This is a genomic window from Saccharopolyspora flava (assembly GCF_900116135.1).
GTDB lineage: Bacteria > Actinomycetota > Actinomycetes > Mycobacteriales > Pseudonocardiaceae > Saccharopolyspora > Saccharopolyspora flava.
The window spans coordinates 1-56,255 of record NZ_FOZX01000014.1 but is presented as its reverse complement, the minus strand read 5'-3'; the positions used below and the strand labels follow the sequence as shown (position 1 = coordinate 56,255).

Annotated in this window: 58 protein-coding genes (1 of these 58 running past the window's edge); 14 read left to right on the top strand and 44 right to left on the bottom strand. The window is 70.9% G+C overall.

All coding sequences use genetic code 11. The features are described 5' to 3' along the window. The 10 genes from BM424_RS26795 to pyrR all read right to left on the bottom strand — a co-directional run. Positions 1-370: the beginning of a WXG100 family type VII secretion target gene (locus BM424_RS26795; RefSeq protein ID WP_093423673.1), read on the bottom strand. It extends 794 nt beyond the left edge of the window; the window shows 370 of its 1,164 coding nt (coding positions 1-370); the start codon lies at positions 368-370; its stop codon lies beyond the left edge, outside the window. Continuing rightward, positions 367-681, bottom strand: coding sequence for a hypothetical protein (locus BM424_RS26790; protein WP_245776161.1), 315 nt, complete (start codon positions 679-681; stop codon positions 367-369). The genes BM424_RS26795 and BM424_RS26790 overlap by 4 nt, the downstream gene beginning before the upstream one ends. Before the next feature lie 16 nt (positions 682-697). Next, on the bottom strand, positions 698-1,099 hold the full coding sequence (locus BM424_RS26785) for a YbaB/EbfC family nucleoid-associated protein (protein ID WP_175548280.1): 402 nt from the start codon (positions 1,097-1,099) through the stop codon (positions 698-700). A 242-nt stretch (positions 1,100-1,341) separates the two neighbouring features. Beyond that, positions 1,342-2,193 (bottom strand): orotidine-5'-phosphate decarboxylase, encoded by an 852-nt coding sequence (gene pyrF / locus BM424_RS26780; protein ID WP_245776160.1) that lies wholly within the window; start codon positions 2,191-2,193, stop codon positions 1,342-1,344. 2 nt (positions 2,194-2,195) lie between these two features. Beyond that, entirely contained in the window at positions 2,196-5,510 is a 3,315-nt protein-coding gene (gene carB, locus BM424_RS26775) for a carbamoyl-phosphate synthase large subunit (protein ID WP_093423665.1), read from the bottom strand. Then, on the bottom strand, positions 5,510-6,631 hold the full coding sequence (carA, locus tag BM424_RS26770) for a glutamine-hydrolyzing carbamoyl-phosphate synthase small subunit (RefSeq protein ID WP_093423663.1): 1,122 nt from the start codon (positions 6,629-6,631) through the stop codon (positions 5,510-5,512). The genes carB and carA overlap by 1 nt, the downstream gene beginning before the upstream one ends. Beyond that, a complete protein-coding gene (locus BM424_RS26765; RefSeq protein WP_093423660.1) occupies positions 6,628-7,146 on the bottom strand; it encodes a PH-like domain-containing protein in 519 nt (172 codons plus the stop codon). The genes carA and BM424_RS26765 overlap by 4 nt, the downstream gene beginning before the upstream one ends. After that, a complete protein-coding gene (locus BM424_RS26760) occupies positions 7,146-8,444 on the bottom strand; it encodes a dihydroorotase (RefSeq protein ID WP_093423658.1) in 1,299 nt (432 codons plus the stop codon). The genes BM424_RS26765 and BM424_RS26760 overlap by 1 nt, the downstream gene beginning before the upstream one ends. Further along, on the bottom strand, positions 8,441-9,373 hold the full coding sequence (locus BM424_RS26755; RefSeq protein ID WP_093423655.1) for an aspartate carbamoyltransferase catalytic subunit: 933 nt from the start codon (positions 9,371-9,373) through the stop codon (positions 8,441-8,443). The genes BM424_RS26760 and BM424_RS26755 overlap by 4 nt, the downstream gene beginning before the upstream one ends. Further along, entirely contained in the window at positions 9,373-9,978 is a 606-nt protein-coding gene (pyrR, locus tag BM424_RS26750) for a bifunctional pyr operon transcriptional regulator/uracil phosphoribosyltransferase PyrR (RefSeq protein WP_093423653.1), read from the bottom strand. The genes BM424_RS26755 and pyrR overlap by 1 nt, the downstream gene beginning before the upstream one ends. Positions 9,979-10,266: 288 nt before the next feature. Between pyrR and bldD the strand changes: the two genes are divergently transcribed. Beyond that, positions 10,267-10,755 (top strand): transcriptional regulator BldD, encoded by a 489-nt coding sequence (gene bldD / locus BM424_RS26745; RefSeq protein WP_010311046.1) that lies wholly within the window; start codon positions 10,267-10,269, stop codon positions 10,753-10,755. Between the two features lie 202 nt (positions 10,756-10,957). On the opposite strand, the gene nusB is transcribed toward bldD, so the two are convergent. From nusB to BM424_RS26730, 3 genes are all read right to left on the bottom strand, one after another. Then, positions 10,958-11,413 (bottom strand): transcription antitermination factor NusB, encoded by a 456-nt coding sequence (nusB, locus tag BM424_RS26740; RefSeq protein WP_093423650.1) that lies wholly within the window; start codon positions 11,411-11,413, stop codon positions 10,958-10,960. Next, positions 11,410-11,976: an elongation factor P gene (efp, locus tag BM424_RS26735; RefSeq protein ID WP_093423648.1), complete on the bottom strand. Its 567-nt coding sequence runs from the start codon at positions 11,974-11,976 to the stop codon at positions 11,410-11,412. Before efp ends, nusB begins: the two co-directional genes overlap by 4 nt. Positions 11,977-12,059: 83 nt before the next feature. After that, positions 12,060-13,157, bottom strand: a complete 1,098-nt coding sequence (locus BM424_RS26730) for a M24 family metallopeptidase (RefSeq protein ID WP_093423645.1) — start codon at positions 13,155-13,157, stop codon at positions 12,060-12,062. Between the two features lie 180 nt (positions 13,158-13,337). On the opposite strand from BM424_RS26730, the gene BM424_RS26725 reads away from it, so the two are divergent. Further along, the gene (locus tag BM424_RS26725) at positions 13,338-13,856 is read left to right on the top strand and encodes a methylated-DNA--[protein]-cysteine S-methyltransferase (RefSeq protein ID WP_093423643.1); all 519 of its coding nucleotides are present in this window, start codon (positions 13,338-13,340) and stop codon (positions 13,854-13,856) included. Here the strand turns inward: BM424_RS26725 and BM424_RS26720 are convergent. After that, the gene (locus tag BM424_RS26720) at positions 13,800-14,495 is read right to left on the bottom strand and encodes a spermidine synthase (protein WP_093423640.1); all 696 of its coding nucleotides are present in this window, start codon (positions 14,493-14,495) and stop codon (positions 13,800-13,802) included. The genes BM424_RS26725 and BM424_RS26720 overlap by 57 nt on opposite strands. A 200-nt stretch (positions 14,496-14,695) precedes the next feature. Then, entirely contained in the window at positions 14,696-15,988 is a 1,293-nt protein-coding gene (locus tag BM424_RS26715) for an MFS transporter (protein ID WP_093423638.1), read from the bottom strand. A gap of 71 nt (positions 15,989-16,059) precedes the next feature. On the opposite strand from BM424_RS26715, the gene BM424_RS26710 reads away from it, so the two are divergent. Continuing rightward, complete coding sequence (locus BM424_RS26710; RefSeq protein ID WP_093423878.1) at positions 16,060-17,001, top strand: GlxA family transcriptional regulator; 942 nt, start codon at positions 16,060-16,062, stop codon at positions 16,999-17,001. 99 nt (positions 17,002-17,100) lie between these two features. Further along, positions 17,101-17,790, top strand: coding sequence for a DUF4232 domain-containing protein (locus tag BM424_RS26705; RefSeq protein WP_093423635.1), 690 nt, complete (start codon positions 17,101-17,103; stop codon positions 17,788-17,790). A gap of 124 nt (positions 17,791-17,914) precedes the next feature. Here BM424_RS26705 and BM424_RS26700 read toward each other — a convergent pair whose 3' ends face one another. The 8 genes from BM424_RS26700 to BM424_RS26665 form a co-directional block, all read right to left on the bottom strand. Then, on the bottom strand, positions 17,915-19,354 hold the full coding sequence (locus BM424_RS26700; RefSeq protein ID WP_245776159.1) for a glycoside hydrolase family protein: 1,440 nt from the start codon (positions 19,352-19,354) through the stop codon (positions 17,915-17,917). Next, the gene (gene aroQ, locus BM424_RS26695; RefSeq protein WP_093423633.1) at positions 19,354-19,788 is read right to left on the bottom strand and encodes a type II 3-dehydroquinate dehydratase; all 435 of its coding nucleotides are present in this window, start codon (positions 19,786-19,788) and stop codon (positions 19,354-19,356) included. Before aroQ ends, BM424_RS26700 begins: the two co-directional genes overlap by 1 nt. Then, positions 19,785-20,894 carry a 3-dehydroquinate synthase gene (gene aroB / locus BM424_RS26690; RefSeq protein WP_093423630.1) on the bottom strand — a complete coding sequence of 370 codons (1,110 nt, stop codon included), beginning with the start codon at positions 20,892-20,894 and terminating at the stop codon, positions 19,785-19,787. The genes aroQ and aroB overlap by 4 nt, the downstream gene beginning before the upstream one ends. Before the next feature lie 28 nt (positions 20,895-20,922). After that, positions 20,923-21,438, bottom strand: coding sequence for a shikimate kinase (locus BM424_RS26685; RefSeq protein ID WP_093423628.1), 516 nt, complete (start codon positions 21,436-21,438; stop codon positions 20,923-20,925). Further along, positions 21,438-22,643: a chorismate synthase gene (aroC, locus tag BM424_RS26680; RefSeq protein ID WP_093423625.1), complete on the bottom strand. Its 1,206-nt coding sequence runs from the start codon at positions 22,641-22,643 to the stop codon at positions 21,438-21,440. Before aroC ends, BM424_RS26685 begins: the two co-directional genes overlap by 1 nt. A gap of 47 nt (positions 22,644-22,690) precedes the next feature. Further along, positions 22,691-23,278, bottom strand: a complete 588-nt coding sequence (locus BM424_RS26675; RefSeq protein WP_093423623.1) for a prepilin peptidase — start codon at positions 23,276-23,278, stop codon at positions 22,691-22,693. Between the two features lie 160 nt (positions 23,279-23,438). After that, positions 23,439-23,894 carry a PTS sugar transporter subunit IIA gene (locus tag BM424_RS26670; protein ID WP_093423620.1) on the bottom strand — a complete coding sequence of 152 codons (456 nt, stop codon included), beginning with the start codon at positions 23,892-23,894 and terminating at the stop codon, positions 23,439-23,441. Next, on the bottom strand, positions 23,891-24,253 hold the full coding sequence (locus BM424_RS26665; protein ID WP_093423618.1) for a PTS sugar transporter subunit IIB: 363 nt from the start codon (positions 24,251-24,253) through the stop codon (positions 23,891-23,893). The genes BM424_RS26670 and BM424_RS26665 overlap by 4 nt, the downstream gene beginning before the upstream one ends. A gap of 104 nt (positions 24,254-24,357) precedes the next feature. On the opposite strand from BM424_RS26665, the gene BM424_RS26660 reads away from it, so the two are divergent. From BM424_RS26660 to BM424_RS26650, 3 genes are all read left to right on the top strand, one after another. Continuing rightward, positions 24,358-25,116, top strand: a complete 759-nt coding sequence (locus tag BM424_RS26660) for a GntR family transcriptional regulator (protein ID WP_093423615.1) — start codon at positions 24,358-24,360, stop codon at positions 25,114-25,116. 103 nt (positions 25,117-25,219) lie between these two features. Next, entirely contained in the window at positions 25,220-26,473 is a 1,254-nt protein-coding gene (locus BM424_RS26655) for a PTS transporter subunit EIIC (RefSeq protein WP_093423614.1), read from the top strand. 40 nt (positions 26,474-26,513) lie between these two features. Continuing rightward, positions 26,514-26,777 carry an HPr family phosphocarrier protein gene (locus BM424_RS26650; RefSeq protein WP_093423611.1) on the top strand — a complete coding sequence of 88 codons (264 nt, stop codon included), beginning with the start codon at positions 26,514-26,516 and terminating at the stop codon, positions 26,775-26,777. A 151-nt stretch (positions 26,778-26,928) separates the two neighbouring features. Here the strand turns inward: BM424_RS26650 and BM424_RS26645 are convergent, their stop codons facing one another. The 14 genes from BM424_RS26645 to aspS form a co-directional block, all read right to left on the bottom strand. Continuing rightward, positions 26,929-27,774, bottom strand: coding sequence for a shikimate dehydrogenase (locus tag BM424_RS26645; protein WP_093423609.1), 846 nt, complete (start codon positions 27,772-27,774; stop codon positions 26,929-26,931). Further along, positions 27,761-28,963 (bottom strand): endolytic transglycosylase MltG, encoded by a 1,203-nt coding sequence (gene mltG / locus BM424_RS26640; protein WP_093423606.1) that lies wholly within the window; start codon positions 28,961-28,963, stop codon positions 27,761-27,763. The genes BM424_RS26645 and mltG overlap by 14 nt, the downstream gene beginning before the upstream one ends. Next, a complete protein-coding gene (ruvX, locus tag BM424_RS26635; RefSeq protein ID WP_093423604.1) occupies positions 28,960-29,433 on the bottom strand; it encodes a Holliday junction resolvase RuvX in 474 nt (157 codons plus the stop codon). The genes mltG and ruvX overlap by 4 nt, the downstream gene beginning before the upstream one ends. Next, positions 29,430-32,102: an alanine--tRNA ligase gene (alaS, locus tag BM424_RS26630; RefSeq protein WP_093423601.1), complete on the bottom strand. Its 2,673-nt coding sequence runs from the start codon at positions 32,100-32,102 to the stop codon at positions 29,430-29,432. Before alaS ends, ruvX begins: the two co-directional genes overlap by 4 nt. Before the next feature lie 78 nt (positions 32,103-32,180). Beyond that, complete coding sequence (locus BM424_RS26625) at positions 32,181-32,465, bottom strand: hypothetical protein (RefSeq protein ID WP_093423599.1); 285 nt, start codon at positions 32,463-32,465, stop codon at positions 32,181-32,183. Beyond that, a complete protein-coding gene (locus tag BM424_RS26620) occupies positions 32,462-32,869 on the bottom strand; it encodes a DUF948 domain-containing protein (RefSeq protein ID WP_093423596.1) in 408 nt (135 codons plus the stop codon). Before BM424_RS26620 ends, BM424_RS26625 begins: the two co-directional genes overlap by 4 nt. A 194-nt stretch (positions 32,870-33,063) precedes the next feature. Continuing rightward, a complete protein-coding gene (locus BM424_RS26615) occupies positions 33,064-34,026 on the bottom strand; it encodes a 2-hydroxyacid dehydrogenase (RefSeq protein ID WP_245776157.1) in 963 nt (320 codons plus the stop codon). 274 nt (positions 34,027-34,300) lie between these two features. Next, positions 34,301-35,659 carry a replication-associated recombination protein A gene (locus BM424_RS26610; RefSeq protein ID WP_093423591.1) on the bottom strand — a complete coding sequence of 453 codons (1,359 nt, stop codon included), beginning with the start codon at positions 35,657-35,659 and terminating at the stop codon, positions 34,301-34,303. Between the two features lie 118 nt (positions 35,660-35,777). Then, the gene (locus BM424_RS26605) at positions 35,778-37,286 is read right to left on the bottom strand and encodes a SulP family inorganic anion transporter (RefSeq protein ID WP_093423589.1); all 1,509 of its coding nucleotides are present in this window, start codon (positions 37,284-37,286) and stop codon (positions 35,778-35,780) included. Positions 37,287-37,375: 89 nt separating this feature from the next. Then, a complete protein-coding gene (locus tag BM424_RS26600; protein WP_093423586.1) occupies positions 37,376-37,972 on the bottom strand; it encodes a carbonic anhydrase in 597 nt (198 codons plus the stop codon). Positions 37,973-38,022: 50 nt separating this feature from the next. After that, positions 38,023-38,406 (bottom strand): hypothetical protein, encoded by a 384-nt coding sequence (locus BM424_RS26595; RefSeq protein ID WP_093423584.1) that lies wholly within the window; start codon positions 38,404-38,406, stop codon positions 38,023-38,025. Positions 38,407-38,765: 359 nt separating this feature from the next. After that, positions 38,766-39,476 carry a GNAT family N-acetyltransferase gene (locus BM424_RS26590; RefSeq protein WP_093423581.1) on the bottom strand — a complete coding sequence of 237 codons (711 nt, stop codon included), beginning with the start codon at positions 39,474-39,476 and terminating at the stop codon, positions 38,766-38,768. Next, positions 39,473-40,687, bottom strand: coding sequence for a phosphotransferase family protein (locus BM424_RS26585; RefSeq protein WP_093423579.1), 1,215 nt, complete (start codon positions 40,685-40,687; stop codon positions 39,473-39,475). The genes BM424_RS26590 and BM424_RS26585 overlap by 4 nt, the downstream gene beginning before the upstream one ends. Positions 40,688-40,956: 269 nt before the next feature. Beyond that, the gene (gene aspS, locus BM424_RS26580; RefSeq protein ID WP_093423576.1) at positions 40,957-42,777 is read right to left on the bottom strand and encodes an aspartate--tRNA ligase; all 1,821 of its coding nucleotides are present in this window, start codon (positions 42,775-42,777) and stop codon (positions 40,957-40,959) included. A 429-nt stretch (positions 42,778-43,206) separates the two neighbouring features. On the opposite strand from aspS, the gene BM424_RS26575 reads away from it, so the two are divergent. After that, positions 43,207-44,313, top strand: a complete 1,107-nt coding sequence (locus tag BM424_RS26575; RefSeq protein WP_093423574.1) for a hypothetical protein — start codon at positions 43,207-43,209, stop codon at positions 44,311-44,313. 255 nt (positions 44,314-44,568) lie between these two features. On the opposite strand, the gene BM424_RS29635 is transcribed toward BM424_RS26575, so the two are convergent. The 4 genes from BM424_RS29635 to BM424_RS26555 form a co-directional block, all read right to left on the bottom strand. Next, on the bottom strand, positions 44,569-44,796 hold the full coding sequence (locus BM424_RS29635) for a hypothetical protein (protein ID WP_245776156.1): 228 nt from the start codon (positions 44,794-44,796) through the stop codon (positions 44,569-44,571). Positions 44,797-45,125: 329 nt separating this feature from the next. After that, positions 45,126-46,433: a putative T7SS-secreted protein gene (locus tag BM424_RS26565; RefSeq protein WP_093423569.1), complete on the bottom strand. Its 1,308-nt coding sequence runs from the start codon at positions 46,431-46,433 to the stop codon at positions 45,126-45,128. Beyond that, complete coding sequence (locus tag BM424_RS26560; RefSeq protein WP_139274172.1) at positions 46,430-46,747, bottom strand: hypothetical protein; 318 nt, start codon at positions 46,745-46,747, stop codon at positions 46,430-46,432. The genes BM424_RS26565 and BM424_RS26560 overlap by 4 nt, the downstream gene beginning before the upstream one ends. A gap of 39 nt (positions 46,748-46,786) precedes the next feature. Further along, complete coding sequence (locus BM424_RS26555; RefSeq protein ID WP_139274171.1) at positions 46,787-47,221, bottom strand: hypothetical protein; 435 nt, start codon at positions 47,219-47,221, stop codon at positions 46,787-46,789. A 262-nt stretch (positions 47,222-47,483) separates the two neighbouring features. On the opposite strand from BM424_RS26555, the gene BM424_RS26550 reads away from it, so the two are divergent. Then, positions 47,484-48,563 (top strand): zinc-binding dehydrogenase, encoded by a 1,080-nt coding sequence (locus tag BM424_RS26550; protein WP_342742657.1) that lies wholly within the window; start codon positions 47,484-47,486, stop codon positions 48,561-48,563. A gap of 108 nt (positions 48,564-48,671) precedes the next feature. On the opposite strand, the gene BM424_RS26545 is transcribed toward BM424_RS26550, so the two are convergent. Continuing rightward, complete coding sequence (locus BM424_RS26545; protein WP_217649852.1) at positions 48,672-49,436, bottom strand: GntR family transcriptional regulator; 765 nt, start codon at positions 49,434-49,436, stop codon at positions 48,672-48,674. Between the two features lie 124 nt (positions 49,437-49,560). On the opposite strand from BM424_RS26545, the gene BM424_RS26540 reads away from it, so the two are divergent. The 5 genes from BM424_RS26540 to BM424_RS26520 are packed head-to-tail and all read left to right on the top strand — an operon-like array spanning position 49,561 to position 53,753. Next, a complete protein-coding gene (locus BM424_RS26540; protein WP_245776155.1) occupies positions 49,561-50,664 on the top strand; it encodes a TIGR03364 family FAD-dependent oxidoreductase in 1,104 nt (367 codons plus the stop codon). 11 nt (positions 50,665-50,675) lie between these two features. After that, positions 50,676-51,578: a phosphate/phosphite/phosphonate ABC transporter substrate-binding protein gene (locus BM424_RS26535; RefSeq protein WP_093423561.1), complete on the top strand. Its 903-nt coding sequence runs from the start codon at positions 50,676-50,678 to the stop codon at positions 51,576-51,578. After that, a complete protein-coding gene (locus BM424_RS26530) occupies positions 51,578-52,288 on the top strand; it encodes a phosphonate ABC transporter ATP-binding protein (protein WP_093423559.1) in 711 nt (236 codons plus the stop codon). Before BM424_RS26535 ends, BM424_RS26530 begins: the two co-directional genes overlap by 1 nt. Continuing rightward, complete coding sequence (gene phnE, locus BM424_RS26525; RefSeq protein WP_093423556.1) at positions 52,285-53,100, top strand: phosphonate ABC transporter, permease protein PhnE; 816 nt, start codon at positions 52,285-52,287, stop codon at positions 53,098-53,100. Before BM424_RS26530 ends, phnE begins: the two co-directional genes overlap by 4 nt. Next, the gene (locus tag BM424_RS26520) at positions 53,097-53,753 is read left to right on the top strand and encodes a phosphonatase-like hydrolase (RefSeq protein WP_093423554.1); all 657 of its coding nucleotides are present in this window, start codon (positions 53,097-53,099) and stop codon (positions 53,751-53,753) included. The genes phnE and BM424_RS26520 overlap by 4 nt, the downstream gene beginning before the upstream one ends. Here the strand turns inward: BM424_RS26520 and BM424_RS26515 are convergent. Both BM424_RS26515 and BM424_RS26510 read right to left on the bottom strand, forming a co-directional pair. After that, positions 53,750-54,964: an AGE family epimerase/isomerase gene (locus BM424_RS26515; protein WP_093423551.1), complete on the bottom strand. Its 1,215-nt coding sequence runs from the start codon at positions 54,962-54,964 to the stop codon at positions 53,750-53,752. The genes BM424_RS26520 and BM424_RS26515 overlap by 4 nt on opposite strands. A gap of 117 nt (positions 54,965-55,081) precedes the next feature. Further along, positions 55,082-55,897, bottom strand: a complete 816-nt coding sequence (locus tag BM424_RS26510) for a radical SAM protein (RefSeq protein ID WP_245776154.1) — start codon at positions 55,895-55,897, stop codon at positions 55,082-55,084. Positions 55,898-56,255: the final 358 nt, after the last annotated feature.

Below are 56,255 nucleotides of genomic sequence, written 5' to 3'. Positions count from 1 at the left end.
GTTCCTGCTCGGCTACCTGGTCCAGCCACTTGGCCACGTTCTCCCAGCCCTCGCCGGTCGCACGCATCTGCTCCGGATCACCGTAGGCCTGCTCCGCGAGTTCGATCAGCGGTGTCAGGACGATGGAGACCAGGAATCCGAGCCCGTTGTCGGCGAGTGCCTGACCTGGGCTGGCCATCGTCTGCAGTGCTTCGGCACGTGCGGAGACCGACGCCGCACCCCATTCCGGCGGCGAGGACGCGTCCGACAGGTCCTGCGCTGCACCCGCCCAGGAGGAGCCGTAACCCGCTGACTGCTCGAACCAGTTCTTGGACTTCCCCTCCCCCTTGTTGAGCGTCTGGAAGTCGCCCGGCCCCTGAGGTGCGGTCATGCCATGCCCTCCCCGGCCTTGTTGAGGGACTCGATGATCTGCTGCTCGGTCTCCGCGTAGTCCTTGACGGTCTCGTCCAGCTGCTCCTTGGTGTGGACCAGGAAGTCCTGAGCCTTCGTGGCCAGGTCCTGGCATTCGCGGAGGCCGGACTTGTAGGAGCTGAACAGGAACTCCCCAAGCGGTCCGAAGCACTGGTCGTCGACCTCGGCCTGGTTGAGGAGGTCGGCGAGCTGTCCGAACTTCTCGGCGAGCGAGTCACAACCGGCGCCGTGACCGGTCAGGGTCTGCGGAGTCATCCGAAGATCAGTCATCGTGGGTCTCCTCCCCTCAGCGCAGGAACGAACCGGATCCGAAATCGTCGTCCTCGTCGGCCGAGCTCGTCGGCGGACGCGACTGATGTTCCTCGCGGGGTTTCACGACCGCGGTCTGCGCGTTGAACGCCTCCTGGAACTGCGACATCCGGTCTCCGAGGATCGGGGCGACCGCCTCGTTCATCTGGTTCGCGGCGCTCTCCGTCGCCCGGCGAACCGCGTCCATGATCTGCTGCTGCAGCTCGTGCGCCTGCTTGCGCATCGCGTTCGGCGCCAGCTGAAGGTCCAAGAGCGCACCCGAAGGCGCCACGGAGACGGTGACGGAGCGGTCGTCGCTCGTGGCGGTGCCCTGCATGTCCTGGACGGCAGATTGGAGCTGGGCCGCTTTCGCCGCTTGCTCCTCGAAGTCCCGCAGCATCTCCTGGATCCGCTCGGCCGGGCCTGACATCCGATCCTCCCCCTTGATCGACTCACCTGCGGCGACGGTAGCCGAGGAGGTCGAGGGCGCGTGGAGAATTCACGGAATTCGCCATCCGATCAGCGCAGCGGAGAGCTTCGCAGACCACGTGGACGTCCCCGGAGCGTTGGGCGGGTCGGCACAACGCCAAGAGGGCGTGCGGGTTCCGGGGGGATCCGCACGCCCTCGTGGTGGGTTGTTGGTCAGGGGGTGAGTTTGGTGTTGATCTCTTCTGCGAGGTGGGTGTGGGTGGCTTGGAGGGACTTCACGTCGGGGCCGTGGCGGAGGACGTCTCGCGACGTCGTCGGCAGGACGTGGGGCAGGGCTCGGCCGAAGACCGCTTTGAGGTCTTCGACCGTGGCGCCCTGGGCGCCGAGGCCCGGGGCGAGGATGGGGCCGTTGAGGTCGGAGAAGTCGAGCTCTCCCGCCGGGATGGTGGCTCCGGCCACCACGCCGACGTGGCCCATCGGGGTCTTGCCCAGGTTGGTCTCGGCGGCCGAGTCCACGATGTACTGGCCGACCGTGTCGCCGCTGCCGTGGACCGACTGCTGCAGGCCCACGCCCTCCGGGTTCGACGTGCGGGCCAGCACGAACACGCCCTTGCCGTTCTGCTCGGCGAGCCCGATGGCCGGGGCCAGCGACCCGTAGCCGAGGTACGGCGAGACCGTGATCGCGTCGACGGCCAGCGGGGCGTGCTCGTCGAGGTAGGCCATCGCGTAGGCCGTCATCGTCGAGCCGATGTCGCCGCGCTTGACGTCCAGCAGCACCAGCGCACCCGCCTGCTGGGCCTCGGCGATCACCTTCTCCAGCACCGCGATCCCGGCGGAACCGTAGGACTCGAAGAACGCCGACTGCGGTTTGAGCAGCGCCACCCGGTCGGCCAGCGCCTCCACCACGGTCATCGCGAAGCGCTCCAGCGCCTGCGGGCTCTCCCCCAGCTGCCACGCGTGCAGCAGCGACGGGTGCGGGTCGATGCCCACGCACAGCGGCCCGCGCCGGCTCACCGCGTCGGTGAGCCGGGCGCCGAACCCCGCGCGCAGCGGCGCGTCAGCCACCGTCACTCACCGCCCTGGCGCAGCGCGGTCTGCAGGGCCTGCAGCGGCCGGACGCCGATGTTGCCGCCGATCGCGGCCTCGATGCCCTGCACGGCCGCCGCCGCGCCCTGCACGGTGGTGATGCACGGGACGTCGCGGGAGACCGCGGCCGTGCGGATCTCGTAGCCGTCGACCCGCGGACCCGGGTTGCCGTACGGGGTGTTGATGATCATGTCGACCTCGCCCGCCTTGATCAGGTCGACGACGTCGCGTTCGCCCTCGACCGACTCGGTGTGCTTGGCGACCACCGTGGAGGTGATGCCGTTGCGCCGCAACACCTCGGCCGTGCCCTGGGTCGCGAGGATCTCGAACCCGAGATCGGCCAGCCGCTTGACCGGGAACACCAGCGAGCGCTTGTCCCGGTTGGCCACCGAGACGAACACCTTGCCGGAGGTCGGCAGCGACCCGTAGGCACCGGCCTGCGACTTGGCGAAGGCCTGGCCGAACGAGGTGTCGATGCCCATGACCTCACCGGTCGACTTCATCTCCGGCCCGAGCAGCGAGTCCACCCCGGCGCCCTCGCGGGTGCGGAAGCGGTGGAACGGCAGGACCGCCTCCTTGACCGCCACCGGCGCCTCCACCGGCAGGTCCGCGCCGTCGCCCTCGGCGGGCAGCATCCCCTCGGCGCGCAGCTCGGAGATCTTGGTGCCCAGCATGATCCGCGAGGCGGCCTTGGCCAGCGGCGCGGCCGTGGCCTTGGAGACGAACGGCACCGTCCGGGAGGCGCGCGGGTTGGCCTCCAGCACGTAGAGCACGTCGTCCTTGAGCGCGTACTGCACGTTGAGCAGGCCGCGCACGCCGACACCGCGGGCGATGGCCTCGGTGGAGCGGCGCACCATCTCGATGTCCTGGCGGCCCAGGGTGATCGGCGGCAGCGCGCACGCCGAGTCGCCGGAGTGGATGCCGGCCTCCTCGATGTGCTCCATCACGCCGCCCAGGTAGATCTCGGTGCCGTCGCACAGCGCGTCCACGTCGATCTCGATGGCGTCGTCGAGGAACTTGTCCACCAGCACCGGGTGCTCCGGGGTGACCTCGGTGGCGCGGGCGATGTAGTTCTCCAGCGACGCCTCGTCGTAGACGATCTCCATGCCGCGACCGCCCAGCACGTAGGACGGGCGCACCAGCACCGGGTAGCCGATGTCGTCGGCGATGCGCTTGGCCCCCTCGAACGAGGTCGCCGTGCCGTACTGCGGCGCGGGAAGACCGGCCGCGACCAGCACGTCGCCGAAGGCGCCGCGCTCCTCGGCGAGGTGGATGGCCTCCGGCGGGGTGCCCACGACCGGCACGCCCGCGTCGGCGAGCCGCTGCGCCAGGCCCAGCGGGGTCTGGCCGCCCAGCTGCACGATCACGCCGGCGACCGTGCCGGAGTTCTGCTCGGAGTGCACGACCTCCAGGACGTCCTCGAAGGTCAGCGGCTCGAAGTACAGCCGGTCCGAGGTGTCGTAGTCGGTGGAGACGGTCTCCGGGTTGCAGTTGACCATCACGGTCTCGTACCCGGCGTCGCGCAGCGCCATGGCCGCGTGCACGCACGAGTAGTCGAACTCGATGCCCTGGCCGATGCGGTTCGGGCCCGAGCCGAGGATGATCACCTTCGGCTTCTCGCGCTGCTCGGCGACCTCCGACTCCGCGGCGGGGTCGGACTCGTAGGCCGAGTAGTGGTACGGCGTCTGGGCCGCGAACTCGGCGGCGCAGGTGTCGACGGTCTTGTACACCGGCCGCACGCCGAGGCGGTGCCGCAGCGCGCGCACCCCGTCCTCACCGGCCAGCTCCGGGCGCAGCGCGGCGATCTGGCGGTCCGACAGGCCCGCGCGCTTGGCGACCCGCAGCAGGTGGGCGTCGAGCACCGGGGCGTCGACGATCTCGCGCCGCAGCTCCACCCACGCCGCGATCTGGTCGACGAACCACGGGTCGATGCCGGAGGCCTCGTGCACCTGCTCGACGGTGGCGCCGAAGCGCAGCGCCCGCTCCGCAGTGTAGATCCGGCCGTCGTGCGCGGTGCGCAGTTCGTCCAGAGTGGACTGGAGGGTGGCGTCGTCGGGGTCCGCCTTGGTCCAGAAGCCGACGGCCTTGGTCTCCATCGACCGCAGGGCCTTGCCCATCGCCTCGGAGAAGCTGCGGCCCACGGCCATCGCCTCGCCGACGCTCTTCATCGTCGTGGTCAGCTCGGTGTCGGCGCCCGGGAACTTCTCGAAGGCGAACCGCGGCACCTTGACGACCACGTAGTCCAGGGTGGGCTCGAACGACGCCGGGGTCTCGCCGGTGATGTCGTTCTGGATCTCGTCGAGCGAGTAGCCCACCGCCAGCTTCGCGGCGATCTTGGCGATCGGGAACCCGGTCGCCTTCGACGCCAGCGCCGAGGACCGCGACACCCGCGGGTTCATCTCGATGACGACCATCCGGCCGGTCTCGGGGTGGATGGCGAACTGGATGTTGCAGCCGCCGGTCTCCACGCCGACCTCGCGCAGCACCTCGATGCCGACGTTGCGCATGTGCTGGTACTCGCGGTCGGTCAGCGTCATCGACGGCGCCACGGTCACCGAGTCACCGGTGTGCACGCCCATCGGGTCGACGTTCTCGATGGAGCAGATGACGACCACGTTGTCGTTGCGGTCGCGCATGAGCTCCAGCTCGTACTCCTTCCAGCCGAGCACGCTCTCCTCGATGAGCACCTCGTGCACCGGGGACTCGGCCAGGCCGAAGGAGGCCATCCGCTCCAGGTCCTCGCGGGTGTGCGCCATGCCGGAACCCAGGCCGCCCATGGTGAAGCTGGGCCGGATGACCACCGGCAGACCCGAGGTCTCGACGAACGAGCGCACGTCGTCCATCGACTTGCAGACCTTCGACGAGGGCACCTCGCCGCCGACCGAGCGCACGATGTCCTTGAACATCTGCCGGTCCTCGCCGCGCTGGATCGCGTCGACGTCGGCGCCGATGAGCTCCACGCCGTACTTGTCCAGCACGCCGCGCTCGTGCAGCGCGATCGCCGTGTTCAGCGCGGTCTGGCCGCCCAGGGTCGCCAGGATCGCGTCCGGCCGCTCGGCGTCGATGACCTTCTCGACGAACTCGGGCGTGATCGGCTCGATGTAGGTGGCGTCGGCGAACTCCGGGTCGGTCATGATCGTCGCCGGGTTGGAGTTCACCAGCGAGACGCGGATGCCCTCCTCCCGCAGCACCCGGCACGCCTGGGTGCCGGAGTAGTCGAACTCGCAGGCCTGACCGATGACGATCGGCCCGGAACCGATGACCAGAACGTGCTTGATATCAGTCCGCTTGGGCATTACCGGGCCTCGCTCATCAGATCAACGAACTTGTCGAACAGGGGCGCGGCGTCGTGCGGACCCGCTGCCGCCTCGGGGTGGTACTGCACGGAGAAGGCGGGGCCGTCCAGCAGCCGCAGGCCTTCGACGGCGCCGTCGTTGGCGCAGTGGTGGGACACGATCGCGCGGCCGAAGTCGGTGGAGAACTCCTCGCCCGGCTCGCCCTCCACGGCGAAACCGTGGTTCTGCGCGGTGATCGCGACCTTGCCGGTCTCCTGGTCGATGACCGGGATGTTGATGCCGCGGTGGCCGTACTGCAGCTTGTAGGTGCCGCGGCCCAGCGCGCGGCCAAGCACCTGGTTGCCGAAGCAGATGCCGAACAGCGGCAGCTTGCGGTCCAGGGCCTGGCGGGTCAGCTCGACCTGCGCGTCGGTGGTCGCCGGGTCGCCGGGACCGTTGGACAGGAACAGCCCGTCCGGCGCGATCTCCAGGATCTCGTCCATCGTGGACGCCAGCGGCATCACGTGGATCTCGATGCCCCGCTGGGCCATCATCCGCGGCGTGTTCGCCTTGATGCCCATGTCCAGCGCGGCCACCGTGAACCGCTTCTGGCCCTCGGCCGGGATCACGTAGGTCGAGGCGGTGGTGACGTCGCCCGCCAGGGACGCGCCGACCATGCCCGAGGAGTCCTTCACCGCGGCCACCATCTGCTCGTCGGAGGCCAGCTCCGGTCCCGAGAAGATGCCGCCGCGCATCGCGCCCAGCTCCCGCACGTGGCGGGTCAGGGTGCGGGTGTCGATCCCGGAGATGCCGACGACGTCCTGCCGGGTGAGCTCGTCGTCGAGGCTGCGGGTGGAGCGCCAGTTCGACGGCCGGCGGGCGGGGTCGCGCACGGCGTAGCCGGCGACCCAGATCTTGTCGGACTCGTCGTCCTCGTCGTTCCAGCCGGTGTTGCCGATCTGCGGCGCCGTCTGCACCACGATCTGGCGGTGGTACGACGGGTCGGTCAGCGTCTCCTGGTAGCCGGTCATGCCGGTGGTGAACACGACCTCACCGAGGGTGCGGCCCACCTTGCCGTAGGCCTCCCCGCGGAAGATCCGGCCGTCCTCCAGCACCAGCGCGGCCGGGGTGTGCGCGGTCATTTGTCCTCCGACTGATTCGAAGTCTGAGCGGGAAGGGCGCGAATCGCCTCGGCCCACTCGGTCTGTGCTTGCTTGTCGTCGCCGCGGAATCCGGTGTCCAGCAGCTGATCGCCGAGTCGCCAGGTCACCACCACGAGACCGGCGCCGGGCACGACCTTGTTGGCCAGCTTGTGGTCCAGCCGCGCGTCCACCACGGACGCGGCGGGGATCCACACCGCCGAGGCGCCGTCGCGCTCGATCAGCAGACCGGTCGCGTGCAGGTGCGCGGTGCCGTTGGCGCGGTGCCCGATGTCGCCGACCGCGATCCGGTCCTGCCAGTCGTCGGCCTTGGTCGTGCCGATGTACATGCCGGTGGCGGGGGCGAGGGTCTCGGCGCCGGGGTCGGCCGGCCGCTCCGGGAACGGAGGCAGCTCGGCCTCCTGTCGTCGGGCCCGGGCCAGCCAGCCGCGTCGCATCCCGAAGAACACCAGCGCCGCCAACGCGGCGAGCGCCAGCACCCACAGCGTGCGTTCCATCAGCGCCTCACCTTGCCCTCGTGCGCGGTGATCGCACCGCGCAGCAGCGTCGCGACGACCCGTCCGGGCAGCCGCATCCCTTCGAAGGGGGAGTTCTGGCCCAGGCTGGCGAGCTCGGCGGCGCGCACCGTCCACTCGGCGTCCGGGTCCACCAGCGCCAGGTTGGCCGGTTCGCCGACGGCGATCGGCCGCCCCTGGTCGGCCAGGCCGGCGATCTCGGCGGGCCGCTCGGAGAGCACCCGCGCGACCCCGCGCCAGTCCAGCAGGCCCGAGCGCACCATCGTCCGCGTCACGATGCCCAGCGCGGTCTGCAGCCCGAGCATGCCCGGCTTGGCCGCGGACCACTCGCAGTCCTTGTCCTGGGCGGCGTGCGGGGCGTGGTCGGTGGCCACGCAGTCCACGGTCCCGTCGGCCAGCGCCCGGCGCAGCGCCAGGGCGTCGTCGTCGGTGCGCAGCGGCGGGTTGACCTTGTTGACCGGGTCGTAGGTCGCCAGCCGCTCGTCGGTGAGCAGCAGGTGGTGCGGGGTCACCTCGGCCGACACCGAGCCGCCGGTGTCGCGGCCCTTGAAGAACCGCAGCAGCTCGGCGGTGCCCTCGGTGGAGACGTGGCAGACGTGCAGCGTGCCGCCGGTGTGCGCGGCCAGCAGGCAGTCCCGCGCCACGATCGACTCCTCGGCCGGGGCGGGCCAGCCGGCCAGGCCCAGCCGGGCGGCGTTGGGGCCCTCGTGGGCCTGCGCGCCGACGGTCAGCCGCGGCTCCTCGGCGTGCTGGGCGACCAGCCCGCCGAACGAGCGGGTGTACTCCAGCGCGCGGCGCATGATCAGCGGGTCGTGCACGCACTTGCCGTCGTCGGAGAAGACCCGCACCTCGGCCGCGGAGTGCCGCATGGTGCCCAGCTCGGCGAGCTTCTCCCCCGCCAGCCCGACGGTGACCGCGCCGACCGGGTGCACGTCGACCAGGCCGACCTCGCGGCCCCGGCGCCACACGTGCTCGACGATCACCGCGTTGTCGGCGACCGGGTCGGTGTTGGCCATCGCGAACACGGCGGTGTAGCCGCCCAGCGCGGCGGCCTTCGAGCCGGTCTCGATCGTCTCGGCGTCCTCCCGGCCCGGCTCGCGCAGGTGGGTGTGCAGGTCCACGAAGCCCGGCAGCGCCACGGCGCCGGAGCCCTGGACGATCTCGTCGGCGTCGGCGGAGAGGTTCGCGCCGATATCGGCGATCACGCCGTCGGCGACGAGCACGTCGACCGGCTCGCCCTCGCCGTAGGGTCGGACGTCCTTCAGCAGCACTCGCGTCATGCGGCGAGCTCCTCTCCGGCGAGCAGGTGGTAGAGCACCGCCATCCGCACGTGCACGCCGTTGCCGACCTGCTGGGTGATGGCGGCGCGCGGCGAGTCGGCGACCGACGGCGCGATCTCCATGCCGCGCAGCATCGGGCCCGGGTGCAGCACGACCGCGTGCTCGGGCAGCTTCGCCAGCCGCTTCTCGTTGAGGCCGTAGGCGATCGAGTACTCGCGGGCCGACGGGAAGAACCCGCCGTGCATCCGCTCGGCCTGCACCCGCAGCAGCATGACCGCGTCCAGGCCGGGCAGCTCCGGGTCGAGCTCGTGGCGCACCTCGGCGCCCCAGTGCTCGATGCCGGTCGGCACCAGCGTGGGCGGCGCGATGAGCGTCACCTCGGCGCCCAGCGTCCGCAGCAGGTGCACGTTGGACCGCGCGACGCGGCTGTGCAGCAGGTCGCCCACGATGCCGATGCGGCGCCCTGAGACGTCCCCCAGGCGCTCGCGCAGGGTCGCCGCGTCCAACAGGGCCTGGGTGGGGTGCTCGTGCATCCCGTCGCCCGCGTTGACGACCTGGGTGCCGTCGGCCTCCAGCCACTCCGCGAGCCGGTGCGCGGCGCCCGAGGCCGGGTGCCGGATGATCACGCAGTCGGCGCCCGCGGCCGACAGGGTCAGCGCGGTGTCCCGGAGGGACTCGCCCTTGCCGACCGAGGAGCTCGACGCCGACACGTTGATCACGTCGGCGCTCATCCACTTGCCGGCGACCTCGAAGGACACCCTGGTCCGGGTGGAGTTCTCGTAGAACAGCGTCACCACGGTGCGCCCGCGCAACGTCGGCAGCTTCTTCACCTCGCGCCCCAGCAGCGTCTGCTTGAGCGTGTCGGCGGTGTCGAGCACGGCGGTCGCGTCGGCGGCGGGAAGGCCCTCAGTGGACAGCAGGTGACGCATCACACCTCCTCCTGTTCCCGGGGCTCCTGTGCCTTGTGGATCACCACGCGGTCCTCGCCGTCCGTTTCGGACAGCTGCACGGCCACGTCCTCGCTGCGGGAGGTCGGGATGTTCTTGCCGACGTAGTCCGCGCGGATCGGCAGCTCGCGGTGGCCCCGGTCGACCAGCACGGCCAGCTGGACCGAGCGGGGACGGCCCTGGTCGCGCAGGGCGTCGAGGGCGGCGCGCACGGTGCGGCCGGAGAAGAGCACGTCGTCGACGAGCACGACCAGCTTGCCGTCCAGGCCCCCGGGCGGGAGGTTGGTGGGCTCCAGCGGCCGGTTGGGCTGGGTGCGCAGGTCGTCGCGGAAGAGCGTGATGTCGAGGGTGCCGACCGGCACCGTCACCCCGCTGAACTCGCTGATCTTGTCGGCCAGCCTCCTGGCCAGCGGCGTTCCCCTGGTCGGGACGCCCAGCAGCACGACCGGCTCGTCGGAGCTGTCCAGCGCGGTCTTCTCGATGATCTGGTGCGCGATGCGGGCTATCGTGCGCGCAACGTCACCGGCGGAAAGCAGCTCCCGCTGCCCTGCCGGTTCCGCCGCGCTCGCCTGATGGCGAGACGCCACGGTGCGACCTCCTTCTCCGCCTCACTGGACGGGTCCTTAAAGGATGGTGTGTGAGCTGCCCCGCAATCCGGGTTCGGGATGAACCTGCGCATCACCGGGCTGACCCGTACGCTATCAGCGACAACGGGTCAATCGACCGGGTGGTGTGTTGGTCCTCGCCACATCGGCACCGAAGACCAACTTGACCTGGTGACGCTCGCGAGCGAACATTACTCTCCGTATCGATCTGAGCTTTGCTCCCCGGTCGCCGTTATCGGCTGACGGGGCGAACGAACGGAGAAACGCCACATGGGCGACTACGCCAAGGCGCTGGGCAGCAAACTCCGCGCTATCCGCCAGCAGCAGGGTCTGTCGCTGCACGGCGTCGAGCAGAAGTCTGGCGGACGGTGGAAGGCCGTGGTCGTCGGGTCCTACGAGCGAGGCGACCGCGCGGTGACCGTGCAGAAGCTGGCCGAGCTCGCCGATTTCTACGGCGTGCCGGTCGCGGAGCTGCTGCCCGAGGGCCGCGTGCCTTCCGGCGCGGAGCCGGCCACCAAGGTTGTGATCAACCTGGAGCGCCTGCAGCAACTACCTGCGGAGAAGGTGGGTCCGCTGGCCCGCTACGCGGCCACGATCCAGAGCCAGCGCGGTGACTACAACGGCAAGGTGCTGTCCATCCGCACCGAAGACCTGCGTTCCCTGGCGATCATCTACGACATGACGCCGGGCGAGCTCACCGAGCAGCTCATCGACTGGGGTGTGCTTCCCCCTGAGGCGCGCCCTGCCCGCGAGGAGTGACACCACACCGATAAGAAGCGGACCGGGGCACCCAGCGGCGACGCCGCGACGGGTGCCCCTGGGCTTTTCAGCCCATCACCCGATCGGCCGCAGACGCGATCGACCGGTGCTCGCTCTGGGCAACGGCGGCCTACCGCCGATCGGGTGAGCGCGCGAAGAGGGGCACCCGCCGTCGGCAGGTGCCCCTCTTCGCGGCTCGTGGTCAGTCGACCGGAGTCCCCTCCTGCTTCGGGAGGGTCTTGCGCAAGCGGTCCCGGATGCCGGCGAGGCGGCCGAGGACGCCGTTGACGAAGCGCGGCGAGTCGTCGGTGGACAGGGCCCTGGCCAGCTCCACCGCCTCGTCGACGGCCACCACCGGCGGCACGTCGCCCTTCGGGCACCACAGCAGCTCGTAGAGGCCCAGCCGCAGCACCGCGCGGTCCACGACCGGCATCCGCGAGAGCGTCCAGCCCTCGATGTGCTGGGTGAGCAGCTCGTCGATCCGCTCCCGGTTCTCGGTCACGCCCTCGACCAGGATGATCGTGTAGTCCGGCACCGGCGGGGTCTCGGGCCCGCCGATCCGGTCGGACATGAGCGTGACGGCGTCGGTCTCGCGCAGGTCGGCCTCGTAGAGGAAGTCGACCGCGCGCTTACGAGCCTTGCTGCGCGAGCCGCTCATTTGGAGTTGACGCGGCTGAGGTACCGGCCGTCGCGCGGGTCGACCTTGACCTTGTCACCGGTGTTGAGGAACAGCGGCACCTGGATCTCGGCACCGGTCTCCAGCTTCGCCGGCTTGGTGCCGCCGGTGGAGCGGTCGCCCTGCAGGCCCGGGTCGGTGTGCTCGACGACGAGCTCCACCGAGGCGGGCAGCTCGACGTACAGCGGCGCGTCCTCGTGCCGGGCGACGACGACCTGGCTGTTCTCCAGCATGTAGTTCGCGGCGTCACCGACGACGTCGGCGGACACGCTGACCTGCTCGTAGGTGTCCGGCTCCATGAAGACGTAGTCGTTGCCGTCGTAGTACAGGTAGGTCATCTCGCGGCGGTCGACGTTGGCGGTGTCCACCTTCACCCCGGCGTTGAAGGTCTTGTCGACGACCTTGCCGGAGAGCACGTTCTTGAGGGTGGTGCGGACGAAGGCGCCGCCCTTGCCGGGCTTGACGTGCTGGAAGTTGACGACGGACCACAGCTGGCCGTCGAGGTTGAGCACCAGTCCGTTCTTCAGGTCGTTCGTGGAAGCCACGTGGGGGTTCTCCTGTGGTGATGGCTTGGTGTTGCGCCGGGCCGCAGCGGGGCTCCGGCGAAGTTCCGCGCACCCGTCGTGCGTCAGACTTCGACGAGCTCTTTGGTCGTCAGGGTGAGGAGCTCCGGCGTGCCTGGACGCACGACCAGTGTGTCCTCGATACGGACCCCGCCCTGCCCGGCCAGGTAGACGCCAGGCTCGACGGTGACCGCCATCCTCTCGGCGATTCTACCGTCCCCGCGCTGCGACAACGTGGGCGCCTCGTGGATCTCGAGGCCCACGCCGTGTCCCAAGCCGTGCAGGAACCGCTCCCCGTGCCCCGCGTCGGTGATCACCTGACGCGCCGCGGTGTCGACCTCGCTGACCTCGGTACCGGCCTTGACCGCCGCTCGTCCGGCGGCCTGCGAGGCGCGGACGAGCTCGTAGACGTCGCGCTGCCAGTCGGCGGCCTTGCCGAGCACGACCGTGCGGGTCATGTCCGAGTGGTAGCCGTCGACCAGGGCGCCGAAGTCCATCTTGACGAAGTCGCCGGTGGTCAGGACCGCGTCGGTGGGCCGGTGGTGCGGGACGGCGGAGTTGGCGCCCGCGGCGACGATCGTGTCGAACGAGGGCCCGGCGGCGCCGTTGTCCAGCATCCGGGCCTCCAGGTCGCGGGCGACCTCCAGCTCGGTGCGGCCGGGGCGCAGGCCGCCGTGCTCGATGAGATCGGCCAGCGCGCGGTCGGCGGCGGCGCAGGCCATCCGCAGCGCGTCGATCTCGGTCTCGTCCTTGATCAGCCGCAGGTCCTCGACCAGGCCCGGGGCGCGCACCAGCTCGGACTTGCCCGCCGCGTCGTCGAGCACGTCGCGGTTGTCGACGGTGACGTGCTGGGACTCGAAGCCGACCCGCCGGTAGACGCCGACCTCCTCGCCGAGGCGCTGCGCCAGCGTCACGTCGCTCGCCCGGTCGATCACGCGCTCCAGGTCCGGGACCTGCTCCTCGGCCTGGGTGAGGTAGCGGCCGTCGGTGCAGAACACCGTGCGGTTCTCGTCGCCGGCGTGCACCACCAGCGCGGCGTTGGACCCGGTGAACCCCGTCAGGTAGCGGATGTTGAGCAGGTCGGTCACCAGCAGGGCGTCCAGGTCCCGCTCCCGCAGGAGGCTGCGGAGCGCGTCTCGTCGATGGGCGTGCGTTTCGGACATGTTTCGGAGCCTAACCCCCAGGGCAGCGGAGCGACCCGCGTCGAGCGGCCGTTTGCTGAAAGCCGCCAGGACCTTGCGCCCCGCACCGGGGCCGTGCAACTCGGGAACGCGGAAACCCGCAGGTGAGCGGATCTTCGCGCACTCGCCGGGACTGTCGGTGGCGGCCGCTAGGGTGGGGTCGTGGAGCTGACGTGGAGCACCGTGTCGGGGCCGGTCGGGGAGATCACCGCCGTGGCCTCCGGCACCGGCGTGCGGCACGTGGCCTTCGCCGGCCCCGACGTCGCGCTGGCCGAGTTCCCGGGCGCCGGGCCCGGCGGGCTCGCCGAGGAGGCGACCGGGCAGCTCGGCGAGTACTTCTCGGGGCGGCGCAAGGAGTTCCGGCTCCCGATCGACTGGACCGGCCTGGACGGGCTGCGCGCGCACGTGCTCCGCACGCTGCTGGAGCAGGTGCCCTTCGGCGAGACCGTCAGCTACAAGGGGCTCGCGGAGCTGTCCGGCAGACCCGAGGCCTCCCGCGCGGTCGGCACGATCATGGGTTCCAACCCGGTGCCGCTGATCGTGCCGTGCCACCGGGTGCTGGCCTCCGGCGGCGGGCTCGGCGGCTTCGGCCCCGGGCTGGAGGCCAAGCGGAAGCTGCTGGTGCTAGAGGGAATCCTGGAACCCAGCCTGCTGGAGCTGGACCTGATGGGCGACGAATAGGTGGTAGGTCGTCTCCCGCTGCCCCAGGGTCACCGGGATCGCCAGCTCCTCGGCGTCGCCGAAGACCTCCCGCATCGCGGCGAGCAGATCGGGTGAGGTGTCGGCCGACCACACCGCCAGCGTCCCGCCCTCGGCCAGCTTGTCGCGGCAGCGGCGCAGGAACGGCGAGTCGTAGAGGGCCGAGTTCTCCTGGTACACCAGGAAGTCCGGGCCGTTGTCGACGTCGAGCAGCAGCACGTCGCAGCGGCCGTCCGGTTCGGCGTCGAGGACCTCGGCGACGTCGCCGACGGTGACCCGCACCCGCTCGTCGGCCAGCGCCGCCGCGGTGCCGGGGACCAGTCCGGCGCGGTGCCAGTCCAGCAGGTCCGGTTCGATCTCGACCACGTGCGCCTCGGTGACGCGCGCGTCGGCCAGCACCTCGCGGAGGGTGAAGCCGAGCCCGAGACCGCCGATGAGCACCCGGAGCCCGTCGCCGCGGTCGAGCCCGCCCAGGGTGGTGGCGGCCAGCAGGCGCTCGGTCTCGGTGTGCGCGGTGTCCATCACGAACACGCCGTTGACCCGCAGTTCCAGCGCGTCGTCGCGGCGCATCAGCACGAGCTCACCGCGCTCGCCGACCGCACGGGCGAGAACCTCAGACATGGCCCGGAGACTACCGCGACCGTTCCCAGCCGCCGGATCCAACTGGCAATTTCGCAGGTCAGCGCTCCTGAAACGATCCTCGGCCGGTGTCGCGACGTGAACGCGCCGGTCACGCCCCCGCTGAGCCGACCGGCGCAGCGGGGGCGCGTCGCTTCGGCCGCTTGGCCGATCTCGGGCGCGCTCGCACACTGGTGCGTGCCTCAGGAGCCCGCCCGGGCCGGATTCGCGCCCCGGTCCTCGCCGGAGCTCCTGCGGGTGTTTCTCCGGATCGATACGGAGAAGGCCGTCGCCAGCAGGCAGAGCGCACCCGATCCGTACCAGGCGACCGCGTAGTCGCCGAACACGTCGCGGATCAGCCCGGCCCCGCCGGCGACGGCCGCCGCGCCCACCTGGTGCGAGGCGAAGACCCAGCCGAACACCACCGGCGCCTTCTCCTCGAAGTGCTCCCGGCACAGCGCCATCGTCGGCGGCACCGTCGCGACCCAGTCCAGGCCGTAGAAGACGACGAACAGCACCATCTCCACGCCCGGCTCCGGTGCGAACAGCTGCGGCAGCACGAACAGCGACACCCCGCGCAGCGTGTAGTAGACGGCGAGCAGGACGCGCGGGTTGATCTTGTCGGTGAGGTAGCCCGACGCGACCGTTCCCAGCACGTCGAAGACCCCGATGATCGCGAGCAATCCGGCGGCCGTGGTGGTGGGCATCCCGTGGTCGTGCGCGGCGGGCACGAAGTGCGTGTTGACCAGACCGTTGGTGCTGGCCCCGCAGATCGCGAAACCGCCCGCCAGCAACCAGAAAACCGGGTTGCGCGCGGCACCGGCCAGCGCCCTGACCGCCAGCAGCGCGGGATTTCCCCGCTCCCGCGCGGGTTCCGGCTCGTCGCCGGTCGCGCCGTAGGCGGACGTGCCCGCGTCGCGCGGGTGCTCACGCATCACGAGCCGCACGAGGAGCGCGACCAGCAGCGCGGCGGCGGTGATGGTCAGCGACGCCGCGCGCCAGCCCCAGCCCTCCACCAGCGCCGCCTCCACCGGCAGGAACACCAGCTGCCCGGTCGCGCTGGCCGCGGTGAGCACCCCGCTGACCAGGCCTCGCCGCGCCACGAACCAGCGGTCGACCACCGTGGACACGAACGCCAGCGCCATCGACCCGGTGCCGAGCCCGACGAGCAGACCCCAGCACACGATCAGCTGCCACGGCTCGGTCATCAGCACCGTCAGCCCGCTACCCGCGCCCACCAGCAGCAGCGCGGCGACGGTGACCCGGCGGATCCCGAAGCGCTCCATCAGCGCCGCCGCGAACGGGGCGGTCAGGCCGAACAGCAGCAGGTTCAGCGACACCGCCACCGAGATCAACCCGTGCGACCACCCGAACTCCCGGTGCAGCGGATCCATCAGGACACCGGGCGCGGACCGGAACGCGGCGGCCCCCATCAGCGCGACGAACGCGACGGCGGCGACCGACCAAGCGGGGTGCACCCGCAGCACTCGAACCATGCCGATCAGCCTGATCGCACCGGGATCTCCGAACCAGTGGCCGGAGGGACAACATGTGGGAAGATCCGGCCATGCATCGAATCGCAGTGCTGGGCGTGCGGACCGTCGTCGGGTTCGACCTGGCCATCCCGCCGCAGGTCTTCGCGGGCACCTCGGGGCCGCAGGGCGAGCTCTACGACGTGACGGTGTGCAGCATCGACGGCGGCCCGCTGCCCACGACCAGGGGTTTCTCGGTGCTGCCCGAGTGCGGCGTGGACGCGGTGGGCGTGCCGGACACGGTGATCGTGCCCGGCGTCGACACCGACGACTTCACCGAGGACCCCGAGGTCACCGACTACCTGCGCGGGCTGCCCGAGGGGACGCGGATCATGTCGATCTGCACCGGGGCCTTCGTGCTGGCCGCCGCGGGCCTGCTCGACGGGCGCCCGGTCACCACGCACTGGGCGCACGCCGAGCGGTTCCGCGAGATGTTCCCGCAGGTCGAACTGCACCCGGATCTGCTGTTCGTGGACGACGGCGACGTGCTGACCTCCGCGGGCGTGGCCGCCGGGATCGACCTGTGCCTGCACGTGATCCGCTCCGACCACGGCAGCGAGATCGCCAATCGCGCGGCGCGGCGCAACGTCGTCCCGCCCTGGCGCGACGGCGGGCAGTCGCAGTTCATCGAACGACCGCTGCCCTCCCCCGGCGGCCTCGGCACCGCCCCGACGCGGGAGTGGATGCTGCACCGGCTCGCCGAGCCGCTGACGCTGGAGGGCATCGCGGCGCACGCGGGGATGAGCGTGCGGACCTTCACCCGGCGGTTCCGGGAGGAGGCCGGGACCTCGCCGCTGGACTGGCTGCTCGGGCAGCGCATCGAGCACGCGCGGCACCTGTTGGAGCGCACCGACCTGCCGATCGAGGAGGTCGCGGTGCGGTCCGGGCTGAGCACGGCGACGTCGCTGCGCAAGCACCTGCGGGCCAAGCTCGGCATCGGACCGGCCGCCTATCGGAGGACCTTCCACCAGAACTAGTTACCTCCGCTCACGACCGAAGCAACCTCGCGGGCGGATGGGCGTCTTCTCAGGTGAGAGAGCGACCCGCTGGGGGTTCGACTGAGAGGGGCGAGAGTCATGACTCGGACGAGGATCATCGTGGCGGCGACCGCAGCGCTGCTGGCCGCGGGGCTGAGCGCCTGCGACGACGACGGGGCTTCGAGGGCGTCCGGCACCGTGGTCAACGACGCCGCACCGGAGACGACGCAGGCCCAGACCGGTTCGGAGCAGTCCGGGCCGACGGAGACGGAGTCCGGCGAGGCCGAGTCCAGCGACTCCGACTCCGACGAGACCCCGTCCACCGAGACCGAATCGCCGGAGGAACAGCCCGCGTCGACGCTGTGCAAGGTCGCGGATCTGGCCGTGACGGTACAGTACGTCGACTCGGCCGCTGGGACCGTGCACCAGGCGCTGCAGTTCACCAACACCGGCCACCGCACCTGCGAGATCCAGGGCTTCCCCGGCGTCTCGTACGTCGGCGGCGACGACGGCCACCAGATCGGCAAGCCCGCGGACCGCTCCGGCGACAAGGGCCCGGCCATCACCCTCAACCCCGGCGCTCAGGCGTGGGCCCCGATCGCGGCCCCGCGCCCGGAGAACTACGACGAAGCCACCTGCCAACCCCAGGAGGCCCGCGGCTTCCGCATCTACCCACCCCAGGAGTACGACTCGGTCTTCGTCCCCCTCACCGTCACGGCCTGCAGCAACGCAGAAGCCCCCAACAAGTTCCTCACCGTACAAACCCTCCAGGAGGGAACCCCCTCCTGAGAGGCCTTCGGGTCTCGGGGGTCGGTGCGTCACCAACGGACAGTTTTTGCCAGAATTGTCCAGGCAAAACGGACATGATCATGGGGCAGTTTCAGCAAAAACTGCCCCACGGCCCCGAAACTCGTCAAGGGGAGGCGGGACGCAGATCCCCGGCCACCGGACGGGCCGCCCACGCCGCCGGGGTGACGCTGGTGATCTGGGAGGTGTTCGCCGCGGCCGTGGCCGGGGTGACCTTCCAGAGGCGGCCTCGGGTGTCGAGGAGGGCGATGTCGCCGTCCGGGGAGCGCAGAGCCGGGGCGCCGGAGGGGATTTCGGCTGTCACCGGGAGCGGGTCCAGGGAGTCCGGGCGGTCGTCGAGGACTGCGGTGGCGAGGGTTTCGGCCGTGGAGCGGCGTTCGAAGCGGACCCTCGCGCCGTCGTGGACGAGGTCGACGGTGCGGACCGGGGACGGGACCGCGAAGCCGTCGAGCGCCTTCGCCGCGCGGGCCGGATCCGCGCAGGCACCGGCGCTGGTGATGTCGAGGCCGAAGTGGCGGATGTCCGTGGGCGACGGGGCCAGCGCGGTGGCGCGCAGGACGTCCAGCGGGACGCTCTCGCACGGGTCCGATGTGGACGGACGTAATCGCCCGCTCCCGTCGCGCACCAGCCCCGGACCTTCCTGCCACGGGCCGGGGATCGTCACCGGCTGGTAGGGGTGCCGGGTGAAACCCGTGTCCCAGAACGTGATCTGAGTCCCCGCCTCGGTCTGGTGCGCGATGGCGAAGGCGTCCAGCGTCGGCGAGTACGCCCAGTCCGCGCTGAACGCGTCGACCACCGACCGCGTACGCCCGGCACCGGCCGGCTCGAACCCGCGCTCGGTGAGCGCCTCAACCCCCTTGCCGAACAACGGGTCTCGCGACCGGAGCACGAACTGCCCGGCACCGTTCCAGCCCGCGCCCCGGGCCGTGGTGTCGGTGAACAGCAGGTAGAACCACCCGTCGAGGAACAGCGCCGAGGGCTGCCCGGCGCCGTAGACGTTGGGGCGCGCGACCTCGCCTGCCGCCGTCACGATCGGCGCAGCGCCGCGCGTCCACGTCAGGCCGTCGGCGCTGGTCGCCACGCCGATCGTGTTGCCGTGCGCGTGATCCCCGGCCGCGCCCGTGTAGTACAGGTAGTAGCGGCCGTCGACGTGCAGCACCGACGGATCGCAGGTGTGCATCCCGTCGAAGCGCCCCGGCTCACCGGAGAACACCGGCGTGGCGGGCCCGAACGGACCGTCCGGCGAGGCCGCCGAGGCGTGCAGGACGTCATCGCCCGCGGGACCCACTCCCGGCAGCTGGCTGCACCACCACGCCCGATACCCGCCGTCCTCGGCCAGCACCGACGGCCCGTAGTTGTACGGCGCGGGCAGCCCACCGGCCGCCACCACGCCCGGACTCGACCGCGCGGCACCGGTTTTCAGCTCCACTGGCATCGGAACGGGCTTGCGCTGCTCGGCGACCTGCACCACCGGGCTGCCCTCGACCTCCGTGCAGCCCGCCAGCAGCCCGACCGCGACCAGGGCCCACGGCAGGCGACCGCGCACTACCGCCCCGGCTTCTCGGCCAGCCAGCGGATCGCCAGCGGGTACCCGGCCACGCCCAGCCCGGCCATCACCGCGGTCGCGATGTCGGACAGGTAGCTGGTGTGCCGGAACGGTTCCCGCTTGTGCACGTTGGAGATGTGCAGCTCGACCAGGTCGGCGGTCAGCTGCGAGGCGGCGTCGCGCACCGCGATCGAGTAGTGCGTCCACGCGCCCGCGTTGAGCACCACCGGCCAGGACGCGTCGGCGGCCTCGTGCAGCCAGCCGACCATCTCGCCCTCGTGGTCGGTCTGCCGCACCTCGACCTCGACGCCGAGATCGCGACCGGCCTGCTCGCACAGCGCCACCAGATCGGCGTAGCTGGTGCTGCCGTAGACCGACGGCTCGCGCGTGCCGAGACGACCCAGGTTCGGGCCGTTGAGGACGAGGACCTTCACAGCAGCACCTCCGTGCTCGACCTGCTCTCACCGCCGGTGATCGCCGAGTAGGCGGCGGCGATCAGCGACGGGTCCGGGCCCTCCAGCCGCTCCGGCTTGGCCAGCCCGTCGAGCACCACGAACCGCAGCATGCCGGAGCGGTTCTTCTTGTCGGCCTTCATGCCCTCCATCAGCGACCCCAGGGCGTCCGGGTCGTAGCTGGTGGGCAGACCCAGCAGGTCGAGGATGCGCTTGTGCCGGTCGGCGGTCTCGTCGTCGAGACGCCCCGCCAGCCGGGCGAGTTCGGCGGCGAAGACCAGGCCGACGCTGACCGCCGCGCCGTGGCGCCAGCGGTAGCGCTCGCGGCGCTCGATGGCGTGGGCCAGGGTGTGGCCGTAGTTGAGGACCTCGCGCAGGTGCGACTCCTTGAGGTCCGACGAGACCACGTCGGCCTTGACCTGGATGGACCGGCGCACCAGCTCCGCCAGCACGTCCCCGGCCGGGTCGGTGGCGGTGTCCGCGTCGGCCTCGACCAGCCGCAGGATCTCCGGGTCGGCGATGAACCCGGCCTTGACGACCTCGGCCATCCCGGCCAGGAGTTCGTTGCGCGGCAGGCCTTCCAGCGTCGCCAGGTCGCACAGCACCAGGCTCGGCTCGTGGAACAGGCCCACCAGGTTCTTGCCCGCCTCGGTGTTGATGCCTGCCTTGCCGCCGACCGCGGCGTCGACCATGCCCAGCAGGGTCGTCGGCACGTGCACGGCCTTCACGCCGCGCATCCAGGTGCCCGCGACGAACCCGCCCAGGTCGGTGACCGCGCCGCCGCCGAAGGACACCACGACGCCGTCGCGGTCCATGCCGATCTTGCCGAGCACCTCCCAGCAGAACCCGGCGACCTGGAGGCTCTTGCCGTCCTCGGCGTCGGGGATCTCGACCCGGTGCGCGTCGATGCCGGCCTCGGTCAGCTCCTCGCGGACCGCCTCGATGGTGGCGGTGATCGTGGGCTGGTGCACCAGCGCGACGCTCGACGCGCCGGCCAGGAATTCCACCAGCTCACCGAGCAGCCCCCGCCCCACGACCACGTCGTAGGGCTGCTGGCCGTTCACGCTGATCCGAACCGGCTCGGTCATCCTCGTCCCTTCGGCAGGTAGGGGTTGTTCAGTGGGACAGCGCCGCGAGGTCGTCGACGACCCGATCGACGACGGCGGCGGGCTCCAGCTCGTCGGTGGCGACCTCCACGGCGGCCACCGAGCGGTAGATCGGCAGCCGCTCGTCGAGCAGCGCCTTGAAGGTGGCGCGCGGGTTGACCCCGGCCAGCAGCGGGCGCGCCGCGGACAGGCCCACCCGGCGAGCGCCCTCGGCCAGCCCGACCGACAGGAACACCACCGGGTGCCCGGCCAGCCGCTTGCGGGTCAGCTCGGAGAGCACCGCTCCCCCGCCCAGCGCCAGCACGCCGTCGTGCTCGTGCAGCGCGGTGTCGACGGCCTGCTCCTCCAGCGCGCGGAAGGCGGGTTCGCCGTCGTTGGCGAAGATGTCGGAGATCTCGCGGCCCGTGCTCGCCACCACGTCGGCGTCGGTGTCGCGGAACCGCACGTCGAGGCGCTCGGCGAGCATCCGGCCGATGGTGGTCTTGCCCGCGCCGGGCGGGCCGATCACGATCGCGCGCGGCGCCATCACCGCACCTGCCGCTTCTCCGCGCGCTCGCGCAGCGAGGCCAGGTAGCCCTCGACGTTGCGGCGGGTCTCCGGCAGCGAGTCGCCGCCGAACTTCTCCAGCGCGGCCTCGGCCAGCACCAGCGCCACCATCGTCTCGGCGACCACGGCGGCGCGCGGCACGGCGGTGATGTCGGAGCGCTGGTGCATCGCCTGCGCGGGCTCGCCGGTCTCCATGTCCACGGTGGCCAGCGCGCGCGGCAGGCTGGAGATGGGCTTCTTGGCGGCGCGCACGATCAGCGGCTCGCCGTTGGTGATGCCGCCTTCGAGGCCACCGGCGCGGTTGCTGGCGCGGCGGACCCAGTTGACGCCCTGGTCGGGGTAGATCTCGTCGTGCGCGGCGCTGCCGCGGCGGTGGGCGTTGGCGAAGCCCTCGCCGATCTCCACGCCCTTGACCGCCTGGACGCTCATCAGCGCACCGGCCAGCCGGGCGTCGAGCTTGCGGTCCCAGTGCACGTGCGAGCCGATGCCCGGCGGCAGGTTGTAGGCGATGACCTCGACGACGCCGCCGAGGGTGTCGCCGTCCTTCTTGGCCGCGTCGACCTCGGCCATCATCCGCTCGGTGGCGTCGTCGCCGAAGGCGCGCACCGGGTTCTCGTCGATGGCGGCCAGGTCGTCCGGGCCGGGCAGGGTCTCGCCGGTGGCGTCGACGCCGCCGAGGCTGACCACGTGGCTGACGATCTCGACGCCGAGCAGCTGGCGCAGGAACTGGCGGGCGACGGTGCCGACGGCCACGCGCGCGGCGGTCTCGCGGGCGCTGGCGCGCTCCAGGACCGGGCGGGCCTCGTCGAAGCCGTACTTCTGCATCCCGGCGATGTCGGCGTGGCCGGGGCGCGGGCGGGTGAGCGGCTCGTTGCGGGCGAGCCCGGCCAGCACGTCCTCGTCGACCGGGTCGGCGGCCATGACCTGTTCCCACTTGGGCCACTCGGTGTTGCCGATGCGCACCGCGATCGGGCCGCCCTGGGTGCGTCCGTGCCGGACACCGCCGATGATCTCGAGCTCGTCGGCCTCGAAGTTCATCCGCGGGCTGCGGCCGAAGCCGAGCTTGCGGCGCTCCAGCTGGGTCGCGATCTCGGTCGAGGTCACCTCGACCCCGGCCACCATGCCTTCCAGCACCGCGACGAGGGCGGGGCCGTGCGATTCTCCAGCGGTCATCCAGCGCAACACACTTAGATCCTGCCACGCTCTGCCCTGGGGGAACCCGACCGGGTGGGTCACGGGCCGCTCAGCGTCACCAGCCAGGACGGCAGCAGCATCGCCGGACCGTGCGGGACCGCCCGCGTGCGCCGCGCCAGGGCGGCCACCAGCGTCAACACCGCCGCCGCGACCATCACCGCGACCGCGGACTGGACCGATACGGCCCCGACCGCCATCCCGAGGGCTCCGGCGAGCTTGACGTCACCGCCGCCCATCGCGGCCGGAACCACCAGCCGCACCAGCAGGTACGTGCCGCCGAAGAGCGCGAGCCCGGCCACCGAACCGAGCACGACACCCGGCCGGTGCGCGGCGGCCAGGCCGACCAGCACGGCCACGGCCGGATAGGCCGGGAGCGTCAGCACGTCGGGAAGCCGCCGGACCCGCAGGTCACAGGCACCGAGCAGAACCGCACCCCAGCCCACCAGCAGCGACAGCGGCATCCACCACCACGGCGGCTCGCGGAGGGCGGTCACCGCCCACGCGCACGCGACCGCGGCCTCGCACCACCCCGCCCGCACCAGCACCCCGCGCGGAAGCCTCCCGAGCCACCGGCGGCCGACTCGTCCGGCGAGAACCCCCGCCACGCCCCAGAACAACGCGCTCATCCCTCGCACACTGCCCTCGTCCCGGCCTCGGGCCGTGGAGGTGATGGGTGGAGGGGCGCGTGTTGGGAGCCCTTCCGGGCAGGGGGACAGTTTTAGCCATAATTGTCCGGGCAAAACGGACATTGATCATGGGTGATTATGGCTAAAACTGTCCTCGGTCTCACGCTTCGAGGCGGAAGAGGTGCTCCCCTGCCAAGACCTGGGTGTCCTCGCGGAGATCCGCGAGGGATTCCGCCGCGGCTTCCAGCGCCACGACGGGGCAGATCGAGGAGTAGCCCTGGGCCTCGATCTCCGTCGGGTTCCAGGTGATGATCTTCTGCCCGGCCTCGACCACGTCGCCCTTGGCGACGTGCAGCGTGAACCCCTCGCCCTTGAGCTTGACCGTGTCGATGCCCAGGTGCACCAGCACCGCACCACCGTCGTCGGCGGCGACGACGAACGCGTGCGGGTGCAGCGTCACGACCTTGCCCGCCACCGGGGCGACCGCGTCGCCCTCGCCGCCGGAGGGCTTGACCGCCAGGCCGGGACCCACCATGGCCTGCGAGAACACCGGGTCCGGGACATCGCTGAGCGCCGCGGTGAGACCCGCGACCGGGCTGCCGACCTCGGTGCTCACATCAGGTCCTCGATGTCGCCGGCCAGCGTGTCCGCCTCCGGTCCGACCACGACCTGCACGACCTCGCCCTGCAGCATCACGCCGTGCGCGCCGGCGGCCTTGAGGCCCGCCTCGTCGACCTTCGAGCCGTCCTCGACCTCGCAGCGCAGCCGCGTGATGCACGGCTCGATCTCGACGATGTTGTCCCCGCCGCCCAGCGCGGAGAGGATCGCCTCGGCCTTGTCCTGAGCCACCACGTGCTCCCTTCGTGCTTCCGCCGCCGCGGCTCGACCACCGCGACGCGACGATCTTGCGCCACGTGATGTCGATGCGGCAACGAAAACCGAGCCATGTTGACACCTGATCGCATGACGGCGCATTCTTCGCAACCAACTGGTTTAGACCGGACAGTACCAACGAACGGTCACGGTTCTCATCCGAACCGGCGGCGAGTTCACGTCAGGGTGACACGGCAGGAGGCGCCATGGGAGAGGAACCGAATTCTCCCCAGCGCACCCCCGCGCTGCCCGACGGGCCGATGCCCAAGCACGCGCAGCTGCGGGAGATCCTGCGCGAGCTGGCCGGCGAGGAACTCCCGCACGGCGCCGCGGTTCCCTCGGAGCGCGACCTGGCGGTGCGCTACGGCGTCTCCCGGCTGACCGTGCGCGAGGCCATCGGCCAGCTGGTCACCGAAGGACTGCTGGTGCGGGTGCGCGGCAAGGGCACCTTCACCACGCGCCCGCGGATCGACTGGCAGCTGCACCTGGCCTCGTTCACCGAGGACATGCGCCGCCGCGGCATGCACCCCGAGACCGTGCTGCTCGACGCCGCCGAAGCCGTCCCTCCCCCGGCCACCGCGCGCGCCCTGGGCCTCGGCCCCGACGAACCGGCGCACTGGCTGTTCCGGCTGCGCAAGGCCGACGGGGTGCCGATGGCGGTGGAGCGCGGCTGGTACCACCCGCAGGCCGCGCCGGACCTGCTCGACCAGGACCTCACCGACTCGCTGTACACGCTGCTGGCCCGGCGCTACGGGCTGCGGCTGGAGTCGGGCACGCAGACCGTGCTCGCCGACGACGCCGACGCCGAGACCGCCCGGCTGCTGGGGCTGCGCTCCGGCGGCTCGGTGCTGGTGTTCCGGCGGATCTCCACCGCGCGCGGACGTCCGGTGGAGGACATGACCTCCTGGTACCGCGGCGATCGATATCAGGTGACCATGCAGCTCGACCGCGATCCGGGCGAGTAGCAGGCGAGAACCAGACGAAACAGCACCACCACGCACCTCGTTTTGCCATGATCTTCCGAACCCCAGGTGACCAACCCAAGCCCGGTGATCCAGGAGGTAACCGATGAGTTCCAGCGCCGCCAAGGCGAAGGGGAGCAACAGAGGGCTCGCGCAACTCCAGCGCATCGGCCGCAGCCTGATGCTGCCGATCGCGGTGCTGCCCGCGGCAGCGCTGCTGCAGCGGCTCGGCCAGGAGGACCTGCTCGGCAGCGAGGGCCTGGGCGCGTCGCTGACCTGGCTGCAGCCGGTCGCCGGGGTCATCGGAGCGGCCGGTGGCGCGCTGTTCGACTACCTCCCGCTGCTGTTCGCGATCGGTGTCGCGATCGGGTTCGCCAAGAAGGCCGACGGGTCGACGGCGCTGTCCGGCGCGGTCGGTTACCTGGTGCTGCACGGCGTGCTCACCGAGATCGCCGGCACCGAGGAGGGCACCTCGTTCAACAAGAGCCCCTACGGCGTGCTCGGCGGCATCGTCGCCGGTCTCGTCGCGGCCTGGCTGTGGCAGCGGTACCACCGCATCAAGCTGCCCGACTACCTGGGCTTCTTCGGCGGCAGGCGGTTCGTGCCGATCGTGACCGCGGTGTCGATGCTGGTCGTCGGCGTGATCATGGGCCTGCTGTTCCCGCTGTTCGACGCGGTGCTGACCGCCTTCTCCGACGCGGTCACCCAGCAGGCCGTCATCGGCGGCGGGCTCTACGGCGTGATCAACCGGCTGCTGCTGCCGTTCGGCCTGCACCACATCCCGAACAACGTGGTGTGGTTCCTCTTCGGCGACTACCACGGCGTCAAGGGCGACATCAACCGGTTCTTCGAGCACGACCCGACCGCGGGCACCTTCATGACCGGGTTCTTCCCGATCTTCATGTTCGCCCTGCCGGCCGCGGCCCTGGCGATCTGGCAGTCGGCCAAGCCGGAGCAGCGCAAGGTCGTCGGCGGCGTGATGATCTCGGTCGCGCTGACCTCGTTCCTGACCGGTGTCACCGAGCCGCTGGAGTTCTCGTTCATCTTCGTCGCGTGGCCGCTGCTGCTGATCCACGCGGTGCTCACCGGATCCTCGATGGCGCTGGTCAACGCCCTCGACATCCACTCCGGCTTCGGGTTCTCGGCCGGTGCCATCGACTACGTGCTCAACTTCGGCATCTCGAAGGGCTCGATCTGGCTGATCCCGATCGGCCTGGGCTACGCGGTCATCTACTACGTGGTGTTCCGGTTCGTCATCACCAAGTGGAACCTCCGCACCCCGGGTCGCGAGGAGGACGACAACGCCTCGGCCGATGCGGATAATGCCGGTGGGGACGCGCCGGCCCCGGAGAAGAAGTGAGGCGGTGCGGGTCGGTTCCCGCCCCCGATGGAGGAGAGACATGTCTGAACGACGGGTCACCGTGGCGAGCAAGGTCGGGATCCACGCTCGCCCCGCTGCTCTGCTGGCCAAGACCGCCGCTGCTCAGCCGGTGGTGATCACGATCCGCAAGGAGGGCGCCGAGCCGGTCGAAGCGGGCAGCATCCTCGGCCTGATGACCCTGGGCGCCTCGCACGGCGACGAGGTCATCCTGGCCGCCGAGGGCGAGGGCGCGGAGGCCGCGCTCGACGAGGTCGCCAAGCTCGTCGCCACCGACATGGACTGAACCCCCTTCGCACTGCGACGACGGCGGCGCTTCCCACCGGGGAGGCGCCGCCGTCGCTGCGTGGAGCGGTCGTCGCGAGGGGACAGTTTTAGCCATAACTGTCCGGACATATCGGACATCACTCCGGGACAGTTATGGCTAAAACTGCCCGCTACAGGGGCAGGGAGTGCCCGGTGGCCGCGCTGAGGGCGTCGCGCATGGCAGCGCGGGGGGCGGGTTCGCCGGTGAAGTGCTCGACCTGGCCGAAGGCCTGGTGCAGCAGCATGTCCAGCCCGGTGGCCAGCCGCCCGCCGGTCGCGCGGACCGCCTCGGCCAGCGGCGTCGGCCACGGGTGGTAGACGACGTCGAGCACGCAGGGCGCCTTGGCCAGGTCCGCCGCGTGCGGGTCCACCGCTCCCGCCGGGAGCGTCGAGACGACCACGTCGTGGGCGGTCGCGGCGTCGGCGAGGTTGATCGAGTCGAGCCGCTCGACCCGCACCCGCAGGCCGATCCGCTCCGCCGCCTCCAGCGCCTCCGACGCCCTGGCGGGCTCGCGCACCGCCAGCGTCGCCTCGGACAGCCCTAGGTCGGCGAACGCCGCCAGCGTCGCCACCGCCGTGCCGCCCGCGCCCAGGATCAGCCCGGTGCGCCCGGCGGTGAAACCGCCCGCCACGCGCAGCGCCCCGACGACACCGTCCACATCGGTGCAGTCGGCGAACCAGCCGCCGTCGGCGCGGTGCACCAGCGTGTTCGCCGCGCCCACCGCCTCGGCGCGCGCGGTGACCTCGTCGGCGATCCGCAGCGCCGCGCGCTTGCCCGGCATCGTCACCGACAGCCCGGCCCACTCCGGGCCGAGGCCGCCGACGAAGCTCACCAGCCGCTCGGCGTCCGCCTCGACGCGCTCGTAGGTCCAGGGCAGACCCAGCGCGTCGTAGGCGGCGCCGTGCAGGACCGGGGACAGCGAGTGCTCGACCGGCTGGCCGAGCACCGCCGCCTTCCGCTGATCAGAACGCGCCACGTGCCTGCGCTTCCTTGATGTAGGCGTCGTGCTGCTCCTGGTTCTCGGCGAAGCAGGAGGTGCCGTCCGGGTAGCACTTCACGAAGTAGCGCCACTCGCCCTCGGCCGGCTGCTCCGCCGCCTGCAGCGCCTCCTTGCTGAACGCCGAGATCGGCGTCGGCGGCAGCCCGTAGTTCAGGTAGGTGTTGTACGGGCCGGGGCGCTGCCGGTCGGAGCTGTTGGTCAGCAGCGTCGGCTTGTCCAGCGGGTAGTTGATCGTCGAGTCCAGGCCCAGCTTCATCGCGGGCTGGCCGAGCCGGTTCTCGATGACCCGGGCGACCCGCGGGAAGTCCTTGGCCAGGCCCTCGCTCTGCGTCAGCGACGCGATGATCATGACCTCGTACGGCGAGTGCCCGGTGTTGTCGGCCAGCTTCGGCAGGCCCGCGGCCTCCAGCTGCGCCGCCGACTTGGTGACCACGTCGCGCAGCACGTTCTCCGCCGACTCACCCGGCTTGACGTCGTAGATGCCCGGCATGATCAGGCCTTCCAGCCGACGGCGCGGCTCGGCCTTCGACGCGTCGGCCAATGCCCAGTCCGGCACGCCCAGCGACGCCAGGTCCGCCGTCTCGGCGGCCTTGTGCATCTCCTCCGACGTCGTGCACTTCTCGTTCTTGTTCGTGCACGTCGCCTCGGCGAGCCTGGTCAGGATGCCCGGCGTGTTGCCGCCGTTGGGCGCCGCCTGGTCCTCCAGCCGCATGCCGCCGCGGATGTCAACCCGGCCCACCTTCGCGTCCTCGGACAGGATGTGGTTGACCGCGGCCTGCCCCGACATCTTGCTGCGCATCAGGTAGTAGCCGGGCTGGATCGAGTTGATCTGCTTGTTCTCGGCGGAGGCCGCGGTGAAGGCCTTCGTGCTGGCCACCACGTCCTTCTCCGACAGGGTCTTGCCGATGTCGCCGACGGTGTCACCGGAGGCAACCTCGATGACGACGCTGCCGGTGCCCTCGCCGTCGTAGTCCTCGTAGGAGCCGATCTGCATGATCTGCATGGCTCCGTAGCCGACACCACCGCCGACCAGCAGCAGGACGAACAGTCCCGCCAGCGCGGTCACCCACCGGCGTCGTTTGCGGCGGCGGAAGCGATCGGGGTCGTGTCGCCGCCGCCGGTGTTCCCCGGGCTCGTCCGCGAACAGTCCGAGATCGTCGGTCACGGGAGTTCCTCTCGTGTCTTGGTCCCCCGGCCGTCCAGATATGCCTGCAAGATCTCCACCGCAGCCGCCTGGTCCACGACGGCGCGCTGCTTCTTCCCCCGCACGCCGCGTTTCGACAGCTTCCGGCTGGCCGTCACGGTGGTCAACCGCTCGTCGTGAAATCGCACCGGCACCGGCGCGACCTTCTCGACCAGCGCCGCCCCGTAGGCCTGCGCGATCTCCGCGGCGGAACCGTGGTGGCCTGCCAGCGTCTTGGGCAGGCCGATCACGATCTCCACCACGTCGTGCTCGGAGACGAGGTCGGCGATCTTGGCGAGATCGCTGCCGCCTTCCTCGTCCCTCCGCAACGTCTCCAGCGGGGTCGCCAGCATCGGTGCGGGATCGCTCAACGCGACACCCACCCGGACCGCGCCGACGTCGACACCGAGCCGACGTCCCGGACCGGGGTCCGCCTGCTGGTGCTCGCTCACCCGCCAGCCACCACCTGGTCGACACCGGTGCGCAGGGCACCGATCGCCGCGGTGATGCCGGCCGGGTTCGAGCCGCCGCCCTGAGCCATGTCGGGCTTGCCGCCGCCGCGTCCGCCGACCTCCGCGGCGAAGGTGGGCACCAGCTTGCCCGCCGCGATCCCCTGGTCGCGGGCCGCGTCGTTGACGCCGACCACGAAGCTCACCTTGCCCTCGTCGGCCGAGAACAGCGCCACCACCGACGGGCGCGAGCCCAGGCGGCCGCGGATCTCCCCGGCCAGCGCGCGCAGCGCGTTGCCGTCCACGCCGTCCGGGACCTGCTCGGCCACCACCGTCACGCCGTGCACGTCGGTGCCCTTGTCGGCGAGCTCGCCCGCCGAGTTGAGCACCTGGGAGATGCGCAGCTGCGCCAGCTCCTTCTCGGCGTTGCGCAGCCGCGACACCACGCCCTGGATGCGCTCGGGCAGCTCCTCGGCGGGCACCTTGAACTGCTCGGCGAGCTGGTTGACCAGCAGGTGCTCCTTGCTGATGTGGCGCATCGCGTCCATGCCCACCAGCGCCTCGACGCGGTGCACGCCCGAGCCCACCGAGGAGTCCGAGACGAGCTTGACCACGCCGAGCCTGCCGATGCGCGGCACGTGCGTGCCACCGCAGAGCTCGCGGGAGTAGTCGCCCATGTCGACCACTCGTACCTGATCGCCGTACTTCTCGCCGAACAGCGCCATCGCCCCGAGCTCCATGGCCCGGTCCATGCTGGTGGTGTAGGCGTTGACCTCGACGTCGGTCTGCAGGTAGTCGTTGACCTCTTCCTCGACCCCGGCCAGCACGTCCGCCGACACCGCCGACGGGACCGTGAAGTCGAAGCGCATCCGGCCCGGCGAGTTCAGCGAACCGGCCTGCGCGGCCCGCTTGCCGTAGGCGCTGCGCACCGCCGCGTGCACCAGGTGCGTCGCGGAGTGGGAGCGCTCGATGGCGTGGCGGCGGTTCGCGTCGACCGCGGACTCCAGCGTGGTGTCCACGCCCAGCTCGCCCTCCAGGACCTTCGCGCGGTGCACGAACAGTCCGGGCACGCTGCGCTGCACGTCGTGCACCTCGACCGCGACGCCCGGGCCGACCAGCTTGCCGGTGTCGGCGATCTGGCCACCGCCCTCGGCGTAGAACGGGGTGCGGTCCAGCACCAGCTCCACCTCGGTCCCGGCCGAGGCGCGGGAGGCCGGCTGACCGTCGACGAGCAGGCCCAGCACCCGGCTGTGCGCCTGCAGGTCGGTGTAGCCGATGAACTCGGTGGTGCCGTGCTGGTCGAGCAGCGCGCGGTAGGTCGACAGGTCGCCGTGGCCGGTCTTGCGGGCCTTGGCGTCCTCCTTCGCGCGGCGGCGCTGCTCGGCCATCAGGTCCCGGAAGCCCTGCTCGTCCACCGACAGCCCCTGCTCGGAGGCCATCTCCAGGGTCAGGTCGATCGGGAACCCGTAGGTGTCGTGCAGCTGGAACGCCTTGTCCCCGGCCAGGGTCTTGCCACCGGACTTCTTCAGGTCGGTGACGGCCATGTCGAAGATCTTCGACCCGGCGGTCAGCGTCGACAGGAAGGCGTCCTCCTCGTTGCGCATCACCGAGTCGATGCGGTCGAACTCGGTGACCAGCTCCGGGTAGCTCGGCGACATCGCGTCGCGCACGACCTTCGCGAACTCGCCCAGCACCGGCTCCTGCACGCCCAGCAGGCGGGTGGAGCGCACGATGCGGCGCAGCAGGCGGCGCAGCACGTAGCCGCGGGCCTCGTTGCCGGGGGTGACGCCGTCGCCGATGAGCATCACGCCGGAGCGCGCGTGGTCGGCGATGACGCGGAACCGCACGTCGTCCTCGTGGGTGGCGCCGTAGCGGCGGCCGGAGAGCTCCTCGGCCTTGGCGATCACCGGGCGGACCAGGTCGGTCTCGTAGACGTTCTCCACGCCCTGCAGCAGGCAGGCCACGCGCTCGACGCCCATGCCGGTGTCGATGTTCTTGGTGGGCAGCTCGCCGATCGGCGGGTGCCCGTCCTTCGGCGGGAGCTCACCCCTGATGTCCTGCATGAACACCAGGTTCCAGATCTCGATGTAGCGGTCCTCGTCGACGACCGGACCGCCCTCCTTGCCGTACTCCGGGCCGCGGTCGTAGTAGATCTCCGAGCAGGGACCGCCGGGACCGGGCACGCCCATGTCCCAGTAGTTGTCCTTGGCGTCGCGAGTCTGGATGCGCTCCGGCGGGATCCCGCAGACCTTCTGCCACAGCCCGGCGGCCTCGTCGTCCTTCTCGAAGACCGTCACCCACAGCCGCTCCGGGTCGATGCCGTAGCCGCCGTCGGCCTCCGACTTCGTCAGCAGCTCCCACGCGTTCTGCATGGCGCCTTCTTTGAAGTAATCGCCGAAGGAGAAGTTGCCCGCCATCTGGAAGAACGTGTTGTGCCGGGTGGTCTTGCCGACCTCGTCGATGTCACCGGTGCGCACGCACTTCTGGATGCTGGTCGCCCGCGGGTACGGGGCCGGGGCCTCGCCCAGGAAGTAGGGCTTGAACTGCACCATGCCCGCGTTGACGAACAGCAGCGTCGGGTCGTCGAGGATCAGCGACGCGCTGGGCACGACCGCGTGGCCGCGGCCCTTGAAGTGCTCGGTGAACCGGTGGTTGATCTCGTGGGTCTGCACTGGGAGTCCTTGGGAAGGTCGGTCACGGACACGGCTGTCGGTGTCGGCGGGCGGCGGCGGCGCGAGCGGGCGCCAGCGTCAGCGGCCCGCCCGGCGAGCTCGCCGCTCGGCGTCGCTCTCGGCCGCTATCCGGCGGACCTGGCCCGCTTCCGCGACCACATCCTGCAGCTCTTCTTCCCGCTCCTGCATCCCGGCGCGCACGTCGGCCCCGAACGAGCCGACGGCTCCGGCGAGCTCCCGCATCGCGCCGCCGATCTGTTCAGCGGCGCCGGTCGGGGTCGCCTTGCGCGCGGTCTCGTTGACCTTGCGGGTCAGCGCGACTCCGGCTGCGATGCCCGCGCCGAACCAGAAAAGGCGCCTCACTTGCGCACCCCTTTGTTCTTGCGGCGGAAGTGCCGTCCGGTCGGTTCCTGCTTGCGCTTGCGGCGGGCCTTCAGCGCCTTGCTGACGCCGTAGGAGAACGCCGCCGTCTTCACCAACGGACCACCCAGTGTAGCCGTGAACAGCGAGGACAACGCCGAGACGTTGCCGCTGATGGTCTTGGCGTTGGAGGTGATGCCGTCCACGCGCTCCAGCTGCGTGTTGACGTGCGTGATGGTGGTGTTCGCGCCGGTGAAGATCGGGTCGCTGTTCTCCTGCGCCTTCTTGATGGCGGTGCTCGCCTCGTCCAAGGTCTTGCCGAGCTTGATCAGCGGCACCGCCAGCAGCAGGACCAGCAGCACGAACGCTCCGGCGACGATCAGCGCGGCGATCTGCGTGGGCGTCACGTGCCCTCCCGTTTGTCCACGTCATGTCCTTGTCGAACCCGGACGAGAGCCCGGTTCGTTGATCGTGCGCCAGGTTACCGGTGTGCGCGGCGGCCACAAGCACCCGGTCCGCCGGGTCGAGCCGCAGGTGCGGGCGTTTTCGGCACGTCCCGGAACGGGCCCGGCGAGGAGGTATCGATGCGGTGACCGGTTGATCACGCGGTGACCGGGGTCAGCGGCGGCTGACCGGCCAGGACGGCCGCGACGTTGCGCGCGGCGAGCTCGGCCATCGCGGTGCGCGTCTCGGTGGTCGCCGAGCCCAGGTGCGGGGCGAGGGCGACGTTGTCGAGATCCAGCAGACCGGGCTCGACCTGCGGCTCCTGCTCGAACACGTCCAGCGCCGCGCCCGCGATCTCACCCTCCGCCAGGGCCCTGGCCAGGGCCTTCTCGTCGACGACGGGTCCTCGGCTGGTGTTGACCAGGATCGCGGTGGGCTTCATCGCGGCCAGCGCGGCCTCGTCGATGAGGTGCCGGGTGTCCTCGGTGAGCGGGCAGTGCAGCGTCAGCACGTCGGCGGTGCGCAGCAGCTCGTCGTGGGAGAGGTAGCGGGCGTCGAGCTCGGTCTCGATCTCCTGCGCGGCGCGGCGGCGCCCGGTGTAGGCGATGTGCATGCCGAACGCCCGGGCTCGCCGGGCCACGGCCTGGCCGATGCCGCCGAGCCCGTAGACGCCGAGGGTCTTGCCCTGCAGGCCGGTGCCCAGCATGAAGCCGAGGTGGAAGTTCCAGGGCGTGCGGGAGCGCAGCAGCCGCTCGCCCTCGCCGAGGCGGCGGGTCACCGACAGCAGCAGTCCGAAGGCCAGGTCGGCGGTGGCGTCGGTGAGCACGCCGGGCGTGTTGGTGACCGCGACGCCGCGCCCGGTGACGGCCGGGACGTCGACGTTGTCGTAGCCGACGGCCACGTTGGCCACGACCTTGAGCTGCTCACCAGCGGCGTCGACGAACGCGGAGTCGATCCGGTCGTGCAGCATCGCGACCACCCCATCGGCCCCGCGAACCGCCTCGCGCAGCTCGTCGGGGGTCAGCGGCCGGTCCTGATCGCAGACCTCGACCTCGGCGACCTCCCGCAGCACGGCGACCGCGGGCTCCGGGATCGTCCGGGTCACCACGACTCTGCTCACATCGACCTCCCTCACTCGGTGGGGAGGTTTTCATGAAAACCTCCCCCGAACCACGTCCCCCATCCCCCACCTCACGTCCCGGAGGACGGGGAAGTTTTCATGAAAACTTCGCACCCTCCCAACGCGAAGCCCCAGGTCATCCCACCACCGGTCCCCACGTCACGTCTCCCGAGGGTGAAGAAGTTTTCATGAAAACTGTCGTGACCTGAGGGGGTGGCAGTTTTCATGAAAACTTCCCCGTCCCGGGAACCGAGCGGTACCCGGGAATGAGAGATCACTGATCCCCGTCGCGGATGATCGTGCGGAGCTTCGGCACGCGTTCGTGGAGGGCGCGTTCCGCGCCGCGCGGGGTCGGGTTGTAGTAGTCCCGGCCCACCAGGGACTCCGGCGGGTACTGCTGGGCCAGGACGCCTTCCGGCTTGTCGTGGGGGTAGCGGTAGCCCTTGGCGTTGCCGAGCTTCTCCGCGCCCGCGTAGTGGCCGTCCCTGAGGTGGGGTGGGACGGGACCGCCCTTGCCCGCGCGGACGTCGCCCATCGCCTCGTTGATGGCCGCTATCACGGCGTTCGACTTCGGGGCCGTGGCCAGGTGAATGGTGGCCTGGGCCAGGGCCAGCCGGCCTTCCGGCATGCCGATGAGCTGCACGGCCTGAGCCGCGGCCACGGCGGTCTGCAGCGCGGTCGGGTCGGCCATGCCGATGTCCTCGCTGGCGTGCACGACCAGGCGCCGGGCGATGAAGCGCGGATCCTCGCCCGCCTCGACCATCCGGGCCAGGTAGTGCAGCGCGGCGTCGACGTCGGAGCCGCGGATGGACTTGATGAACGCGCTGGTCACGTCGTAGTGCTGATCGCCGCCCCGGTCGTAGAGCACGGCGGCGCGGTCCACCGTGGATTCCACCGTGGCCAGGTCGATCTCCTCGGCGCCGTTGGACATCGCCGACTCGGCCGCGGCCTCCAGCGCCGTCAGCGCGCGGCGGGCATCGCCCTCGGCCAGCGCGACCAGGTGGTTCTCGGCGTCCTCCGACATGCCGATCTCGCCGCCCAGGCCGCGCTCCTCGGAGACGGCGCGGCGCAGCAGCGAGCGGATGTCGTCGTCGTCGAGGCTGCGCAGCTGCAGCACCAGCGACCGCGACAGCAGCGGCGCCACCACGGAGAAGTACGGGTTCTCGGTGGTCGCGGCCACCAGCAGCACGGTCCGGTCCTCGACCGCGCCCAGCAGCGCGTCCTGCTGGGTCTTGGAGAAGCGGTGCACCTCGTCGATGAACAGCACGGTGGCCTCGCCGGACCGGCCGAGGCGGCGCTTGGCCTCCTCGATGACCGCCCGGACCTCCTTCACCCCCGACGACAGCGCCGACAGCGCCGCGAACCGGCGGCCGGTCGCCTTCGACACGAGGTTGGCCAGCGTCGTCTTGCCCGTGCCCGGCGGCCCGTAGAGCAGCACCGACGCGGGCGCCGCCCCCTCCACCAGCCGCCGCAGCGGAGCACCGGCCACCAGCAGGTGCTGCTGCCCGACGACCTCGTCGAGACTCCGGGGCCGCATCCGCACCGCCAACGGCGCGTTCTCGGCCAGCTTCTCCCCGGCCTTCTCCTCGACCTCGGCCCCGAACAGCCCGTCGTCGAACAACCCCTCGCTCACTCCCCGAACGCTACCCGCCACCACCGACTCCCCCACTCACCCGCACCCCGACGTCGAAAACCCCGGTTTTCGTCGCGCGAAAACCGGGGTTTTCGTCCGGGGGACGGGTCAGGACCGGTCAGCCGGTCTTGGCGGGCATGGCGACCTCGACGCTGCCGTTGTTGCGGCGGTGCTCGGCGACCCAGTTCTCGACGGCCTGGTGGCAGGCGCGGTCGAGGTGCCGGACCGTGCTCAGGTCGAGGTGCACGTGTTTGCCGGTGGGCAGCTCCTCCAGGTGGTCCAGCAGCCGCGGCAAGCGCAGGAAGGTGGCGTTGCCGCCGAGCTGGACGCGGACGTGGTCGTCGGCGTGCTCGGACTGCACCGACATCCGCGAGACCTCGATCGCGGTCTTGACCACGGCCACGGCCAGACCCGTCAGGGTGCCGATGAGCAGGTCGGTGGCCACGATCGTCACCGCGGTCAGCACCAGCACGAACGCCTCGGACCGGTGCTCGCGCACCAGCTTGGCGACGGCCTTGAGCTCCAGCAGCTTCCAGCCGGCCTGGATCAGCAGCGCGGCCAGCACGGCGGTCGGGATGAACGCCAGCAGACCGGGCAGCGCCACCACGAACAGCAGCAGCCAGACGCCGTGCAGGATCCGGGACAGCTTCGTCTTCGCGCCCGCCTGCACGTTGGCCGAGCTGCGGACGATCACCGCGGTCATCGGCAGCGCGCCGAACACGCCGCAGACGGCGTTGCCCGCGCCCTGGGCGACGAGCTCCTTGTTGTACTGCGTCTTCGGCCCGTCGTGCATGCGGTCGACGGCGGCGGCGCTGAACAGGCTCTCCGCGGAGGCGATCAGCGCGAAGGTGAGGATCGAGCCGAGCACGGCGAGGTTGGCCGCGCCGAAGTCGGTCAGGGCGGGCGGGTTCAGCGACGACAGCAGCGAACCGACCTCGACGGTCTTGACCGGCAGCGCCAGCAGCGCGGCGGCGGCGCTGGTGACGACGACGGCGATCAGCGCCCCGGGGACCAGGCTGACCGAGGCGGGCGCGAACTTCTTCCAGGCCGTCATGATCAGCAGCGCGGCCACGGCCAGGCCGAGCCCGGCCAGGCCCTGCGGCGTGGTGACCATGGTGACGGCCAGTCCACCGAGGCCGCCGAACTTCTCCGCGGTCGTGTCGGGCTGGGCGAGGCCGCCGACCGGGTAGACCTGGCCGAGGATCAGCACCAGGCCGATACCGGCGAGCATGCCCTGCACGACCGACGGCGAGATGGCCCGGAACCAGGTGCCCAGCCGGCTCACGCCGAGCAGGATCTGCACGATCCCGGCGCCGAGCACGATGACGCCGAGCATGCCCAGCCCGTGCTGGCTGACGGCCGAGGCCACCAGCACGGTGAGCCCGGCCGCCGGGCCGGAGACCTGCATGGTGCTGCCGGGCAGCAGGCCGACGACGATGCCGCCGACGATGCCGGTCACGATGCCGAGCTCGACCGGCACGCCGGACGCGGCGGCGACGCCGACGCACAGCGGGACGGCCACCAGGAACACCACCAGCGAGGCGGCGATGTCGGCGCCGAGGGTGTTGGGCGCGTTGGGCTTTCGCCCGGTCCGCTGAGCGGACTCGTCTTGCAATTGCGTGGTCACGATGCCCTCCAGGGCGAAAACGGGTAGCGGGGACCGCGCCGGGCACCCTTGCGCGGTGGGTGCCCGGCGTCGGTTCCGCGGGCGCGGGCTTAGAGCGGGAGGAAGTCCTCGTCGTCCGAGGACTGCGGCGCGACGTACACGAGACCGGTGTCGATCTCGTAGAACCAGCCGTGCAGCCGCAGCTGACCCGCCTCGATGCGGTCGCGGATGAACGGGTACTCGCGCAGGGTGTCGAGCTGGGCGCGCAGGTGGCGCTTGCTCTCGGTGCGGACGGCGGCGTCCTCGGGGTCGGTTCCGACCAGGCCGTCGGTCCCCAGCCAGGTGCACAGCGCGGGCAGCTGGTCGAGCCCCCGGCCGGCGACGGTCAGCGCGGTCACGGCGCCGCAGTGCGAGTGGCCGCACACGATGATGTCGGGGATCCCCAGTTGCAGCACCGCGTACTCGATGGTGCCCATTTCGCTGGAGCCGGAGTCGGGCGCGTATTTCGGCACGACGTTTCCGGCGGTTCGCAGTTCGAACAAGGTTCCTGGCTCAGCCCCGGTGATGTGGGACGGGATCACGCGGGAATCTGAACATCCGATGAACAGAGCGGAAGGCTTCTGTCCGGCGGCCAGCTGCTTGCGCTGGTCCGCGGAAAGCAGGGAGGGGTGACGACGTGCGTGACGCACGAAGTTCTCGAAGCTCATTTCGGAATCTCCGGGTCGAATCGGCTCGGAAAAGGCGAAGTCCGAGCCGATCAGTGCCGCATGACCTGCAGTGCGGCCGGAGAATGTCTGAGCCTGATGTGTGCGTGGTATGTATCAGTCCCAATATTTGGGAGAGAGGCCGCGTGCACGAGGGTCGCGAAATCCGCGGCCGTCCACCGGGACTCCCCCTGGAGCGGGTCGCGGTCGTGCTCGTGGCGGGTCTGGGTGCGCCGGTGCGTGGCCAGCCCGGGCAGCCGCTCGCGCAGCTTCTCGCTGTCGCGCTGCTCCTTCGGGTCGGGCTTGTGCTCGCTGGTCGTCGCGCTGCAGCCGACCTCACCGGCCAGCGCAGCATCGGTGGGGCCGAGGGCGGCGAGCACGACCCCGAAGAGCAGGAAGACCCCTGCCCTCGTGATCAGCCACAGCCTGCCGCGCACCGATTGCCTCCCGGTTGAAACGAGCCCGATTGAAACGACTCAGCGAGTCCCCCTCCGGCGACGCCGACGGTTGCGGGGAGAACGAGCGATAGCGCTCGATCACAACGATATCGGAAGACCCGCATCCGCGCGCAAGCCATGGATCGGAGGAATCCCACCGGAAACAAATGAGAATTCCTTAATGTGTCGCGGGCGGGACCGCGAATCACCCGGTCGCCGGGTGGCGAACCCTCCTGTCATTGCGCTGCGCGACAACGTTCCTCACGGTGCGCAGCGGGAATGTGAGCTGAACAACCGCATCGGGCGACAACCGCCGGCCACGGACTATTCACCTGAGCAACACCTGAGAAACGTGAAAACTACCGAATCCGATAATGATATGCATGCGCACGTATGAATCCGAGCGATTCATAGCGACTCCGCGCGACCGAATTGTCCGCTTCAACCTGGAGGAACACCCGCTCGGCCGACGCCCACTCGGCCCCCGCGCGCAGCAGCGAACCCGCGACCCCGCGGCGCCGCCAGCCGGCGTCGGTGTGCATCCCGTAGACGCCGCACCAGCCGTCGGCGACCGCGAACATCCCCACGCCCACCGGAACACCGCCGTGCAGCGCGGTGGCGAACGCGACGGGCGCCGGGACCCGGTCCAGACTCGGCTCCGGGCGGCCCCCGACGTCGGCGACCGCCGCCAGCCACCGCGGCGCGGGCGCGTCGTCAAGCCGCACCTCGAACGACGGCGGCGGGCACGCCTGCAGCAGCGCCTCCCGCTCGGTGCGCATGATCATCGTCGACGCCTCGGCCCGATACCCGCGACCGGCCAGCAACGCGTCCAGCTCCGAGCGCTCGTCGAGCGGGCTGACCTGCACGATCGCCGGGCTCGAACGCTCGGCGTAGAACCGCTCCACGACCTCGGGATCGGCGAGCGGGTCCAGCGGCAGCGCCGAGTTCGAGCGGCGGCGGGCCAGCAGCGGGCAGTGCCGCAGCAGCCAGCCGTCCCGGCGTTCGACCGTCGTGGCGGGCCAGGTGGCCACCGCCGCGCGCTCGAGCTCGAAGGTCTCCGAGGCCCTCACTCGGTGCGGAACGCCGGGTAGGGCTGCAGGTGCAGCGCGCCCGCGCCGAAGCGGTCCACCAGCGCGTCGATCACGGCGTCGGCGAACTCGGCGACGTCGTCGAGACCGGCGTCCTGGGCGTCCGAGCGCAGGTGCCGCCAGCGGTCCACCAGCGCCGTGCTGCGGCGCGGCGAGGGCTGGTGCAGGTCGATGGGCCGGTCGGTCTCGCCGGTGCGCGGCAGGAACCACCACGTCGAGACCCACACCCACAGCAGCTGGGCGTTGAACAACCTGGGCAGCAGCACCTCGTCGGAGTCCAGCTCCGGCCACACCTCGGCGATCTCCGAGCGCCACGTCGCGAGCATGCTCTGCGCCAGGTTGTCGGGTAACGCGTAGGAGCACCACGAGGACGGGAACGGGTACTGCAGGTAGGCGGCGTCCATCGCGACGTCGCGCACGCAGCCCCACTCGAAGTCCAGGAACCGCACCCCGCTGGAGCCGGTGACCAGGCTGTTCTCCGGGCAGATGTCGGACGGGCTGAACGACTGGTAGCGGCTGGAGCCCAGCTGCTCGGTCGCGGCGGTGAGCCGCTCGACCAGCTCCGGGGGCGTGTCGACGCCGAGGATCTGGCTGAGCAGCTCCGGCAGCTCGCCGACCGCGGCGACAATGTCGTCGCCGACCGGGTCCGTCCAGGACTTGGCGCCCAGCCGGCGCATCAGCGCGTCGAAGTCGGCCGCGCAGCCGGCGGTGCTGCTGTGCAGGCGCCCGAGCGCCCGCGCCCACGCGAGCAGCGCGCGCTCGGCGGCGCGCGGGTCCTCGGCGAAGAGCACGTCGGCCAGGGTCGAACCGCGGCCGAGGTCTTCGAGCACGAGCAGCCGCTCGTTGACGTCGTGGGCGATGAGCTCGGGACTGACGCGCGCCTCCGGCGGGAGCGCGGTGGTCAGCTGGCAGCTGGCGGCCTCGTGCGCGAACGGGTCGGACCGCGCCTCCGGCGGGCACTCTCCGTAGTGCTTCACGACCACGGTGCGCGGCAGTTCGAACGGCGATTCGGCGATCCGCACCCGCAGCACGACCGAGCGGTCGCTACCGCCCAGGTCCTCCGCGTCGGCAAGCCGCACCGGAGCGCCGGTCCTCTTGCTCAGCACCGCTTCTGCGGTGGCGACCGTGTCGGTCGCCTCGGTGCTGGCCGGGACCCGGACCTCCGGGGGGCCGGTGGTGATCTCCACGCTCATCGTCTCCAGACACTACCCCCACAAACTGAATTCCCAGGGCCATGACCGGTCAAGTGACCCCCGACCGGGCAGCCGCTGTGTGCGCTGCGTGTTCACCTCCGAACGTCGCACGCACACGGCCCCGTAGACCCTGACGGACGCGGGCTTCGGCAACGTTGCACGCTGATCAAACTCCGATGCCGAAACGCGTTCGCCCCGCACATGAGTGAGCCCGGTCGGACGCGCCGATGACGCGTCCGGCCGGGCAGCCACTCGAAGGGACCACTTCCCTAGCCCTGCGGCTTCTCCCCCTCGGCCGCGCCCTTGTCCCCGGCGCCCTTGTCGGCCTGCTTCGGCTTCGCGTCGATGCCGGCCTCCTTGCGCTGGGCCGCGGTGATCGGGGCGGGAGCGGCGGTCAGCGGGTCGAAACCGCCGCCGCTCTTCGGGAACGCGATGACGTCGCGCAGCGACTCCGCCCCGGCCAGCAGCATGCAGATCCGGTCCCAGCCGAAGGCGATGCCGCCGTGCGGCGGGGCGCCGTACTTGAACGCCTCCAGCAGGAAGCCGAACTTCTCCTGCGCCTGCTCGTCGGTGATGCCCAGCAGCTCGAACACCCGCTCCTGCAGGTCCGGCCGGTGGATACGGATGGAGCCGCCGCCGATCTCGTTGCCGTTGCAGACGATGTCGTAGGCCCAGGCCAGCGCGTTCTCCGGGTCCTTCTCGAAGTTGTCGATCCAGTCGGCGTTGGGCGAGGTGAACGGGTGGTGCACCGCGGTCCACTTGCCGCTGCCGACGGCGACGTCACCGGCCTCCATGTCCTCGACGGGCTCGAACATCGGCGCGTCGACGACCCACACGAACGACCAGGCGTCGTGGTCGATGAGGCCGCAGCGCTCGCCGATCTCCAGCCGGGCCGCGCCCAGCAGCGCCCGCGCGGAGGACTTCGAGCCCGCGCCGAAGAACACGCAGTCGCCGGGGTTGGCGCCGACGGCCTTGGCCAGGCCCTCGCGCTCGGCCTCGGAGAGGTTCTTGGCGACCGGGCCGGACAGCTCGCCGTTCTCGCCGACGAGCACGTAGGCCAGGCCCTTGGCACCGCGCTGCTTGGCCCACTCCTGCCAGGCGTCGAGCTGGCGGCGCGGCTGGTCGGCGCCACCGGGCATGACCACGGCACCCACGTAGGGCGCCTGGAACACGCGGAACGGCGTGTCCTTGAAGTACTCGGTCATCTCGGTGAGCTCGAGACCGAAGCGCAGGTCGGGCTTGTCGGTGCCGTAGCGGGCCATCGCCTCGGCGTAGGTCATCCGCGGGATGGGGCGCGGGATCTCGTGGTCGACCAGCTTCCACAGGCCGGCCAGGATCTCCTCGCCGAGCTCGATGACGTCGTCCTGCTCGACGAAGCTCATCTCGATGTCGAGCTGGGTGAACTCCGGCTGCCGGTCGGCGCGGAAGTCCTCGTCGCGGTAGCAGCGGGCGATCTGGAAGTAGCGCTCCATGCCGCCGACCATGAGCAGCTGCTTGAACAGCTGCGGCGACTGCGGCAGCGCGTACCAGCTGCCCGGCTGCAGGCGGGCCGGGATGAGGAAGTCGCGGGCGCCCTCCGGGGTGGAGCGCGTCATCGTCGGCGTCTCGATCTCGACGAAGTCGCGGCCGTGCAGCGTCTCGCGCGCGATGCGGTTGATGTCGCTGCGCATCCGCATGATCCGCGCGGGCTCGGCGCGGCGCAGGTCCAGGTAGCGGTGCTTGAGGCGGATCTCCTCGCCGACCTCCAGGTGCTCGTCGAGCGGGAACGGCAGCGGGGCCGCCTCGCTGAGCACCTCCAGGTCGGTGGTGGTGACCTCGATGGCGCCGGTGGGGATCTCCGGGTTCTCGTTGCCCTCCGGGCGGACGACGACCTCACCGGTGATCTTGATGCAGAACTCGGCGCGCAGCCGGTGGGCGCGCTCGGCCATCTCGCCCTCGCGGAAGACGACCTGGGCGACGCCGGAGGCGTCGCGGAGATCGATGAAGATGACCCCGCCGTGATCGCGACGGCGCGCCACCCACCCGGCGAGGGTGACGGTCTGCCCGGCATGACCGGCGCGGAGCGATCCGGCCTCGTGCGTGCGCATCACGGGTACTCAGGCTCCTTCTTCCGCTGTACGAGCGTTCGACTGCGTTGCTGGGCTTCCCGCGGGCTTGAGCAGGCGGGACGCAAGGTTCCAGGCTAGCCAACCTGCGCCGGGCGGCCGCGAGCAGGGCTGCGGCCGCGTTCCGCGATGTGAGCCCGCCGGGCGAGGCCTCGACCTGACACGTCCAGCATGCCAAGCTGGTCCAACCATTTTCTCCGGCCCCGTCAATTCCCCGGTTTCGCGAACCCGGATGACGACGGAGTGAACAATGGAGGGCCGTGCATACGTGTGGAGAGAGGAACAACAAAACACAGGCATCGTCCGAGGTGGGCTCCTCCTTTAGTGGGAGACGCCTACCGGAACTCGGTCGTTGCGCAACAGTGACCCACTGATTAGCGTAAGTTCGGAATTCGCCGGACACGAGGAGTAACGATGACCGGCCCGAAAACCGAGGCCCGCCCGACCGCCCCCCGACCGGCCGTTCGCGGCATGCAGGGCGCCCAGCAGGCCCACCCGACCCAGCAGCAGGCTCACCCGACCCCGGCCCCGAAGCCGCAACCGACCCAGCAGGCCGGAGCGATCTCGGCCGAGCTGGCGGAACTGCTCCGCACCGGTCCGTTCGAAGCCGCTCTGCGCACCGCCATCCGCTCCAGCCGTCTGAGCCTGGAGCGCATCCAGCACCGCCTGCGCGCCAGAGGCACGCCGGTCAGCATCACCGCGCTGAGCTACTGGCAGTCCGGTCGACGTCGTCCCGAGCGCCCCGACTCGCTGCTGGCGCTGGCCCAGCTGGAGCAGGTCCTGGGCGTTCCGGAGAACTCCCTGTCCGCGCTGCTCGGACCGCCGCGCCCGCGCGGCCGCACCCGCCAGGCCTCCACCGAGGCGCCGCCGCTGAGCGCGCTGTGGTCGGAGCACGAGTCGGCCGCCGAGCTGCTCACCAAGATCGACACCAACCACGACAGCAAGCTCACCCGCCTGTCGCACCACGACGTGGTGCACGTCGACCAGCGCGGTGACCTGCGCAAGATCCGCACCCGCAAGCTGGTTCGCGCCGAGACCAACAACGCGGACCGCTGGGTGATCATGTTCGACGGCGCGTCGTCGGTGGCCACGCCGCCGATCATCCGCCCGATCCGGTCGTGCCGGCTGGGCCAGGTGCTCACCGACCACGCCCGCGACCTGGTGGTCGCCGAGCTGCTGTTCGACCACGCCCTGGCGCGCGGCGAGACGCTGCTGCTGGAGTACGAGATCATCGACCCGCCGACCGGCCCGAACGAGGCCGAACACAGCTTCTGCCGGCTGTTCCGGCTGCCGGTGCGGCAGTACGTCGTGGAGCTGCAGTTCGACCCGGCGCACCCGCCCGCGGGCTGCGAGAGCTACGTCGGCGACTCCTCGATGCAGGAGGCCGAGCAGCCCAAGCAGCTGCAGGTGGACCGCTTCGGACGCGCGCACGCGGTGGCGCTGGACTTCGGCATGGGCGTCTTCGGCGTCCGCTGGAAGCCCGAGGAGCAGCAGGGAACGGAACCGTCCGGGACCGATTAACCCGGTCCGGTGACGACTTGTCACCCACCCTCCTGCACGCCGCGTAACGAACATGCGAACAATTCAAGAAAACGCCGAATCCCCGGATCAACGCCACTTCACATTCCAGAAGCGACCCGGACGTGCTTTCCAACACTAGGGAATTCAGCGTTGACAACTACTTCACCCGGAAAGCGCTGACCACTTCCGGAAATCGCCACGAGGCCGAGCCCCGAAACCCCGGGCTCGGCCTCTCACCATCCGGGGACCGACGCCTTACGCCGAGCCCTCGGGCCGCACCGAGGCGACGAACTGCTGGAAGTCAGGCGTGACCGCGCTGAAGTTCTCCTCGGCAGCGGTCAGCACGAGCCGAATGATGGCCCGAGCGCGTCGGTCGTCGTGGTGCCGGTCCTCGTCGCCGGACATCGCGAGGTAGACCTGGCACTGAACCAGCTCGGTCGCGGTTCCGGCGACCTCGGTGACGACCCGCAGCACCTGGGTCATCCCCGGAACCTCCTTGGAACCGAACTCCGTGCGCTGGGACATCGACACCGATCTCGCCGACTCGCGAAGCCGATCGATCGACCCATCCGCGAGGTCGGTCAACGTCACCGCATCCGTGTGCACGTCTCCGTCGATCGTGATGTTGGTCGTGAATCCGTCGCGATGCGTCGCAGGGTGAACGGCCACGAATGCAGCTCCCGGCGCTCCGACGGTGTCAGGTGAGACCGCGCGCCACCCCTCGGGCAGCTGAAACTCGATCGGGATCGGCAAGGACGTCGCCACTGGTCACATACCTTCCTGCCTGCTGCCGAAAGCAGCGTGCCGTTTGCTCAGTTCAGCCATCCGGAGATGGTGCGCTGAGCGCCGTCTGCTGCGCTCCCGAACGTGTCTCCGGCCTTTCCGACGATCTCAGCAGCGTCTCCGACCGTCTCGCTCACCTTCGCGGGGTCCACGGTGAGCTCGAACCCGACGTGCCCACCGAGTCCTACCGCGGCACCGGCATTGGCACCGACGTGCCACTTGCCGTCCTCACCTTCCCCGAGCGTGACTCCCGCTTCCGCTCCAGCACCCGCCCAGCCCTCGGCGACCGCGTTGACCCCGATTCCACCTACGTCGCCACCGCTCTTGACGGCGCCTTTCGCTCCGGCGAAGGCATCGGCTGTCGCACTCAACCCCTTCGGGCCAGCGGTGACCTGAGTTCCGGCCTGCGCGCCCGCGAAGCCCTCCACCTTCCGGTAGATACCCAGCGGGCCAAGATCGGCTCGTCCTTCCGCCGATGCCTTGGCGCCGATCGCGGCTTCGGCCCGCCCCTTCGCACCCTGATCGGTGATCGAGGCCGCCGCGGTGGCTGCGGCCTCCGCACTGGCCTCGGCCTTCCCCGACAACCTGAGGAACTCGTTGCCGGTCGTCCCTTCGGCGCTCACCTTTCCCAGCTGCGCGAACGCCTTGAGCTCACCGAGCTTGCCGTCCGCGGGACCTTTCGCCTCAACTCCAGCTCCCGGTCCGCCGGCCTCGGCCTTCCCGGACACCCGCCAACCACGGGTGACTGTGTCGACCAGCTCGTCGAGCAGGCCCTTGTCCCGGGAGTTCTGCCCGTCGACCCTCTCCGCGATCCGCCGACCGACTTCCTCGAGTTGGCTGCGCGCACGTTGCAGCAGCTCGCGCGCTTCCTTCCGCGCGCGTTCCCCGGGGTCCGAGAACGGAGGGACGGTCACCGTCCCTGCGACGCCCGCGGCGGCGTTGGCCTGGTTCTGAGAGTGGGCACGCGAGACGGCCGCGTTGTAATCCGCCACGGCCTTCGCGGTGGCCGCTTCGCCCTCTTCCCACAACGCTACGGCCTCAGCCGCTTGACCTTGAGCCCACCGCAATGTCGATGCGTGCTCGACTAGGGCGTCAGCCGACGAATCCAGCAGGTCGCACACCTTCAACCATTTCGGCGGCTCCTGCGAGAAGGCGTCCATGAAGGCGGCACTCGCCTGACCGGTCCACCCGACGACGTCCACGCGCTTGAGCTCGGCACCGACGGCCCCGAACCTCTCGCTCTGCGCGCGCAACGTGGCAGCCGTGCCCTCCACGGAGCTCGCATCACCGGGGATCAGCGCCTTCGGGTCGGAGGTCTCACCGAGCTCAGCGGTCACCAGGCCTCTCCCGACGCGTCACCAACCGCCTTGCGCACGGTGCTGCCGGCTTCCTGGTCTCGATCGACATACGACTTGGCGGTGTCGTGCAACGCGGCACTGGCCGATTCCGACGCCCGCGCCAGCGCTTGCGCCGCGAGCTCCGCTCCAGTGCAGAAGTCGACCAGGGCTCGGTGCACATCGGCGTGACCGAAGTCCGCAGCAGGAGCCACGAGGCTCGCCAAGCGCAGTCGTTCCATCCCGGAGACCGACTCCGAGATCTTGCCTCCAGCGGCGTTCAGCGCCGCGGGGTCCACATCGAATCCAGAGGCCACGTTTCGTCCCGATTCCAGAGTTCCCACAACAGGTGGCGGCTACAGCTTGCCGACAACGACGCCTCGCCAGGTCCAGCCCAGGGTCGTGACGGCGTGCTGCAGAGGTGGCTTCAACTCGGCCGACGAGAACGACTGCTGCCGTTCCTTGACCAGGTTGCCCGCCTCGTCACGGGCGAAGGTCGCGCTGTAGGACTTTTTGTTGATCTGCCCGCGCGTGCGGCTGCCCGCGAGTTGGAGGCGCGGAACGCCTCCGATCCAGGTGACCGACCACTCCTCGTCCATCGAGCGAACTTCGCGCTTCGAGTCGTCGACGCGCATCAGCGTCCTGTTGACCGTGGTCACGCTGCCGAAGTAGCCGTACCAGCGAACATCGGCGATCTTCCACTCCGCGACGAGATCAACGCCCTCCGCCTGACCATCGCGCACGGTGAACGGTTGGTCGGGCCCGTTGACACCGAGAAGCGCTGCGCGCACCTCCTGAGCCGACCGCGGCACCGTTCCGCTCGCAGGCCGCTTGGTTCCGGTGAACCAATCGAAGAGGCCCATCCCAAATCCCATCGACATCGAGGACCCAGGTCGTGACGGCGAGCTTCGACGATCTCGGCCACGCACCCGACTGCCTCGGCGATGGTAACGACCGCTCCTCACCTGCGGTCGGGGTTTCGACAAAGGCGGTTCGGCAGAGCGGTATCAGGCGTGGACGGCGCGTGAACAGTCGTCAACCTGTCTATACAAGATGGCGTTGGTGCTGGCAGTGTTCGTGGCATGGGAGCTGCACGGGTCGCGCGGTGGGATGGTGTGGGGGAGCCGTTTCGGATCGTTGAGGTGCCGTTGCCCGGGGTGGTGCGGGCCGGCGAGGTCTTGGTGGAGGTCGAGCTCGCGACCGTGTGCGGCAGCGATCTGCACACCGTCAGCGGCGACCGCCGCTCCCCCTGCCCCGGGGGTCCTGGGGCATGAGCAGGTCGGCCGGGTCGTGGCCGTCGGCCCTGAAGCGCCGCGCTGCCTGGACGCCACTCCGGTCGTACCGGGGTTGCGGGTGGTGTGGTCGGTGGCCGCGTCCTGCCTGCGGTGCGCGCGATGCCGGGCCGGGATGCCGCAGAAGTGCCTGCACCTGCGCAAGTACGGGCACGAGCCCTGGGATCCCGGTGATCCGCTGCGCGGAGGGTTCGCCACGCATTGCGTGCTCTGGCCCGGGACCGCGATCGCCGCGGTCGACGAATCACTGCCCGCGGAGGTCGCCGCCCCGGTGTCCTGCGCGACCGCCACCGTCGCGGCCGTGATCCGCGCGGCGGGACCGATCCGCGAGGGCGCTCGCGCCCTGGTCAACGGCGCAGGGATGCTGGGTCTGACGGCCGTGGCGATGCTGGCCGCAGCCGGTGCGGAGGTGATCACCGTCGATCCGCACGAGCGTCGTCGCGAGCAAGCGCTGCGCTTCGGAGCCGCCGAGGTACGGCCGGTGGGCTCACCGGTCGGCGAGGTGGACGTGGCCCTCGAACTCTCGGGGGCTTCCGGCGCAGTGCAGACCTGCCTGGACTCGCTGGCCGTCGGCGGGACCGCGGTCCTCGCCGGTTCGGTCTCCCCCGGTCCCGCGGTGAACCTCGACCCGGAACGCCTGGTGCGCGGTCTCCACCGCGTCGTCGGCGTGCACAACTACCACCCCGACGACCTGCGCACGGCGGTCGAGTTCATCACCGACCACCACCGGCAACGCCCGTTCGCGGAACTCGTCTCGGACGCCCGCCCCCTGACCGGCCTCGACACCGCCACCAGCACGACCCACCCCGACCAAGTCCCCCGACGGGCCATCCGCCCCTGACCTCTCCCGTCGCCGGGTGACGGATTACTCCCGTATTCGGGGACCCGATTACCGCCGTATTCCGGTCCCCGATTACTCCCGTATTCGGGGACCGGACAACGGGAGTGATCAGGAACCCGCCGCGTCGGTCCACACCGGACCGGAGCGGGTGACGTCGGTGCGCCTGCTGCGGGTGTTGGTGACCGTCACCGAGGCGACGTCGGGCCGGTAGCGATCTTCGGAGCACTCCAGCGGCGTACCCGCGGAGTCGGTGGTGACACGACGTTCCCGCAGCAGCGGGGCTCCTTCGTCGACCTCTAAAAGCCGGGCGTCGGTGGCGTTGGCGGCGACGGCGTCGAAGGTGTGCCGGGCGGCGTGCAGGTCCACGCCCCGCTCGCTGAGGTGGGCGTAGATCGACCCGGCGTTGAGGTCGGCGTCGAGCAGAGAGCGGCCGATCTGCTCGCGGTAGGTCATCCGCTCCAGCATCGCGGGCCGGCCGTCGAGCAGCCGGAGCCGCAGCAGTTGCACCGCCAGCGCATCGGGTTCGAGCTGCAGCGCGGCTGCGATCGCCGGTTCGGGCTTGCGCAGCGCGATCTCCTGCAGCTGCTGGCCGGGCACGTGGCCGGTGATCTCGGCGCGGCGGGTGAACGACAGGAACGACTCGAACGGCTGGCTGGGCACGGCATCGAGGACGACCGGCCGCTTGCCCTGGCCACCGCTGATCAGGCCCTCGTCGCGCAGCGCGGCCAGCGCTTGGCGGATGGGCCCGCGCGAGACCGAGAACTCCTGGCACAGCTGGGATTCCGAGGGCAGGGACTCGCCCACGGCGAGCTCCCCGGACCGGATGCGCTGCCGCAGTTCGCCCGCCAGCGCGCGGTGCAGTGGAGTCGTCACGAACTGGACTATACAAGATCACCTTCGCCGCACATGTCCGGCCGGAAAGGCCAGGTTGAACAGCAGATGACTTGTAGATACAAGTCATTGACCTGCGCGATCAGGCGCTGCGAGCGTGTGCCGCGTGAGCGATTCGAGCAGTTCCAGCGATCTGATCGTGGTCGGCGCCGGGATCGTCGGTCTCGCGCACGCCGTCGCGGCGGTGGAGCGGGGCCTGTCGGTGACGGTCGTCGAGCGCGACGAGCGCGCGGTCGGTGCCTCGGTCCGCAACTTCGGCCACGCGTGCATCACGGCCCAGACCGGCGAGGCGCTGCGCTTCGCCGAGCAGGCCCGGGACACCTGGCTGGATCTGGGCGAACGGGCGGGTTTCGACGTGGCCGAGTGCGGCACCGTCGTGGTCGCCCGTTCGGCCGAGGAGCTCGCCGCCCTTGAAGAGCTCGCCCGGCACCGCGAGGTCCGCCTCCTCACGCCCGGCGAAACCCGCTCGGCCGCACCGGTTTCCGCCGACGGACTGCACGGCGGCGCACTCCTGGAACGCGATCTGCGCGTTGACCAGCGGCGGGCCGCCGGAGCGATCGCCGAGTGGCTGGCCACCCGGCCCGGGGTCCGCTTCCACTGGTCCACCCCGGTCCTGGGCGTGGCGGACGGTCTCGTGCGCACCGGACGCGGGGAACTGCGCGGTGATCACGTGGTGGTGTGCACCGGCCACGACCTCGACCGAATCCTGCCGGACGCCGCTGACGAGGCCGGGATGCGCCGCTGCGTCCTGCAGATGCTGCAACTGCGGGCGCCGGGCCTGCGGCTGGACCCGGCGTTGCTGACCGGCACGTCGATGCTGCGCTACCCGGCGCTGGCCCGCACCGAGGGAGCCCGCGCGCTGCGGGACCGCCTGCGCGAGCAGCGGCCCGAGCTGCTGGCGGCCTCGGTCAACCACATGCTCACCCAGCTCCCGGGCGGCGACCTCGTCGTCGGCGACACCCACACCTACGCACGCACCCCCGAACCCTGGTCGTCGGAGGAGTTCGACGAGCTGCTGCTCGCCGAGACCCGCGCGCTGCTCGGCCGCGACGACCTCGCGGTGGTGCGCCGCTGGCAGGGCGTCTACGCCTCGGCCGACGGCGAGTTCCTCCGCGCCCGCCTCTCCCCCGGTCTCACGGCCGTCGCCGTGACCTCGGGGATCGGCATGACCACCGCTTTCGGCCTCGCACCCGCTGTCCTCGATTCCTAACGGAGCCCTCGATGTCCTTGCGCAGCATCGCCCTCGCCCTCGTCACCGGATCCGTGCTCGCCCTGACCGCCTGCGGGGGCGGCGACACCGCCGCCGAGTCCCCGACCTGCCCCGACGGCAAGATCCGCTTCGGCGTCGAGCCGTTCGAAGACCCCGCCCGCCTCACCCCGGCGGCCCAGAAGCTCGGCGACGCGCTGTCGCAGAAGTTGCAGTGCCCGGTGGAGGTCCAGGTGACCCAGGAGTACTCAGCCGAGGTCCTGGCGATGCAGAACGGCAAGCTGGACATCGCGATCTTCGGGCCGCTGGGCTACGTCTTCGCCAGCCAGCGGGCCGACGCCGAAGCGGTGGCCTCCTTCGCCAACGCCGACCGGAACCTGTCGACCTACACCGCGGGCATCTGGGTGCCGAAGGACTCCGACATCACCTCGGTCCAGCAGCTGCGCGGGCGGTCCCTCGCGCTGGGCTCGGTCGGCTCCACCTCGGGTGACGCGCTGCCGCGGAAGGCGCTGGCCGACACCGGGATTCCGGAGAAGGACGTGAAGATCGACTACGCCGGCGGGCACCCGGAGGCGCTGTTGGCGCTGACCAACGGCCAGGTCGAAGCGGCCGAGATCAACTCGCAGCAACTGGCCAGCGCCACCGCCGGCGGCACGTTCGACCCGAGCCGCTTCCGCCAGATCTGGTCCTCCGCACCGATCCCGAACGACCCGATCACCGTGCGCGGCGACATGGACCCGGCCTTCAAGCAGGCGGTCAAGGACGCGCTGCTGAACCTGGACCCCGCCACCGTCGGCGAGATCGGGGCGCTGCTGGACGTCTCGCCGCCCGGGCCGCTGGTGCCGGTGGACCGCGGCACCTACCAGCCGCTGTTCGACCTGGCCGCTTCCCTCAAGCTCACCGAGGGCGACGTCTGATGCTCACCGCAACGGGTTTGACCGTCCACTACGGACAGCGAGAGGTGCTGCACGGGGTCGACGTGAGCGTCGGTTCGGGCGAGCTGCTGGCGGTGCTGGGCGCCAACGGATCCGGCAAGTCCACGCTGCTGCGCGCCGCCGCCGGGTTGGTCCCCGCCGACGGCGAGGTGACGATCGACGGACGCCGCCGGGGTCCGCTGGACATCGCGCTGGTGTTCCAGCGGATTCACCTGGTGGGCAGGCGCAGCGCGCTGGACAACGTCTGCACCGGCGCGCTCGGGCGGCTCCCGCTGCACCGCTCGCTCACGCCCGCCCTGTTCCCCCGCGAGGTGCGGGAGGAGGCGATGGGCTGCCTGGAGCGAGTCGGGCTCGCCGACCGGGCGCACGACCGCGCCGACGGGTTGTCGGGCGGTCAGCAGCAGCGGGTCGCCATCGCCCGCGCGCTGTGCCAGCGGGCCCCGGTGGTGCTCGCCGACGAACCGGTGTCGGCGCTGGACCCGGCCGCCGCCGAGCAGGTCCTCGAGCTGCTGGCCGAGCTCGCGCACACGGAGCGACTGGCGGTGCTGACCGTGCTGCACCAGCCGGACCTGGCCCGCCGTCACGCCGACCGCGTCGTCGGCCTGCGCGACGGTGCCGTCGTCCTCGACGGTCCGCCCGGCCAGCCGGTCGATTCCCTGTACCCGCACGCTCTTCTGGAGACCCCGTCGTGACCACCGCAGTGCGCCGAGCCGTGCCACCGAAACCGCCGCGCACCCGGCTCCGGGTCGTGGGCTGGGTCGTCGCCGCGCTCCTGGTCGCCGCCCACGTGGCGGCCTGGAGCGCCACCGAGATCTCGTTGTCCGCGCTGGCCGAGGGCACCACCGGCATGGGCGAGTTCCTCTCGGAGGCCATCCCGCCGGATCTGAGCGGCGAGGTGCTGGCCGAGAGCGCGTCGGCGGCGGTCGTGACGCTGTGGATCGGTCTGCTGGGCACGACCCTGTCGATCCCGGGATCGCTGGTGCTCGCTCTGCTCGCCACCCGAGACACCGCACCGGCCTGGGCCTACCAGGCGGCGCGGGGACTGCTGTCGTTCCTGCGCGCGGTACCGGACGTGGTCTTCGCGCTGATCTTCGTCACCGCGGTGGGCCTGGGCCCGTTCCCCGGTGTGCTGGCGCTGGTGTTCCACAACGTCGGGGTGATGGGCAAGCTGTGGGCGGAGACCCTGGAGGACGCCGATCCTGGCCCGGCGCAGGCGCTGCGCTCAGCGGGCGCGGGCCGCGTCCAGGTCGCGGCGCACGCGCTGCTGCCGGTGGTGACGCCGCAGCTGGTGGGGTTGCTGCTGTACCGCTTCGACGTCAACGTCCGCTCCTCGCTGGTGCTCGGTCTCGTCGGCGCCGGCGGGATCGGTTTCCTGATCAACCAGGCGATCCAGCTGTTCCAGTTCGACGAGATGCTCACCCACATCCTGGTGGTGCTGGTGCTGATCGTCGCCGTGGACCGGCTGTCCGCCCTCGTCCGCCGTCTTCTCGGGAGCACATCGTGATCGCCCTGGCAGCACTCGACATCGCGGGCACCACCATCGACGAGGGCGGCGCGGTGTACCGCGTCCTCGCCGAGGTGGTGGCCGAGCACGGCACGCCCGCCTCGGACGCGGAGCTGCGGCGCTGGATGGGCGCCGACAAGCGCGCCGCGCTGGCAGCCCTCACCGGCGCCCCGGAGGCGACCGAGGCGTTGCACGACCGCTTCGTCACCCGGCTGCGCGAGGTGTACGCCGCCACTCCCCCGGTGGCGTTCCCCGGAGTCCCGGAAGCCCTCGTCGCGCTGCGCGACTCGGGCGTCCGGGTCGCCCTGACCACCGGGTTCGACCGCCGGATCACCGAGGCGATCCTGTCCGAAGTGGACTGGCACGTCGGTGATCAGCTGGACGCGGTCGTCTGCGCCGACGAGGTCGGCGCCGGACGACCCGCCCCGGACATGATCCACCGGGCGATGGATCTCACCGGTGTCGACGACCCCGCCCGGGTCCTCGCCGCGGGCGACACCGCGCTGGACGTCCAGGCCGGTCGCGCGGCCCGGGCGGGCCGGGTCGTGGCGGTCCTCACCGGTGCCCAGACCCGGGCCGAGTTGGAGGCCCACGGCCCGACCCTCGTGCTGCCCGGCGTGGCGGACCTGCCGGGTGTGATCGGGCGGGGTTAGGCGTTCCGGCGGCGGGCTGCGCCCGCGAAGGAGACGACGGACTCGAGTTCGGGGAGCAGTGCGGCCTGGTAGGCGTGGTAGACGTCGGGCTTGCCCTCCCAGACGGTGCTGGCGGGCTGGTTGGTCGCGTCCAGCTCGTGGTGCCACGAACCGGTTCCGTCGAGGAAGTGGCGCTGGGCGTGCGCCCACCACTCGCCGTACCACCGCTGGTAGACCGCGTCCCCGGTGGCGGTGTGCAGCGCCCAGGCGGCGGCGATGGCCTCGGTGACGACCCAGTGCAGGCGGTCGCGCACGACGGGTTTCCCGGAGAAGTCGGTCGTGTACACGAATCCTTCGGCACCGTCGACGTCCCAGCCCTCGCGCACGGCCAGGTCGAACAGCGCCCGCGCGTCGTCGAGCAGCCACTCCGGCGCGTTCTCGCCCAGCGCGGTGCGCACGTTCAGCGCCAGCCGGGACCACTCCAGCAGGTGGCCGATCGTGACCCCGTAGGGCCGGAACTTGTCGGCGGGCTTGTCGCGGTTGTAGTCGAGCAGCGGCTCCCACTCGGTGGAGAAGTGCTCGGGCAGCCGGTAGTCGTTCCCGGCGGCGAAACCGCGCACCACGCGCTCAACGATCCCGGCGGCGCGCTCGATCCGGGCGCGGTCCCCGGTGACGTCGCCGCAGGCCAGCAGCGCCTCCACGGTGTGCATGTTGGCGTTGACGCCGCGGTACGGGTCGAGGCTTGTCCAGTCCCGGTTCCAGTTGTCCACGACGAGTCCGTCGTCCGGGCGCCAGAAGTGCTCGTCGTGCACCGCGAGCGCGTCGGCGAGCAGCCGCTCGCCGTCCGGGTGCCCGGCGGCGACGGCGCTGGTCGCGGCGAGCACGACGAAGGCGTGGCCGTAGGCCTCCTTGTCGGTCACCGTCAGCCCCTGCCAGTTCACGCCCGCGAACCAGCCGCCGAAGCGCTCATCGCGCAACCGCCCGCGCAGCGCGGCCACCCCGTGGTCGAGCGCGGCGGCGCAGGAGTCGTCGCCCTCCAGCACACCGAGCGCGAACACGTGCGTCATGCGGCAGGTGATCCACAGCTCGACGTCGCGGTCCAGCAACGGCGATCCCTCGGCGTCGAGCCAGGCGAAACCGCCCTCGGGATGGACGGCGTTCAAGGCGAACCGGCGAAGCTCGGCCCGGTGCGTGCGGAGCCACTCCGCGGTCGGCGGATCGTGCGGGGACATCTCACTCCTGCGAATCAAGGGTTCTTGACCGTTCCACCCAACCATCCGACTCCCCCGCCCCGCAGTCCACCCACCCCGTGACCAGGACCTCACTCAGCCGATCCCGACAAGAGTCCGTCAGAGCAGCGCGAGTTGGTGCTGCTGGTCGTGTTCGGTGCCCGTCTGCGGTGAATCGTCTTGTGGCAGACGGACGTTCGCCGGCCGTCGGGCCAACCCGTGTCGGCGCTTGGCCGCTTCGACGCGTTGGAGCACCTCGCGTTGGTAGGACTTCGGGGTGTAGGCGCCGTTGCGGTAAAGGCGTTCGTAGAGCGGGAGCAGGTCGGGGCGCCGGGCCGAGAGCCACTGGCGGTACCACTCACGCGCTCCCGAGCGCAGGTGGAGGACGATCGGGGTGAGGCTGACCACGCCCGCTCCGGCGATGGCGGCGACCGTGGCGTCGATCTGCTCCGGGGAGTCGCTGAGGCCCGGCAGGATCGGCGCCATCAGGACTGAGACACCGATGCCGGCGTCGGCGAAGCGGCGCACCACGTCGAGTCGGCGCAGCGGTGACGGTGTTCCGGGTTCGACGGCCCGCCACAGGGTTTCGTCGACCGATCCGATGGACGTCGCGATCGACACCGGCGCCCGCTGCGCGGCCTCGGTGATCAGCTCCAGGTCGCGGAGGATCAACGTGCCCTTGGTGAGGATCGAGAACGGGTTGGCCCGGTCCCGCAGCGCGGCGATGATCTCCGGCATCAGCCGGTAGCGTCCCTCGGCGCGCTGATAGGGATCGGTGTTGGTACCCATCGCGATGTGATCGCCGGCCCACCGCGAGCTCGCCAGCTCCTTGCGCAGCAGAGCGGGCGCGTTGACCTTCACGACGATCTTGCTGTCGAAGTCCCGCCCCGAATCCAGGTCCAGGTACGTGTGCGTCCGCCGCGCGAAGCAGTACACGCATCCGTACTGTCGCCAAGTACCCTGTTAGAGCCTGTTCCTGAACTTGATCTTGGGTGGTGGGTGGGTGCGGGCATGAGAAGGGACTCCTGGTAGATCGGTTGATGCCTAGTCATCCGCTCTACCGAGGAGTCCCGAGGTGTCATCGTGCCCGAATGCGTCGCTGGTTCACGCGCGGGGTGGGCAATGCTGCCTGCTGGCCACCTCGCATCGCCCTTCACGCAGGTCACGTCGCTATCCCTCGGACATGAGCGAGGCGCAGTGGGCGGTCATTGAGCCGCTGCTACCGACGCCAGGATGGCTGGCCGGTCGAGGCGGACGTCGAACCAAACACTGCCGCCGCGAGATCGTTGACGCG

Coding starts and splice junctions, on each gene's coding strand:
- BM424_RS26530 (WP_093423559.1), top strand. CDS start 51,578: ATGCTCACCGCAACGGGTTTGACCGTCCACTACGGACAGCGAGAGGTG.
- BM424_RS26660 (WP_093423615.1), top strand. CDS start 24,358: ATGGGAGAGGAACCGAATTCTCCCCAGCGCACCCCCGCGCTGCCCGAC.
- carB (WP_093423665.1), bottom strand. CDS start 5,510: ATGCCCAAGCGGACTGATATCAAGCACGTTCTGGTCATCGGTTCCGGG.
- BM424_RS26655 (WP_093423614.1), top strand. CDS start 25,220: ATGAGTTCCAGCGCCGCCAAGGCGAAGGGGAGCAACAGAGGGCTCGCG.
- BM424_RS26785 (WP_175548280.1), bottom strand. CDS start 1,099: ATGCTGCGGGACTTCGAGGAGCAAGCGGCGAAAGCGGCCCAGCTCCAA.
- BM424_RS26720 (WP_093423640.1), bottom strand. CDS start 14,495: ATGTCTGAGGTTCTCGCCCGTGCGGTCGGCGAGCGCGGTGAGCTCGTG.
- BM424_RS26710 (WP_093423878.1), top strand. CDS start 16,060: ATGCATCGAATCGCAGTGCTGGGCGTGCGGACCGTCGTCGGGTTCGAC.
- BM424_RS26715 (WP_093423638.1), bottom strand. CDS start 15,988: ATGGTTCGAGTGCTGCGGGTGCACCCCGCTTGGTCGGTCGCCGCCGTC.
- BM424_RS26765 (WP_093423660.1), bottom strand. CDS start 7,146: ATGGAACGCACGCTGTGGGTGCTGGCGCTCGCCGCGTTGGCGGCGCTG.
- BM424_RS29635 (WP_245776156.1), bottom strand. CDS start 44,796: ATGACCCAGGTGCTGCGGGTCGTCACCGAGGTCGCCGGAACCGCGACC.
- nusB (WP_093423650.1), bottom strand. CDS start 11,413: ATGAGCGGCTCGCGCAGCAAGGCTCGTAAGCGCGCGGTCGACTTCCTC.
- BM424_RS26550 (WP_342742657.1), top strand. CDS start 47,484: ATGGCGTTGGTGCTGGCAGTGTTCGTGGCATGGGAGCTGCACGGGTCG.
- BM424_RS26600 (WP_093423586.1), bottom strand. CDS start 37,972: ATGAGCTTCGAGAACTTCGTGCGTCACGCACGTCGTCACCCCTCCCTG.
- BM424_RS26685 (WP_093423628.1), bottom strand. CDS start 21,438: ATGGCGCCGCGCGCGATCGTGATCGGCCCGCCCGGCGCGGGCAAGACC.
- BM424_RS26760 (WP_093423658.1), bottom strand. CDS start 8,444: ATGACGCGAGTGCTGCTGAAGGACGTCCGACCCTACGGCGAGGGCGAG.
- BM424_RS26650 (WP_093423611.1), top strand. CDS start 26,514: ATGTCTGAACGACGGGTCACCGTGGCGAGCAAGGTCGGGATCCACGCT.
- BM424_RS26515 (WP_093423551.1), bottom strand. CDS start 54,964: ATGTCCCCGCACGATCCGCCGACCGCGGAGTGGCTCCGCACGCACCGG.
- carA (WP_093423663.1), bottom strand. CDS start 6,631: ATGACCGCGCACACCCCGGCCGCGCTGGTGCTGGAGGACGGCCGGATC.
- BM424_RS26535 (WP_093423561.1), top strand. CDS start 50,676: ATGTCCTTGCGCAGCATCGCCCTCGCCCTCGTCACCGGATCCGTGCTC.
- bldD (WP_010311046.1), top strand. CDS start 10,267: ATGGGCGACTACGCCAAGGCGCTGGGCAGCAAACTCCGCGCTATCCGC.
- BM424_RS26755 (WP_093423655.1), bottom strand. CDS start 9,373: ATGCGTCACCTGCTGTCCACTGAGGGCCTTCCCGCCGCCGACGCGACC.
- BM424_RS26730 (WP_093423645.1), bottom strand. CDS start 13,157: ATGTCCGAAACGCACGCCCATCGACGAGACGCGCTCCGCAGCCTCCTG.
- BM424_RS26790 (WP_245776161.1), bottom strand. CDS start 681: ATGACTGATCTTCGGATGACTCCGCAGACCCTGACCGGTCACGGCGCC.
- BM424_RS26705 (WP_093423635.1), top strand. CDS start 17,101: ATGACTCGGACGAGGATCATCGTGGCGGCGACCGCAGCGCTGCTGGCC.
- BM424_RS26665 (WP_093423618.1), bottom strand. CDS start 24,253: ATGCGCCGTCATGCGATCAGGTGTCAACATGGCTCGGTTTTCGTTGCC.
- BM424_RS26675 (WP_093423623.1), bottom strand. CDS start 23,278: ATGAGCGCGTTGTTCTGGGGCGTGGCGGGGGTTCTCGCCGGACGAGTC.
- BM424_RS26585 (WP_093423579.1), bottom strand. CDS start 40,687: ATGAGCGTGGAGATCACCACCGGCCCCCCGGAGGTCCGGGTCCCGGCC.
- aroB (WP_093423630.1), bottom strand. CDS start 20,894: ATGACCGAGCCGGTTCGGATCAGCGTGAACGGCCAGCAGCCCTACGAC.
- BM424_RS26575 (WP_093423574.1), top strand. CDS start 43,207: ATGACCGGCCCGAAAACCGAGGCCCGCCCGACCGCCCCCCGACCGGCC.